General features: G+C 59.0%; 55 protein-coding genes and 1 pseudogene (1 of these 56 running past the window's edge). 21 read left to right on the top strand and 35 right to left on the bottom strand.

Features of this window, described 5'->3' with window-relative positions; genetic code table 11:
- Nucleotides 1–212, bottom strand: partial view of an alcohol dehydrogenase catalytic domain-containing protein gene (locus A37O_RS0105145; protein ID WP_018296426.1) — the start only. The gene continues 982 nt to the left of window position 1, outside the view; 212 of the gene's 1,194 nt are visible here — the first part of the coding sequence; it begins with the start codon at nt 210–212; the stop codon falls past the left edge of the window.
- Between the two features lie 84 nt (nt 213–296).
- Between A37O_RS0105145 and A37O_RS14715 the strand changes: the two are divergent.
- Nucleotides 297–713 (top strand): annotated as a pseudogene (locus A37O_RS14715) (transposase family protein); the annotation flags it as partial.
- 460 nt (nt 714–1,173) lie between these two features.
- Here A37O_RS14715 and lepA read toward each other — a convergent pair.
- A complete protein-coding gene (gene lepA / locus A37O_RS0105135; RefSeq protein WP_018296424.1) occupies nt 1,174–3,030 on the bottom strand; it encodes a translation elongation factor 4 in 1,857 nt (618 codons plus the stop codon).
- Between the two features lie 325 nt (nt 3,031–3,355).
- On the opposite strand from lepA, the gene A37O_RS0105130 reads away from it, so the two are divergent.
- Nucleotides 3,356–3,967: a type II toxin-antitoxin system PemK/MazF family toxin gene (locus A37O_RS0105130; RefSeq protein ID WP_018296423.1), complete on the top strand. Its 612-nt coding sequence runs from the start codon at nt 3,356–3,358 to the stop codon at nt 3,965–3,967.
- Here the strand turns inward: A37O_RS0105130 and A37O_RS0105125 are convergent.
- Nucleotides 3,964–4,614, bottom strand: coding sequence for a DsbA family protein (locus A37O_RS0105125; protein WP_018296422.1), 651 nt, complete (start codon nt 4,612–4,614; stop codon nt 3,964–3,966). The genes A37O_RS0105130 and A37O_RS0105125 overlap by 4 nt on opposite strands.
- A gap of 88 nt (nt 4,615–4,702) precedes the next feature.
- On the opposite strand from A37O_RS0105125, the gene A37O_RS0105120 reads away from it, so the two are divergent.
- The 3 genes from A37O_RS0105120 (at nt 4,703) to A37O_RS0105110 (ending at nt 6,981) form a co-directional block, all read left to right on the top strand.
- Entirely contained in the window at nt 4,703–5,584 is an 882-nt protein-coding gene (locus A37O_RS0105120; RefSeq protein WP_018296421.1) for a helix-turn-helix domain-containing protein, read from the top strand.
- Between the two features lie 163 nt (nt 5,585–5,747).
- The gene (gene rpsT / locus A37O_RS0105115) at nt 5,748–6,011 is read left to right on the top strand and encodes a 30S ribosomal protein S20 (RefSeq protein ID WP_018296420.1); all 264 of its coding nucleotides are present in this window, start codon (nt 5,748–5,750) and stop codon (nt 6,009–6,011) included.
- A 79-nt stretch (nt 6,012–6,090) separates the two neighbouring features.
- Nucleotides 6,091–6,981: a CE1 family esterase gene (locus A37O_RS0105110; RefSeq protein WP_018296419.1), complete on the top strand. Its 891-nt coding sequence runs from the start codon at nt 6,091–6,093 to the stop codon at nt 6,979–6,981.
- Here A37O_RS0105110 and A37O_RS0105105 read toward each other — a convergent pair whose 3' ends face one another.
- From A37O_RS0105105 to holA, 3 genes are read right to left on the bottom strand one after another with little or no spacing between them, the layout of a single operon-like run.
- Nucleotides 6,982–7,635, bottom strand: coding sequence for a LysE family translocator (locus tag A37O_RS0105105; RefSeq protein ID WP_018296418.1), 654 nt, complete (start codon nt 7,633–7,635; stop codon nt 6,982–6,984).
- The gene (locus A37O_RS0105100) at nt 7,632–8,024 is read right to left on the bottom strand and encodes an ankyrin repeat domain-containing protein (RefSeq protein ID WP_018296417.1); all 393 of its coding nucleotides are present in this window, start codon (nt 8,022–8,024) and stop codon (nt 7,632–7,634) included. Before A37O_RS0105100 ends, A37O_RS0105105 begins: the two co-directional genes overlap by 4 nt.
- 14 nt (nt 8,025–8,038) lie before the next feature.
- Nucleotides 8,039–8,965, bottom strand: coding sequence for a DNA polymerase III subunit delta (gene holA / locus A37O_RS0105095; RefSeq protein WP_018296416.1), 927 nt, complete (start codon nt 8,963–8,965; stop codon nt 8,039–8,041).
- 146 nt (nt 8,966–9,111) lie between these two features.
- On the opposite strand from holA, the gene A37O_RS14710 reads away from it, so the two are divergent.
- Nucleotides 9,112–10,128: a hypothetical protein gene (locus tag A37O_RS14710; protein ID WP_018296415.1), complete on the top strand. Its 1,017-nt coding sequence runs from the start codon at nt 9,112–9,114 to the stop codon at nt 10,126–10,128.
- A gap of 6 nt (nt 10,129–10,134) precedes the next feature.
- On the opposite strand, the gene A37O_RS0105085 is transcribed toward A37O_RS14710, so the two are convergent.
- Nucleotides 10,135–11,775 (bottom strand): ComEC/Rec2 family competence protein, encoded by a 1,641-nt coding sequence (locus A37O_RS0105085; protein WP_018296414.1) that lies wholly within the window; start codon nt 11,773–11,775, stop codon nt 10,135–10,137.
- 224 nt (nt 11,776–11,999) lie between these two features.
- On the opposite strand from A37O_RS0105085, the gene A37O_RS0105080 reads away from it, so the two are divergent.
- Nucleotides 12,000–12,188, top strand: a complete 189-nt coding sequence (locus A37O_RS0105080) for a hypothetical protein (protein ID WP_018296413.1) — start codon at nt 12,000–12,002, stop codon at nt 12,186–12,188.
- Here A37O_RS0105080 and A37O_RS0105075 read toward each other — a convergent pair whose 3' ends face one another.
- The 12 genes from A37O_RS0105075 to obgE all read right to left on the bottom strand — a co-directional run bounded on the left by A37O_RS0105075 (nt 12,189) and on the right by obgE (nt 23,566).
- Nucleotides 12,189–12,866, bottom strand: coding sequence for a ComEA family DNA-binding protein (locus tag A37O_RS0105075; RefSeq protein ID WP_018296412.1), 678 nt, complete (start codon nt 12,864–12,866; stop codon nt 12,189–12,191).
- A gap of 87 nt (nt 12,867–12,953) precedes the next feature.
- Nucleotides 12,954–13,763, bottom strand: a complete 810-nt coding sequence (locus A37O_RS0105070) for a DegV family protein (RefSeq protein ID WP_026196162.1) — start codon at nt 13,761–13,763, stop codon at nt 12,954–12,956.
- Between the two features lie 2 nt (nt 13,764–13,765).
- Nucleotides 13,766–14,434, bottom strand: coding sequence for a histidine phosphatase family protein (locus tag A37O_RS0105065; protein ID WP_026196161.1), 669 nt, complete (start codon nt 14,432–14,434; stop codon nt 13,766–13,768).
- Nucleotides 14,435–14,485: 51 nt separating this feature from the next.
- The gene (gene rsfS, locus A37O_RS0105060) at nt 14,486–14,959 is read right to left on the bottom strand and encodes a ribosome silencing factor (protein WP_018296409.1); all 474 of its coding nucleotides are present in this window, start codon (nt 14,957–14,959) and stop codon (nt 14,486–14,488) included.
- Nucleotides 14,960–15,136: 177 nt separating this feature from the next.
- Nucleotides 15,137–15,754 carry a nicotinate-nucleotide adenylyltransferase gene (gene nadD / locus A37O_RS0105055; protein WP_033377805.1) on the bottom strand — a complete coding sequence of 206 codons (618 nt, stop codon included), beginning with the start codon at nt 15,752–15,754 and terminating at the stop codon, nt 15,137–15,139.
- Between the two features lie 22 nt (nt 15,755–15,776).
- A complete protein-coding gene (locus A37O_RS0105050) occupies nt 15,777–16,706 on the bottom strand; it encodes a cutinase family protein (RefSeq protein WP_018296407.1) in 930 nt (309 codons plus the stop codon).
- A 103-nt stretch (nt 16,707–16,809) separates the two neighbouring features.
- Complete coding sequence (locus A37O_RS0105045; protein ID WP_018296406.1) at nt 16,810–18,099, bottom strand: glutamate-5-semialdehyde dehydrogenase; 1,290 nt, start codon at nt 18,097–18,099, stop codon at nt 16,810–16,812.
- Nucleotides 18,100–18,119: 20 nt separating this feature from the next.
- Nucleotides 18,120–19,028: a D-isomer specific 2-hydroxyacid dehydrogenase family protein gene (locus A37O_RS0105040; protein ID WP_018296405.1), complete on the bottom strand. Its 909-nt coding sequence runs from the start codon at nt 19,026–19,028 to the stop codon at nt 18,120–18,122.
- Complete coding sequence (locus tag A37O_RS0105035; RefSeq protein ID WP_026196159.1) at nt 19,028–19,939, bottom strand: D-isomer specific 2-hydroxyacid dehydrogenase family protein; 912 nt, start codon at nt 19,937–19,939, stop codon at nt 19,028–19,030. The genes A37O_RS0105040 and A37O_RS0105035 overlap by 1 nt, the downstream gene beginning before the upstream one ends.
- Before the next feature lie 17 nt (nt 19,940–19,956).
- Nucleotides 19,957–20,877: a D-isomer specific 2-hydroxyacid dehydrogenase family protein gene (locus tag A37O_RS0105030; RefSeq protein ID WP_018296403.1), complete on the bottom strand. Its 921-nt coding sequence runs from the start codon at nt 20,875–20,877 to the stop codon at nt 19,957–19,959.
- A 2-nt stretch (nt 20,878–20,879) separates the two neighbouring features.
- Nucleotides 20,880–22,043, bottom strand: a complete 1,164-nt coding sequence (proB, locus tag A37O_RS0105025; RefSeq protein ID WP_018296402.1) for a glutamate 5-kinase — start codon at nt 22,041–22,043, stop codon at nt 20,880–20,882.
- Nucleotides 22,044–22,066: 23 nt separating this feature from the next.
- Nucleotides 22,067–23,566 (bottom strand): GTPase ObgE, encoded by a 1,500-nt coding sequence (gene obgE, locus A37O_RS0105020; RefSeq protein WP_018296401.1) that lies wholly within the window; start codon nt 23,564–23,566, stop codon nt 22,067–22,069.
- A gap of 176 nt (nt 23,567–23,742) precedes the next feature.
- On the opposite strand from obgE, the gene A37O_RS0105015 reads away from it, so the two are divergent.
- Nucleotides 23,743–24,471, top strand: a complete 729-nt coding sequence (locus A37O_RS0105015; RefSeq protein ID WP_018296400.1) for a hypothetical protein — start codon at nt 23,743–23,745, stop codon at nt 24,469–24,471.
- Nucleotides 24,472–24,561: 90 nt separating this feature from the next.
- Here A37O_RS0105015 and rpmA read toward each other — a convergent pair whose 3' ends face one another.
- From rpmA to A37O_RS0104995, 4 genes are all read right to left on the bottom strand, one after another.
- On the bottom strand, nt 24,562–24,840 hold the full coding sequence (gene rpmA, locus A37O_RS0105010) for a 50S ribosomal protein L27 (protein WP_018296399.1): 279 nt from the start codon (nt 24,838–24,840) through the stop codon (nt 24,562–24,564).
- Between the two features lie 31 nt (nt 24,841–24,871).
- Nucleotides 24,872–25,177 carry a 50S ribosomal protein L21 gene (gene rplU / locus A37O_RS0105005; protein ID WP_018296398.1) on the bottom strand — a complete coding sequence of 102 codons (306 nt, stop codon included), beginning with the start codon at nt 25,175–25,177 and terminating at the stop codon, nt 24,872–24,874.
- A gap of 191 nt (nt 25,178–25,368) precedes the next feature.
- Nucleotides 25,369–28,599, bottom strand: a complete 3,231-nt coding sequence (locus A37O_RS0105000; RefSeq protein WP_018296397.1) for a translation initiation factor IF-2 N-terminal domain-containing protein — start codon at nt 28,597–28,599, stop codon at nt 25,369–25,371.
- 250 nt (nt 28,600–28,849) lie between these two features.
- A complete protein-coding gene (locus tag A37O_RS0104995; protein ID WP_026196158.1) occupies nt 28,850–30,556 on the bottom strand; it encodes an alkaline phosphatase D family protein in 1,707 nt (568 codons plus the stop codon).
- Nucleotides 30,557–30,810: 254 nt separating this feature from the next.
- Here A37O_RS0104995 and A37O_RS14705 point away from each other — a divergent pair, with 254 nt between their 5' ends.
- Nucleotides 30,811–32,334, top strand: a complete 1,524-nt coding sequence (locus tag A37O_RS14705; protein WP_018296395.1) for a purple acid phosphatase family protein — start codon at nt 30,811–30,813, stop codon at nt 32,332–32,334.
- A gap of 84 nt (nt 32,335–32,418) precedes the next feature.
- Nucleotides 32,419–32,724 carry a GNAT family N-acetyltransferase gene (locus A37O_RS0104985; protein ID WP_018296394.1) on the top strand — a complete coding sequence of 102 codons (306 nt, stop codon included), beginning with the start codon at nt 32,419–32,421 and terminating at the stop codon, nt 32,722–32,724.
- A gap of 100 nt (nt 32,725–32,824) precedes the next feature.
- Here A37O_RS0104985 and ndk read toward each other — a convergent pair whose 3' ends face one another.
- From ndk to A37O_RS0104940, 9 genes are read right to left on the bottom strand one after another with little or no spacing between them, the layout of a single operon-like run.
- Nucleotides 32,825–33,235, bottom strand: a complete 411-nt coding sequence (gene ndk / locus A37O_RS0104980) for a nucleoside-diphosphate kinase (RefSeq protein WP_018296393.1) — start codon at nt 33,233–33,235, stop codon at nt 32,825–32,827.
- A gap of 47 nt (nt 33,236–33,282) precedes the next feature.
- A complete protein-coding gene (locus A37O_RS0104975) occupies nt 33,283–33,594 on the bottom strand; it encodes a hypothetical protein (RefSeq protein ID WP_018296392.1) in 312 nt (103 codons plus the stop codon).
- 37 nt (nt 33,595–33,631) lie between these two features.
- The gene (locus tag A37O_RS0104970; protein WP_018296391.1) at nt 33,632–34,426 is read right to left on the bottom strand and encodes an ATP-grasp domain-containing protein; all 795 of its coding nucleotides are present in this window, start codon (nt 34,424–34,426) and stop codon (nt 33,632–33,634) included.
- Entirely contained in the window at nt 34,419–35,285 is an 867-nt protein-coding gene (locus A37O_RS0104965) for an ATP-grasp domain-containing protein (protein ID WP_018296390.1), read from the bottom strand. The genes A37O_RS0104970 and A37O_RS0104965 overlap by 8 nt, the downstream gene beginning before the upstream one ends.
- A gap of 21 nt (nt 35,286–35,306) precedes the next feature.
- Complete coding sequence (locus A37O_RS0104960; RefSeq protein WP_018296389.1) at nt 35,307–35,756, bottom strand: DUF4233 domain-containing protein; 450 nt, start codon at nt 35,754–35,756, stop codon at nt 35,307–35,309.
- On the bottom strand, nt 35,757–37,382 hold the full coding sequence (locus A37O_RS0104955; RefSeq protein ID WP_018296388.1) for a bifunctional folylpolyglutamate synthase/dihydrofolate synthase: 1,626 nt from the start codon (nt 37,380–37,382) through the stop codon (nt 35,757–35,759). It lies immediately after the preceding gene.
- The gene (locus A37O_RS0104950; protein WP_018296387.1) at nt 37,383–40,076 is read right to left on the bottom strand and encodes a valine--tRNA ligase; all 2,694 of its coding nucleotides are present in this window, start codon (nt 40,074–40,076) and stop codon (nt 37,383–37,385) included.
- A gap of 10 nt (nt 40,077–40,086) precedes the next feature.
- Entirely contained in the window at nt 40,087–41,562 is a 1,476-nt protein-coding gene (locus A37O_RS0104945; protein WP_018296386.1) for an Hsp70 family protein, read from the bottom strand.
- A gap of 43 nt (nt 41,563–41,605) precedes the next feature.
- A complete protein-coding gene (locus A37O_RS0104940) occupies nt 41,606–42,604 on the bottom strand; it encodes a malate dehydrogenase (RefSeq protein ID WP_018296385.1) in 999 nt (332 codons plus the stop codon).
- A gap of 326 nt (nt 42,605–42,930) precedes the next feature.
- On the opposite strand from A37O_RS0104940, the gene A37O_RS0104935 reads away from it, so the two are divergent.
- Nucleotides 42,931–43,695: a TetR/AcrR family transcriptional regulator gene (locus A37O_RS0104935; protein WP_018296384.1), complete on the top strand. Its 765-nt coding sequence runs from the start codon at nt 42,931–42,933 to the stop codon at nt 43,693–43,695.
- Here A37O_RS0104935 and clpX read toward each other — a convergent pair.
- From clpX to A37O_RS0104920, 3 genes are all read right to left on the bottom strand, one after another.
- Complete coding sequence (clpX, locus tag A37O_RS0104930) at nt 43,692–44,969, bottom strand: ATP-dependent Clp protease ATP-binding subunit ClpX (protein WP_018296383.1); 1,278 nt, start codon at nt 44,967–44,969, stop codon at nt 43,692–43,694. The genes A37O_RS0104935 and clpX overlap by 4 nt on opposite strands.
- A 202-nt stretch (nt 44,970–45,171) precedes the next feature.
- Entirely contained in the window at nt 45,172–45,819 is a 648-nt protein-coding gene (locus A37O_RS0104925) for a 3-oxoacid CoA-transferase subunit B (RefSeq protein ID WP_018296382.1), read from the bottom strand.
- Nucleotides 45,819–46,562, bottom strand: a complete 744-nt coding sequence (locus tag A37O_RS0104920) for a CoA transferase subunit A (RefSeq protein ID WP_018296381.1) — start codon at nt 46,560–46,562, stop codon at nt 45,819–45,821. Before A37O_RS0104920 ends, A37O_RS0104925 begins: the two co-directional genes overlap by 1 nt.
- Nucleotides 46,563–46,675: 113 nt before the next feature.
- Between A37O_RS0104920 and A37O_RS0104915 the strand changes: the two genes are divergently transcribed.
- The 10 genes from A37O_RS0104915 to A37O_RS14695 all read left to right on the top strand — a co-directional run.
- Nucleotides 46,676–47,446, top strand: a complete 771-nt coding sequence (locus tag A37O_RS0104915; RefSeq protein ID WP_018296380.1) for an IclR family transcriptional regulator — start codon at nt 46,676–46,678, stop codon at nt 47,444–47,446.
- Nucleotides 47,447–47,495: 49 nt separating this feature from the next.
- A complete protein-coding gene (locus A37O_RS0104910) occupies nt 47,496–48,719 on the top strand; it encodes an acetyl-CoA C-acetyltransferase (protein ID WP_018296379.1) in 1,224 nt (407 codons plus the stop codon).
- A 2-nt stretch (nt 48,720–48,721) separates the two neighbouring features.
- Entirely contained in the window at nt 48,722–49,486 is a 765-nt protein-coding gene (gene pcaD, locus A37O_RS0104905) for a 3-oxoadipate enol-lactonase (RefSeq protein ID WP_018296378.1), read from the top strand.
- A 9-nt stretch (nt 49,487–49,495) separates the two neighbouring features.
- Nucleotides 49,496–50,305 carry an IclR family transcriptional regulator gene (locus A37O_RS0104900; RefSeq protein WP_026196156.1) on the top strand — a complete coding sequence of 270 codons (810 nt, stop codon included), beginning with the start codon at nt 49,496–49,498 and terminating at the stop codon, nt 50,303–50,305.
- 186 nt (nt 50,306–50,491) lie between these two features.
- Nucleotides 50,492–51,772, top strand: coding sequence for a cytochrome P450 (locus tag A37O_RS0104895; protein WP_026196155.1), 1,281 nt, complete (start codon nt 50,492–50,494; stop codon nt 51,770–51,772).
- Between the two features lie 64 nt (nt 51,773–51,836).
- The gene (locus tag A37O_RS0104890) at nt 51,837–52,934 is read left to right on the top strand and encodes a PEP/pyruvate-binding domain-containing protein (protein ID WP_018296375.1); all 1,098 of its coding nucleotides are present in this window, start codon (nt 51,837–51,839) and stop codon (nt 52,932–52,934) included.
- A 40-nt stretch (nt 52,935–52,974) separates the two neighbouring features.
- Entirely contained in the window at nt 52,975–54,804 is a 1,830-nt protein-coding gene (locus A37O_RS14700) for a PEP-utilizing enzyme (protein WP_018296374.1), read from the top strand.
- A gap of 3 nt (nt 54,805–54,807) precedes the next feature.
- Nucleotides 54,808–55,554, top strand: a complete 747-nt coding sequence (locus tag A37O_RS0104880) for an SDR family NAD(P)-dependent oxidoreductase (protein ID WP_018296373.1) — start codon at nt 54,808–54,810, stop codon at nt 55,552–55,554.
- A 53-nt stretch (nt 55,555–55,607) separates the two neighbouring features.
- Nucleotides 55,608–55,928 carry a 2Fe-2S iron-sulfur cluster-binding protein gene (locus A37O_RS0104875; protein WP_018296372.1) on the top strand — a complete coding sequence of 107 codons (321 nt, stop codon included), beginning with the start codon at nt 55,608–55,610 and terminating at the stop codon, nt 55,926–55,928.
- Between the two features lie 44 nt (nt 55,929–55,972).
- Nucleotides 55,973–57,053, top strand: a 1,081-nt coding sequence (locus A37O_RS14695) for an NAD(P)/FAD-dependent oxidoreductase (RefSeq protein ID WP_018296371.1), incomplete at its 3' end; no start/stop codon positions are given.

Raw genomic sequence — 57,053 nt, 5'->3', positions numbered from 1 at the left:
ATCTCGTGACCCAGCACCATGCCCTCGGGCACGGGGAAGGACCCGCGGTAGATGTGCAGGTCGCTGCCGCAGATGTTGGTGGCGACGATCTTGAGGATGACGCCGTGCGGGGCGGCGGAGCCGTCGGGCATCTCCAGCTTGGGGAAGTCCAGCTCGTCGACGCGCACGTCCTTGATGCCGTGGAATACCACGGCGCGGTTCTTGGTGGTCATGGAAACTGTTGCCTTTCTGTAGGTAGGTGTCGAGGTCTTCCGAAGATGGAGGTTCCTACACGCAGCCATCCGAAAGACCTCGACGTGCCCGATGCTACCATCACGCCCCCCGACCTGACCACCTTCACCCGTCTGGACGTCCTCGGCCTGGAGGTCACCGCCCAGCTGCTCGAGCCCGACCGCACCGTGCTCGCCTGCCGGGTCGTCGAGCCGGACGACTGGTGCCGGCGGTGCGGCTGCCAGGGCGTCCCGCGCGACACCGTGACACAGGAGCTGGCGCACGAGCCGTTCGGGTGGCGCCCCACCACGCTGCTGCTGACCGTGCGCCGGTACCGGTGCACCGAGTGCGCGCACGTGTGGCGTCAGGACACCACCGCCGCGGCCGAGCCACGGGCCAAGATCTCCCGCGCCGGGCTGCGCTGGGGGCTGGTCGGCATCGTGGTCCAGCACCTGTCCATGGCCCGCGTCGCCGAAGGACTCGGCGTCTCCTGGAACACCGCCCCGCAATCCTCACACCCCCAGGACCCCTACATCTTGTGCCTCACCGCATCACCGCAGCATCCCCGCTACGCACTCCGGATCCGGAAGAGCCAGTTTGACGATACGTGGCGCGTGGGCACGCACTCGGATCCACAGCTGGTCAATGGAGTGCTGGGTGCGTTGGTCGCCGTGGACATCGAGATCACCTCGGTAACCGGGAAGTGGAAGCTCCACCAAGGGCTGGCACCAGACGAGATTGCGCATACCGCTGCGTCGCTGCGGGCTCGTGGTGCTTCTGAAGTGCCAGATTCCGTGGCCGTGGCAGACCTACTGGATGCCCGCGCTGTGCCGTGGGCACGGGAGCGGGCAGCAGAAACCGGGGCGGTAAAGCCGGCGCGGTTGCCCGTGCCGGATCCTTCCAACCCGCGTCCCGCGCACGTGTACACGTACGAGGGCCGGTTCTAGCTACTTATTCCTCGCTTTATTCTTCGTCCGTGGACAGCGCCGCAACGAAGGCCTCTTGTGGCACGGTCACAGAACCGATATTCTTCATGCGCTTCTTACCGGCCTTCTGCTTTTCCAGCAGCTTGCGCTTACGCGAAATATCGCCGCCGTAGCACTTGGACAACACGTCCTTGCGCAGCGCGCGAATATTCTCACGTGCAATGATCTTCGAGTTGATCGCCGCCTGGATGGGCACCTCGAACTGCTGACGCGGGATGAGCTCTTTGAGCTTCTTCGTCATCTTGTTGCCGTACCACTGAGCGTTATCGCGGTGCACGATCGCCGAGAAGGCATCCACCGGCTCACCCTGAAGCAGAATGTCCACCTTGACCAGGTCGGCTTCCTGCTCGCCTGCTTCTTCGTAGTTCAGCGAGGCATAGCCCTTGGTGCGCGACTTCAGCATGTCGAAAAAGTCGAAGATAATCTCGCCGAGCGGCATGACATAGCGCAGCTCGACGCGATCTTCCGACAAGTAGTCCATGTTCTTGATCTGGCCGCGCTTCTGCTGGCAGAGTTCCATGGTAGGGCCGACGAACTCGGAAGGAACGATGATGGTCATGTTCACAATCGGTTCGTAGATCTCGCGGAGCTTGCCGCCCGGCCAATCCGAAGGGTTGTGCACGTACTTTTCCTCGCCATCCTCCGCAATCACGCGGTAGGTCACCGAAGGGGCGGTGGAGATGAGATCGAGATCGAATTCGCGCTCGAGGCGGTCTCGGGTGATTTCCATGTGCAACAGGCCGAGGAAGCCACAGCGGAAACCGAAGCCCAGCGCGACAGAAGTCTCTGGCTCCCAGGTCAGCGAGGCGTCGTTGAGCTGGAGCTTTTCCAGGGATTCACGCAGCACGGGGAAATCTTCCTGGGACACAGGGAACAGCCCTGAGTAGACCATCGGCTTGACGTCTTCGTAGCCCTGCAGTGGCTCGGTCGCGCCCTTGGTCAAGGAAGTGACGGTGTCGCCGACCTTGGTTTCACGGACATCCTTCACACCAGTGATCAGGTAGCCGACCTCGCCGGGGCCGAGTCCCTTGACCTTCTTCGCGGTCGGTGAGACCACGCCGATTTCCAGCAGCTCCAGGTTGGTACCGGTGTTCATCATGTGGAGCTTCTCGCCTTGGCGCAGCTCTCCGTCGACCATACGAATGTAAGTCACCACACCTCGGTAGGTGTCGTAGACCGAGTCAAAGATCATTGCGCGAGCGGGGGCATCCGCACCGTTGGGAGACTCCGGCGGTGGCACCATCTCGACGACTTTGTCGAGCAGCTCTTCAACACCCTGGCCAGTCTTACCGGAGACGCGCAGCACCTCTTCTGGCTCGCAGCCGATAATGTTGGCGATCTCAAACGCGTACTTTTCAGGATCGGCTGCAGGCAGGTCGATCTTGTTCAGCACGGGGATGATTTCCAGGCCTTTGTCAATGGCCATGTAGAGGTTGGCCAAGGTCTGCGCTTCGATGCCCTGAGCAGCATCGACAAGTAAAATGGCGCCTTCACACGCTTCGAGCGCGCGGGAAACTTCATAGGAAAAGTCGACGTGTCCTGGGGTATCGATCATCTGCAGGACGATCTGCTCGCCCTCGAATTCGCCGGAGCGAGGCACCCACGGCAGGCGCACGTTTTGCGCCTTGATGGTGATTCCGCGCTCACGCTCGATATCCATGTTGTCCAGGTACTGGTCACGCATATCGCGCGCATCGATGACGTTGGAGAGCTGCAGAATGCGATCAGCCAAGGTGGACTTACCGTGGTCGATGTGGGCGATAATGCAGAAGTTACGAATCCGAGCAGGATCCGTAAACGTAGTCTCGGCGAAATTTTCAAACTTTTTTGCCATAGCCGCACGGGTCCCTTCTAGTAATTAACCTTTCCTACTCTACCCAAGGAAGGCGATATTTCTGAACCCGGTAATCCAACTCGCACACCGGCACTGCACCACCCAAATCTGAGCCGAAATCTGAGCCCAAATTGCCGACCATGAAATCTTTCGATTTGGCATGCATAAAAGCTAATTATTCGCTTTTTTGACAGGGTGCCAGTCCACGCTCACGCTCTGCCCATCTAGTACTTTCGATCGATTGAATCTGATAGCATAAACTCACTACGGTTAGTCACCATTAGCATGTCCCACAAGCACCAAACGCAACGCGAAAAGAACGACTATGAGTATCTTTCGCCCGCGCCGCAACTCCACCCCGGAAGGCACGGCGGGCAGCCAACCAGACAAGTCCAACGGACGTGTATCGCAGCGTCGCGCAGCGCGAAAAGAACGCGCTGAGGAACGCGCCAACGCCAGGGCGAATAAACTCACTGCGCTTGATCAGGGCCTGACACAGCTTAATCAACGCCTTGGCATCACCGCCACGAAACAGACTCATAGCGTGGCCGCAGCGCTGCAGGTTGATCCAACTGAGCATCTCGCACGCTCGATTTATTACTCCCCGGACCTGGACGGGTATGCGGAACCAGGGGAAGTCGTATGGGTGACGGTGCCGTCATCGCCACCCCAGGAGCGCTCCATGTTGGTTATCGGGCGGAATATGCAAAACGTCTTGGGCCTGCTCATTTCCTCCCATAAGGGCCACGCCAACAAATCCGAGTGGCTCGAGATTGGCAATGGCGAATGGGATACTAACGCCGAGCAGTGTTGGCTGCGGCTGGACAAAACCATCGTCGTCCCCGAAACCCAGGTCAGTCGGCGCGGTATTCTCTTCCCTCGGTCGCGTTTCGAGGTGGTAGCAAACCGCCTGCGCGCTACCTTCCGTTGGGCTTAGTTCTGCACTGCATTCTTCGCGCTGAGGTGCTGGTCCAAAGCAGCGGTCAGCGCCTCCGGCTTCGTTGTTGGACCACCGAGGCGGTGCGTGCCACTTTCGGTGTGCAGCAAAAGTGTGGGGTAAGAATCAACGCCCATCTCTCGCAGTTGGCGGAAGTCTTCTAGGGCTTCCTCCTGAGTTTCAGGCTTGGCGAAGTCAGCAGCCACCTGGTCAGCGTCCAGACCAAACTCGGTCGCGATCGAGCGGTAAACCTCCACGTCACCGAGATCGGCGCCGGCGAAGTACCACGCCCGCTGGATGGCTCCGGCAATTTCCACCGCACGCTCAGGCACCTGGCGACGCAGAGCCACCAACCCAATCGCCGGATCAGTGGAGTCCATCACGAACTCGCCCTTTTCTAGGACCTCGTTATAGGACTCGCCGAACTCGACCCCGGTCAGTGCTGCAATGCGCGCGTTTGCACCTGGGATATGTGGGTACGCGCCAATGGCTCCGGCACGCGGGCCAGCGAACAGGCCTCCCGACAGAACCTTGATATCAACCCGATCAGCATTGTCCGCGGCGAACTTCCGCAGGCTGGGGCCGAAGCCGTAGCACCAGCCGCAGTAGGCGTCGAATGCGTAAGTGAGTTGAATACGATCGTTCATGGGATTCTCCTTCAGTGTCTCTTTGCTGTCTTGATTCTTAAAGCTATCCCTGAAGCGGGCCACAAACGAGGTATCCTCGGGACGCATAATGGTAAAAAACGGACTAGACGACATCCGCGAGATCCTCTACACACCCGCCCACCCCGACGACTCCGGCGTAGAGGTCATTTCCCTTGCCACCTTGGCTCAGCGCATGACCACGAATCCTGCTGCCCACCGCCCTCAGCGGCCGGATTTCCACCTGCTGCTCACCGTCACCTCCGGGGTTTTGTGGCACATGGTGGACTTCCGCGACTACGCCGTCTCGGAAGGAATGTGGCTTTGGGTCCGCCCGGGCCAAGTGCAACAATTCCGCGGGCTCGACCAGGCAGAGGGAGTCGTCGTTATGTTCCCTTCCTCGACTCTTGCGCCTCAGCTTGCCGCCCAGCTAGCTATCGACAACCCTTTCGGCCCCACCCTGTTGAACCCAATTGGCGACGACACCCGTGCCTTGACCCATGCCGTCGACCATCTGCGCTGCGAATTCGAGCTCGACGCAACGCCCGCGAAGGTGAGGTCAGCGATTCTTGTGCACCTCCTGAGTGCCCTGCTGCTGCGGCTGGGAAATATTGACAAGCCAGCCAGCACTCCCCACCGTGCTCACGAGCCGATCTTTATGGAATTGCGCAACGCGGTCGAGCGGGATTTCGCCGAGCACCGCGATGTGGCCTACTACGCCAAACTTTTGCTGTACTCGCCGCGGACCCTGACTCGCGCCACTCATGCAGCCGTCGGTGTCAGTGCCAAAGAGTTCATTGACAGGCGCGTTATCCTGGAGGCGAAACGCCTGCTCGCGCATAGCGACGAGCCCATCGCCCGCATCGGTGCCCAGCTGGGATTCGATGATGCGAGCAACTTCGTCAAGTACTTCGCACGGCATACTTCGTTAACACCGACGGAGGCGAGAAAGACTTTTTTGGATCCGCAGTAACCCACCTGCTAAAGTCGACGTGTTGTTCACACCCACTTTCTTCAAGGGTGCACCAGCAACGCGGGCAGGACCTTGGGTTCGCGTCTTAAAAATGCTGGTGCAGCAATCCCTTCGTGGGTAGATCGACTGGTTCATTCAACATCGATATTCAAGAGGTATCTTCATGGCAAACATCAAGCAGCAGCAGAAGCGCGTTCTCACCAACGAGAAGCGTCGTCTGCGCAACAAGTCCGTCCGTTCCGCTGTCCGCACCGAGCTGCGTAAGTTCCGCGAGACCGTTGAAGGCGGCGACAAGGCAGCAGCTGAGACCCAGCTGCGCGTTGCTTCCCGTCAGCTGGACAAGGCTGTCACCAAGGGCGTCTTCCACCGCAACAACGCGGCTAACAAGAAGTCCAACATGGCAAAGGCCCTGAACAAGATGGATTAAGCGTCACGCTTGAACTTTAAAAGCCGGTTTATCGCGAATTCTGCGCGATAGACCGGCTTTTAGTTTAGGCTTTAGAATCGTGCTGAAAACTTCACGACGCCTGATCGCAGGCGTACTTGCCTTGGCCCTTTCAGGTGCAGCCTTCGCGCCTCACGCCACCGCTCAAAACGCATCGTCAGAGCTGTCGTCCGCTCTCGGCGCGGTCGCCGAAGCCGCCAATACACGCACCACCTTTACTCACAACATCGCTGGCCGCACCTACAAGGTCGCGGTACCGGACTCGTTTACTCCAGGCACCGCCACCCAAGTGGTGTTAATGTTCGGTGGTTGGCAACACAGCGCTGCCCAAACTCAGGGCTACGCCAAGCTAGAAAACTACCTCGCCTCGAACACGCTGGTGGTTTACGCTGAGGCATCGTTGACTGACAACCTTTACGCCTGGGGCGGCGCACCTTACTCGAACATCTCGGTCAACGGAGACGTGACTTACGTCCGCAACGTCATCAACGACTTGGTCAGCCGCTACGGAGTCAACCAGCACGAAATCTACGCCACCGGCCTCTCCAACGGCGGCGGCATGGCGCTGGCGCTTGGCTGCCACGCTCCGGATTTGGTTGCTGGCGTCGCAGGTGTAGCAGGCGCTTACTACAACCCGACCGTCACCAATTGCGCAGCCGGCAATGTTCCCACCCTGATCATGCATGGGACTAACGACGATACGGTTGCCTACAACGGCGGAACCCGCCATGGCGCACCGTACCAATCGGTCTCCCAGGTCTTTAACACCATGGCGAATAAGAACGGCTGCTCCACCACCTCCTCGCAACGCGAGGTCGGCAACACCACTGTGTTCAACCGCAACAATTGCTCCGCACCCACTCAGGTCGTTCGCGTCAACGGCGGTGGGCACACCTGGTTCACGGATCCTTCGGCGAGCCAGCAGGTCGCCACCTTCTTCAACAACCTGTAATTAGTAGATCTCCAGCAGCCCCGTCACCCCACGGGTGAAAAGGAACAAGCTGGCCACAAGGAAGAACAGGCCCGCTGCGATGTCAATGTACGGTCCGGCTCGCAGCAGCGCCTGGCGGACACGTTGAGTGGAAATCACCAGGCTCAACGTCACAAAGATAATTAACGACGAGAAAAACAGCGCAGCAATCACGATCACCGCTACCCCGATCGAGGGCGCAGGTGGCAGCAGTGGTGCAACCAGAGCCGCCAAAAACAGCACGATCTTTGGGTTGGAGAGATTCGTCGTCAAGCCCTTAACGAATGCGCTGCGCAGACTGCCCAACCGTGCTTCCGCCTCCTCGGTGTCTGCCGGTGGGTTGTTGCGCTCCTTGATGCCACCGCGGATCATGGAAATGCCCATCCACAGGATCCATGCGCCGCCGATAATCTGCACGAATTCTAAAATCCACGGGAAGGCATGCAGAAGTGCGGCCGCCCCGAGGACGGTCAGGGTGCACCAAAATAACACTCCGACGTGGATGCCTGCGGTCGTGGCGAGGGCATGTTTGCGGGACTTGGTCGCCGTGCGGGTGATCAAGACGATATCGGGGCCAGGTGTCAACGCCCCGACCATGTTGACTAATACGATCGCCCCGAGGTCAGCTAAGTTCACTTCTCGAACTTGGCCACAAGGTCCTCGCGGCCGAACATCCGCGCAGTATCAATCGCATTCGGCATGCCGAACCGCGGATCCGCCCCGGCGGCGAGCAGCGCGTCGATGATCTCGTCTTCCTTCTTGAAAATCACACCAGCCAGCGGGGTTTGGTGGCGATCGTTGTGCTTGTTCACATCGGCGCCGCGAGCGATGAGTGCATCCACCAGCTCCGCGTGACCAGAGTAGGACGCGAGCATGAGGAAGGTGTTTCCGTCCTGGTTGCTCATGTTCACATCGACCCCCTGGTCGATATATTCAGCAAGGGTGAGATCGCCGTTGCGGGCGAAGTTGAATAATTTGGTGGCGAATTCCTGAACGTCGTCCGGTACCTCGTTGTTAGTGCTCATAGGATAAAAATTTATCATGCCAATTTGGCAATGCGCCGGACAGCATCCTCAAGCGCGTACTCGGGTTCGCCGCCTTGGCCCTTCACCTCGGCATCCAAATCCGCAACGATGATCACGGCCTGACTAATCGCATCACCCGACCAGCCGCGCGCGATCTGCATGGTCTGCTTCACGCCATAGGGGTGCATTCCCACCGTCCGCGCGATCTGCGCCGGGTCCCCGCGCGTGGTGTAGAGCTTGGCAATATCGCCCACCTTCATCGCCAGCGCCGCCGAAATCGCGGCCGGACTGACTCCGAGTTGCAGGGCCCGGCGCGTAGATCCCAGCGCGCGGTTGACGTCGCCGCGGATGGCGGCATCAGCGATATCGAATCCTGAAACCTCCGCCACACCTGTGTAATAGGCACGCACGGTAGCCACGGTGAGTTCCCCGTCGCTGTCCTCCACCAGCTGCTGCACCGCCGAGGCGAGCTCACGCAGATCCGAGCCCACCGACTCTTGCAGCGCCGCCACCACGTCGGGGGTTGGCCGGACGTTATAGCGACGAAATTCATTCGCCACCCACTTGGTCAGTTTGTCGTATTTCAGGGGGCTCGCATCGTGGACTTCGCCGGCCTTTTTGAACTTCGCGACGAGGGCCTTATTCCGACCCCCGCCCGAATGGCAGACGATCATGGTCATCCCGGGAGCTGGATTCACCATGGATTCGAGCACCAGCTGAGTGGTGTCTTTGCTGGCAACCTCCATCTGCGTGATCACCACAACGCGTTCCTCGGCGAACAGGCTGGGGCTGGTTGCCTGCAGGAGCTCCCCCTCGGTCACTTCACTGGCCTTGAACTTGCTCACGTCCGCGCGCGGGTCAGCCTGATCGATGATCATTTGCGTGGCGCGTTCCTGCAGGAACGTATCTTCTCCGACGACGAAGTGAACGGGATTAAGCATGCTTAAAGTTTAGCCTCCCCTCTCGACACGAGGACTGTGCACGCCCGCATGAACTATTGGTAAATATTTTCAATTATGCAGAAATTAATGCCTCCCGTAGTTAAAGTCACCTGGGACACGCCGACAACTGGATTTCGAGGAGACCCATGGCCCACGACCGCCCGCGCACACCCTCTCGCCGCTTCGCTACTTTCCTCACCGTCGGCGCAGTGTCCATTGCGTCGAGCGCGTGTTCGCCCTCGAGCAGTGAGGAACCCATCAAGGTCGTCACCATCACTCAAACGACTACTCCCGCACCTGAAAAGGCCCCAGAAACGCTGAATCCGGAAGAAATCTACGCTGCTGTCCTGTCCGATCCTTCCGCCTACCCGGTGAACTCGTCGGCGGAGCACGAACCCGACGGCACCTATTCCTACGCGGTTGTCGAAGCCACCGGAGATTCCTCTCCTGAACTATTGATCAAGGTCAACGGGCGTGAATTTACTCCTGTCATGGTGTTTACCATCGACCAATCCTCCGGGGAGCTCATCCACTCCCCGCATGTCCTCATCGCCGGTGCTCGGTCAGCTGGTGGCGGCCGCGCTGATGTTGCAGCGTCTCGCACGGGCACAGGCATACACGAGATGACCTGGCAATCAATCTCGCCTACCGGCAAGGACACGTTATACGAGTTGCACGGAGACCAGTTGGTCCCCAGCACCGAGGATTCCTACCAGATTGAAGCGGGTCACCCCGATCACGCCGTGCTCTCATGGTTCGATACCAACGATCCGAGCCACCTGGGCTTTGTCCAGAACGCCGGAAACACCTCGACTCCCGCGAATGCCATCACCTTTAGCGGAACCGTCATTAATCAAACAGCTGTCGAGGCGATGAACGGGCGCCCTACTCCCAATGGTGAACCCGACATCCCGGGATATATCCAGCTCGTCCTGGACTCCCCGCAAGAGGTCACTGCCAGCAAGGCCGGGGATTTTCATACCGAGTCTGTTGAGAAGATCCGCCTCGCAACACCCCACGACACCTCCATGGACTGGGAACCCTACGTCGGCCAACATGTCACGATCACCACGACACCCGAGCACCTCGCCTTCCCTTCAGACACATCGATTCCGCTCGGGATGTTGATCGTGAGTGGCTCTCCGGATATCTCTGTTGGCTAGCCCCGCCTAGAACCTGCCATCGGCCGCGTGTTGAGTGCCATCGACGTGCAGCGAGACCTCCCCGTCCCGATTCGGAAATATCACCGGGATCCCTCCCGCGGTCTGCGACCCGCGCGAGGCTTTGCGCCCGGAGTTGTCCAGCACGACCACAAGTTCCGTGCCGGGTGGTACGGGCTCAACGTCGTCTCGCGTATCGACGACATGCGCCACGAGGTCCCCGAGTTCTACCTCAGGTGCGCGGTTCTGCCCCACAACTCCCGCGCCGATAAGCACGAGCGCTGCCACACCCAAAGTGAGCCCGGCGCGACGAAAGAGAAAACCAGCGATGACCCACCCGTATCCGATCGCGACGGCGAGTGGTGTTGCGGCAATGGTGGCCTGCGGAAAAGAGGCCGCAGTGTGCCCCACCGTGTAGATCCACCAGGTAAACGGCTGGATCAGCGGATACACCACCACTTCCAGCCCGCCGGGCAGCGCAGCCAGCACCGCAGCGAGCAAACCCAGAATGGTCACCGGGGCGGTCGCTGCCGCCACCAGCACGTTGGCACCCACCGAGACCAGAGAGACCTGCCCCGTCATAAGAGAAATAATCGGCATGGTCATAATGTCCGCGGCAACAGCCACGCTCAGGGCGCGCACGAGGATGTCTGGCCACCCCGTGGGCGCAAGCGCGCGGTAGAGGAAGGGATGCATGACGACGATGCCCACCGTGGCAGCAACGGAGAGCGCAAACCCGTAGTTAACTGCGAGATCAGAGTCGAGGAGCACCAAACTGATCACAGCTAGACACAGAGCGTGCATCGGCTCAGAGCGCGACGAAGCTAGTACGGCAACGAGCCCGACTAATCCGGTGATTGTTGCTCGTAGCACGCTGGGCTCCGCACCTACGATTCCTGCAAACACGACAACCGCTAGCCCAGCCAAGCAGATTTGGGTGTACAACCCTGCCCGCAGTGCGCGCGCGATGAGGACAACCGCCGTAACAAGTATCGCCACGTTGGCACCGCTAACCGCGCTTAAGTGGCTGAGGCCCGAGACGATATAGACATCCCGCTCGGCTGCTGATTGCAGCGAGGTATCGCCTAAGACCATGCCGGGGATTAAACCCCGGGAATGTTCTGAAACATGTGCTTCCACAGACACGCGGAATGCTTCGCGAATAGAGGCGACGAATGCATCGAAGCCCTCGGGTCCCTCGAGCACCGAGATATCTCCATTGATACTGACTCCACCCACCCCGGGGCGCGAGGACTCTTTCACGGCACCGTGGACAAGGACACTGGTGCCGGTAACAAGTCCATCGGGCACCGCCTCAGAGAACACCGGGACTTCGGCCGGGTAGCCAGTGACCCGCACACGTACCAACCAGCCACCTGTGGATGTCTCTGTGGGAGCTGTAGCAACAGTTGCTGCGGTCTCACCGGGAAACTCAAAAGCTTCGGCAGCGCGCCGCCGCAGCATTGTCAACGCAGCCGCAACCGCGCTGACGCTGCCCGTGAGCACCGCTTGACCCCATTCCCGCATGAACCCTGCAGCACACACCACGAGCAGGGACAAGAGAATGCCGAGCCAAGGCACACCAAGCAGGATGGACAGGGTCATTGCCCAGGCCAAGGCAGCTGGCGGGACGAGACGGAGTTCGCTCATACCCGCAGGCTAGATTCTTAACTTCCTGATTTCGCGGTGACTTTAATTTTCTGTGGATAACTACCGTGACAGGTCATCTACCTGGGCAGTTATCCACAGCGGCCGTGTTCAGCAGCGCAGACCGGTCGGCTAATTGCATAAGAACGTAACGATTTATCTCTTTCGGGGGCTATATTGAGCGAGTAAGAACTACGTCAGCCTTCCGCTTCCTGAAAGGGTCCGCCATGCTTCAGCTTCCTCAGATTCCTAATCTTCCAAATTTTGCACTGAAAGACGTCCTGCAGTTGGCTGTCGCAGCCATCTCCCTGGTTTTCGCCATCGTCGCCGTCATGCCTGGTGGCGCTGAGGGCGTATCGTCCAACATTTCCTCTGGAAGCTCTGCGGGTGAAACCGCACCAACTACCACCGAATAGTCAGAGGCTGACTTCGTCTTTGATCGCGGCGAATTTTGCAGGACCAATCCCGCTGACATCGAGCAGCTGCTCGAGCTCGGTAAAACTCCCGATCTCCTCGCGATGAGCAATGATGGATGCAGCGGTAGTTTCGCCTACCCCATCGAGCTCCATTAGCTCCGCCTCGTCGGCGGAGTTAAGCGAGATCAATCCTGTTCCAGGTGCTGCCACTTGCCCCTGTTCCACCGCAGGTGCCACACCCGTGGGAAGCACGTGTAGTTGCTGCCCATCAACTAAGAGTTGAGCCTGATTCAGCGTGACGATATCCGCGTTAGGCAGTGGGACCGCCTGCTCCAGCGCGTCTGCGACGCGTGCACCCTGGCTGAGCGTGACGAGGCCGGGGTGTTCTACTTCTCCAACAACGGAGACAACGACACTTTCGGGCGCGTCAGTCGGCTCGGCGCCCGCCTCCCACTCTTGGCCCCACTCGTGTTCTTGCTCCACCTGTTCCTCGGTCGCCGGACTTGAGCGCGCAACAAACCACACCGCCACAGCAACAAGAAGTACAGCCGCCACGATGAGCGCATGTTTCAGAGAGACCGTGAAGCGGGGAGCTGGGTAGGACACCTGGAGAAGGTCTTCTTCCCCGGTTGGTCGGGTGAGTTCTTTAATCCGATCGAGCGCGTTGACTCCATTCATGCCCACAGGCTAAATCGCACATCGCCCACGACCGACGTGTCGCTCTCATCGCTGTGGATAAAGTGCCCGATCGGGCATGCGGCGCGCTTATTTCGCTGGGTTCTCCACAGGATCTTCAGCGAACACGCCTGAAATTCCCACAGCACCCGGGCCGGTGTGTACGAACAACACATCGTTGAGCTCGGTGACTAGGACTGTCGACCCCTTCGGTAACACCTCGTTGAGCATGTCTTCTAACAGATCAGCGGATTCCTCCGCGTCTGCGTGCTGAACGGCAACGAAGGCCGGCTGGTTGTTCGCATGCTCCATGACGAGTTCGACGAGCTTCGTAAATGCCTTGGTCTGGGTGCGGGTCTTTCCCGCGAGCTCGAGTTTGCCGCCCTTGATCTGCATGATCGGCTTGGTGGCAAGCAGTGCTGCGGAAAGGACAGTGGTAGTCGTCGATAAGCGACCGCTCTTGCGTAAATCATCGAGCTGGTGCAAGTACACCCACGTTTGGCTCCGGCGCAGCGTGTCCTCGGCGACGCGTTCGCATTCGTCGAGGCTTGCGCCTTCTTTGGCAACCATGGCGGCCGCCATGGCCGCGGCTCCCACCGCCATGCCGACGGTGCCCGTATCGATCACGCGGACGGCGTCGTCGAAGACTGCGGCAGCCGCAACTGCCGAGGACCACGTGGACGACAGCTCTTTGGACAGGTGGAGTGCGATCACTCCGTCATCGCCACCACGCTCGAGCTGGCGAGCATATGTTGCAGCCAATTCGAGCGAAGTCAGGCCGCTGGTGGAACGTTCTTCTTCATCCCCCAAAATATGCAGGTCGACGACGGCGATGTTGAGCTCGTCGATGATGTGTTGGGGTAAGCCGGAGGAAGTGTCGGTGACGATGCGAACAGTCATATTTAAGAGCTCCACCCTTGGTTCCAAGCATCCAAGTACCACTGCGCATCAACGTGATTCTCAGCGGTGAAATCACCATTCATTGTGCCCTCGGTAAAGCGGGGACGCGCAGTCAGCTGGGACGTGTTCGTGTTCTTCAACCCGGAAAGCAGCGGATACTGCGTTGGTGCCAGACCCAGCAGATTGGACGTCAACGCCGAGATCGTCCCGCCGTGGGCGACGATCAGGACTGCTTGCCCCTCCCAGTCGGGAAACGAGGCCATGAGTTCGTCGATAGCCGGGCGGGCGCGCCGGGCGACTTCCAGGCGGGATTCGCCCCCGGGAGGAGCCCACCCTGGATTGTGGCGCCACGCGGCGCGGGCACCGACGTATTCGCTATCGACCTCTTCGTGGGTGCGGCCCTGCCAGTGTCCCAGATCGGTTTCGCGCAAACGCGCATCAATGGTGACGTCGAGGCCGAGCGTGTTCGCGATGATATCCGCGGTGTCTTTTGCCCGAGTCAGATCGGAGGAGACGATCTTGACGATGTTCAGGTTGCCCACATACTTGGCGGCAGAACGTGCCTGCTCGATACCCACGGACGACAGCTGGGTATCTAGCTGGCCCTGCATCCGATGATTCGCGTTGTAGTCAGTCTGTCCATGCCGAAGCATTACCAACTGCCGTCCCATGTTGAACCTCCTCGAAAGTCTGACCACCTGAACAGGAAAACTCTTTAGTGCTTAGTAGTCCTCGTCATCGTCGCTGGGTCCTTCGCCTGCCAGCGGAAGTTCATCAATGCTATCGATTTCTCGGACATTGACGTCGTTCGCCCAATCACCGGGGGTAGGAGCTGTCTCCACACCTTCGACCTCGATGCGAGGGCAATCGGCATAGAGGCGATCCAGGCCATAAAACTCTCGCTCGGATTCGCGCTGCACGTGGACCACAAAAGAACCGTAGTCCAAAAGAACCCACCGGTTCTCGCGGTTGCCTTCCCGACGCTTCGGCTCTGCGCCCTTTAAGGTCAAGGCATCTTCGACTTCCTCGACGATGGCACGGACCTGGCGGTCGTTGGCACCGGAAATGACCACGAAGATGTCGCTGATCGCCATGACATCAGAAACATCGATCACCGCGATGTTGGTGCCAAGCTTGTCATCTGCTGCCTTAGCGGCGATGGAAGCCAGCTCGATGGACTGTTGCGATGCACTCAAATGCTTAAATTCCTTTACTAAAAATTACAAATTCCCTGCGTGATACACGTCAAAACATGCATCCAGGTTCGATTCTTCCAAGTCTCCCACGTTCCAGGCTACTTTTTCCACTTGATTGCCGCGTTTTTGCAATTCGCGCCTAATTTGAGTGGTGCTTAATCCGTGACTAATCCGTGACTAATCCGTATAAAGACCATTCTTGGCGATGAATTGCACCACTCCGTCAGGTACCAGATACCACACTGGGCGACCCTCATGGGCGCGCTCGCGGCAATCAGTGGAGGAAATCGCCATCGCAGGAACATCAATCAAATGAACTTTGTCCTGGTGTTTCTTCGGCAACATTTCCTCGGTCAAGACGTAGCCGGGGCGCGTCACACCAACAAACTCTGCCAGGTCAAACATGTCCTCCCAGTCTCGCCACGACAGAATCGAGGACAGCGCATCCGCACCGGTGATGAAGTATAAATCGTCGTCGGGATACTGTTTGCTCAAATCGGCAAGGGTATCAATGGTGTACGTCGGTCCCGGTCGGTCGATATCGACCCGGGATACTTTGAACCGGGGGTTCGCCGCCGTGGCGATGACAGTCATGAGGTACCGGTCCTCAGACGCGGAGACCTTGCTGTCTGCCTTTTGCCACGGTTCACCGGTGGGCACGAAGATGACCTCATCCAAGGCGAAACGATCCGCCACTTCGCTTGCCGCGACAAGGTGGCCGTGGTGGATGGGATCGAAGGTGCCACCCATGATGCCGATCCGGCGCGGCGCCCGCGTTTCACTCGGAGTACTCATAACCGGAAAGTGTAGCGATAACCTAGCGAACCGCGTCCACCCACTGCCCAAATGAATCAGCGATATGGTCGTCCCACTGGGATTCTTCAGTGAAATAATTCTCGTGCACACCCGGGGTCGACGCCGAGGCAACCAGGATCTGTATCGAGGTGTCGCACACAATATCAATGGGCAAGCAGAAGTTGATCCGCTGGTCAGTTGCAGCAGTTGTCAGCGAGTTCCACGGAGTATTGCCCAGGAAGCCACCCGCGCCGTTTTCCACTCCGATGACTGCAGGATCGAGAAAACTCGTCATCGGGTTACCAAAGTAGAGCACCCCCGCGAGCTGTCCCCGCTGCGCTAGTTCGCGCTCGTGTCCCTGCAGGATCGCAGCACCCTGGGAATAGCCGACAAGCACGTAACTGGGCGTACAGCCGGTTGCAGACTCGTAGTCGTCGATATGCTTCATGACACCGTCGTGGCCCTGGACTGCCGAGCTGATCAGCGACTTGGCCAACGAGGGAAGGTCGTCGATGACAGAGGGGCCGGGACCCACGATCCTGGCGAGCTCTTCCATGATCGACTCTTCGGATTCCAAATTCGGCGTCTCCGACTCCTGCGGACCAGCCTGATAGTACGTGTCGTCGATCCCGATCACGTCGACGCCGTGCATCAGGGACGCACCATTGTGGGTTTCCTGGTAGCGGGCCTCGCTCATGTGCAGGAACTCGCGGATGTGTTCCGCTTCCCACCCGTTGGACATGCGCGAATCTGTGGCGGAGTACTGGGTGGGGGTGATGTGGGTGTTTTGCCCCGATCCGCGGGCTGCAACGACGGCGACGTCGGCGCAGGTGTGCTCGTCGGGTTGTGCAACGCCGGCGTGCGCGACCCCGGAAAATAAGTGGAAAGAAGTAAAAAATGTTGTCAGAGCAGCGATCACGCTGGTGACAACCCTAATTGTTCGGCTGAACATAGAGCTTCCCTTTCGGGCAACGGTTGCGGAATCAATTAAAAATAAGTTTCCTTTACGCTATCCCAACCCGCGGGCACCCGCAGCGAAACCCTCAAGCCGAATCTTATGGGCGAGTTTGCCCGGTGCCTTCCAGGATCCACTTGGTGCTGGTCAGCTCTGGCAATGCCATCGGGCCGCGCGCGTGGAGCTTCTGGGTGGAGATGCCAATCTCGGCACCCATGCCGAATTGCTCGCCGTCGGTAAACGCCGTCGACGCGTTGAGCATCACCGCCGCGGAGTCGACCTCGTTGGCGAATTTCTGCAGGGTGTATGCGTTCAGCGATGCGATGGCCTCGGTGTGGCCGGTCGACCACTGCGCAATGTGGTTGATGGCGCCTTCGACACCATCGACAACAGCACAAGCAATGTCGAAGGAGAGGTACTCATCGGCCCAGTCGGCTTCCTCTGCCTGGACGATCTCGGTGGCACCCAGGCCTTCGAGCGAAGCCTTCTCGCCGTGCACGGTCACGCCGGCTGCCTGGAGTGCTTCGATGACGCTGATTTTGTCTGCGTCGGCCAGCGCCTCGTCGAGAAGCACCGTCTCTGTCGCATTACAAACCGAGCAGCGCCGCGTCTTGCCGTTGATGACCATGTCGATGGCGGAGTCGAGCTCGGCGTCGCGGTCGATGTAGAAGTGGCAATTGCCGGTGCCGGTCTCAATCGCGGGCACGGTCGCGCCAGTGACTACCGCGTTGATCAGGCGGGCGGAGCCGCGGGGAATGACCACGTCGACAAGACCGCGGGCGGTGATCAGGTCCTGGACGGAGTCGTGGGACTCGCACGGCAAAAGCTGCACGATTTCACGCGGCAGGCCGTGGTCGGCTGCGACCTGCTGCAGGATCTCTACGAGCTTCTCGTTGGAAAAACGCGCGGTGGACGAACCACGCAACAGCGCCACGTTGCCCGACTTAATGGCCAGGCCGAAGGCATCCACGGTCACATTCGGACGCGCCTCGTAAACCATGCCCATCACGCCGAGTGGCACGCGGACCTGCTTCATCTGGATGCCATTAGCCATCACGGAGCCGCGCAGCACCTCGCCGACGGGATCCTGCAGGCCCGCCACCTGGCGCAGGCCGCCCGCGATCCCCTCAATGCGCCCCGCATCAAGAGCCAGGCGATCCACCAATGACTCGGCCATGCCGTTTGCTCGGCCCGCCTCGATGTCCTGGTTATTTGCCGCCAGGATGTCCTCGGTGCGCTCGATGAGGACCTCGGCGGCCGCGAGCAGCAACTCGTCCTTCTTTACTGTCGGCAGCGTTGCCAACACCGGCGCGACCTTTTTCGCGGCAGCGGCTTTGGCTAGTACGTCGTCGCGCTCAGCGGCGCGCTGTTCGGCAGTTTGGGTTCCCATAGGTGATTAGTCTAGCCAGACTAGTAACCGCGCTCAATGTCGATCAGGGTCGGCATGGGACGCCCCTCCTCGAACGCCGCGGCATTGGCAATGATCGTCGGCGCGATGAAGTTTCGCCCCATCTCATCGGTGGTGGCCGTGTGCGGAGTGATCAAACAATTATCCAACTGCCACAGCCGGTGATCCTCGGGTAAGGGCTCGGGGTCGGTCACATCGAGCCCGGCACCGGCAATCTCACCGTTTTCAAGGGCACGGACAAGAGCTCGCGTATCGACGACCGCCCCGCGCCCCACATTGATCACGATCGCAGTGGTGGGCAGGGCCTGAAACACGGTGTCATCGATCAGCCCTGCGGTTTCATCTGTCAGCGGCAAGATGTTGACCAGGATGTCGGCACGCGGCCAGACCTGCTCCATATCGTGCAGGGTGTGGACTTCGTCGGCGCCCTCGACTGCACGCCCGCTGCGGTTCACCGCGATGATGTGCACACCAAAGACCTTGAGCAGCCGGATGAGCTGTGCGCCGATGCCGCCCGCGCCCAAGATGACCACGGTGCGGCCAGCGTTGGTCAGCAGCTGGAGGCGCTGATCAATCTCGTCGTAGGCGTCGAAGGAGCCCGCAGTGATGGCCAATTTGTGTTGGTGCATGACCGACAGGATGTGTGCTAGGGCCGCCTCCGCGACCGGTTCCGCGAAGGCTCCTGCCGCGTTCGTCCACGGCACGTCCGTTTTGCGGATCAGGTGTGCCACCCGGTTGATCCCCGCGGCGTGGAATTGCACCCACTGGATGTTGGGAGGAAGTACGTCGAATTCCTCACCCCGGTGAATCAAAAAGTCCGCGTCGGTGAGCTCCGCAACATAGGTGTACCCGGCGTCTTCCACCTTGGCCACGACGTCTGCCCAGGGCTCGCCGATGAATGTGAACTTCATTAGTAACCCCGGGTGACATCCACCTCGGTAGGCATCCGCTCCCCCGCCGCTAAGGCTTCCCAGCTGCGTACGGTCAGTTCGCCGACGCGCTGATGCAAGAAGCGGGCGGTGTTGGCGGTGTGCGGGGTGATCACCACATTTGGCATGGTCCACAGCGGCGAATCGTCGTGAAGCGGCTCAGGGTCGGTGACATCGAGGCCCGCACCCGCGATTGTGCCGTCGCGCAGGGCGGCGATGAGGTCCTCGGTGACCACGAGCGGGCCGCGAGCGACGTTGATGATGACGGCGTTGCGCTTCATCTTTGCCAAGACCTCTGCATTGATCATGCCGCGGGTCTCGGTGGTCAGTGGGGCGAGGATAACGAAGTAGTCGGCGGTAGGCCACACGCTGTTGACCTCAGAGAATGCCACGGATTCGTCGGCGCCTGGCACCTCGCGGCCGGTCCTGGTCACGGCGATGGTCTTCGTGCCGAAGGCGTTCAGCAGCGCGATGAGGCGACGCCCAATACCGCCGGCACCGATGATGGCGACGGTCTTGTCCTCGAAGAGGAACTCGGTCTTTGCCTCGACCTCGGGGCGCACCTCCCAGCTGGTGACTTCTTTGTGCCGATGCAGCACGGCGAGCAATAGGCCAACCGCGGACTCAGCGACGGTGTCATCGTAGACACCCGCAGCGTTAGCCCAGCGCACACCGGACGAGGCGAGGATGCCGGATTGATCAAGTGCCTCGATGCCCGCGAACGCCGCCTGGACCGCTTGCACGCTCTCGGGAAGGGGATCCGGTAAATCGTCGGGGCCGCCATTAAATACCAGCATGTCCGGCGACTCGTCGAGGCCGACATGGAGGTGGCCTTGAGCTTCAATATCGGCCACGGAATCGGACCACACGTTCGGGAGCATAGTAAATTTCATGCCCCCACCCTAGCGAACTAGTAGCCCCGCCACGGGTCGATTTCCGTGGGCATCTCCTCGCCTGCCTCGAACGCGCGGGCATTTTCGACGATGTACGGAGCGATAAATTTCCTCCCCGTCGACCCCGTTGTCGCTGTGTGCGGCGTGATCATGCAGTTGTGCAATTGCCACAGGCGATGGTTCTCGGGCAAGGGTTCCGGGTCGGTCACATCCAGTCCAGCACCCGCGATCATGCCGTGTTCAAGAGCGTAGACCAGATCATCAGTGTTGAGCACGGGACCGCGGCCCACGTTCACCACGATGGCGTGATCCGGGAGAGCCGCGAAAACATCCTTGTTGATTAGCCCCAGGGTGTCCTCTGTCAGGGGCAGGAGGTTAATCACCACGTCCGAGCGCTCCCAGACACTTTCGACATCGTCAAACGTGACCACTTCGGTAGCGCCTGGAACGTCGCGACCGGAGCGGTTCACTGCGAGGGTGGTGACGTTGAATCCCTGCAGCATTTTGATCAGGCGCCTGCCAATGCCTCCCGCGCCGAGGATGGTGACGGTGCGGTTATCGTCGGCAAGCACTTGGGTGTGCCGATCGAGCTCACCGCGGGCCTGGAAAGTAGAGGCGGCGATGGCGGGTTTGTGCTGGTGCATGACGGAAAGCGTGAGTGCGAGCGCGGCCTCCGCCACGGGGGCGCCGTAGACACCGGAGGCATTTGCCCAGCGCACACCCGTGGCCTGCGAGGTGTGCTGGATCGTATCTAGGATGCGGTCGATGCCGGAGTACACGTACTGCACCCACTTGATGTTGGCGGGGAGTTCCTCGATTCCTTCGCCGCGGTGAATCAGGAAATCGGCGTGGTCTAAATCAGGGACGTACTCGTGGCCGGCGGCTTCGACTTCCGCGACGACCTCGTTCCAGGGGGAACCAAGAAACGTGAACTTCATACCTACAGCCTAGACGCGAAGTTGGACAGGTAATCTGCGTGCACCACGGGGCGGCGCTGATCTTCGGGCAGCTCGTTTGTGTGCTTGCCCAGAATGCCTCCCAGCACCGCGGAATCGTAATTGACCTCGCCGCGGCCCACCTGAACACCGTTGGGGCCAAGGATTTCCACGATGTCGCCGGCGTGGAAATCGCCTTCCACGGCAGTAATGCCCACGGCCAGCAGCGAGGTGCCGCCCCGGGTGACGGCTTGGACTGCGCCTTCGTCGAGACGCAAAATGCCCTCAGCGTCGGCAGCGTAGAGCGCCCAGAACTTCCAGGCGTTGAGCTGGACCTCGGTGCGGGTATGGAACACGGTGCCCACCGATGCGTCCTTCAACGCCACATCAATCTGGTCGGAGGCAGCGAGCAGAACGGGAACGCCACCGCGTGCGGCGAGGCGCGCCGCCGACACCTTTGAGGCCATGCCACCGGTGCCCAGCTTGCCGCCATCGCCCGCCACGACGGACGACAGGTCGCGACCGGTGCGGACCTCATCGATGAAGCGTGCGTCGGGCTCGCTCGGGTTCTTGTCGTAGAGACCGTCCACATCGGAGAGGAGCACGAGCGCGTCGGCCGCCGTCAGCGTCGCCACAATCGCCGAGAGCCGATCGTTATCGCCGAAGCGCATTTCCGATGTGGCCACGGTGTCGTTTTCATTCACGATGGGCACGGTGCCCAACTGGCGCAGCCGATCGATGGTGCGCTGCGCGTTGCGGGCGCGCTCACGTTTTCCCGCATCTGCTGCAGTGAGCAGGACCTGGCCGACCGTACGGCCGTAGCGGGCAAAGGACTCCGCCCACACCTGGGCGAGGTGCATCTGGCCCACCGCCGCCGAGGCCTGCTTGGTCGCCAGATCCTGGGGGCGCACCTTCAAGCCAAGTGGTGCGAGACCGGCGGCAACGGCACCAGAGGAGACCACCACGATGTCGGAGCCTGCGGCCATGCGCGCCTCAAGCGCATCAACAAGATGATCAATCTTCGCGCGGCTGACGGACAGGTCCTCGTTGACCAGACTCGTGGTTCCGAACTTGACCACAACGCGCTTCGCCGAGGCAATCTGATCGCGCAGCGGCGAGGAGAGGTTTGTGGTCTGGTTGGAAACTGGGCTCGAGGTAAAGCTAGTCATGGACCCCAATCCTAGTGGACGAGCTAGCCCTGCCAGCGCTCGCGCTCAGCCTCACGCTCATCGCCGTAATCAAACTCGTCGATCAGACCACGGCGAGCCTGCGAGGCACGCTTACGCTCTTCAGGCGAGGCACGCTTCGTGTGATGCATACGCGCATCGTGGCCACGTCCTGCCAGCGTCGGATCGCCCGCCAGGGATGGCTCCCAATCGAAGGAAATCTCGCCGATGGACACGGTCGCGCCTTCCTTCGCTCCAAGCTTGCGCAACTTGTCTTCCACGCCGGCCTTGTTCAGGCGATCCGAGAGGTAGCCCACGGCCTCGTCGTTTTCGAAGTCTGTCTGGCGAATCCAGCGCTCAACCTTCTCGCCGACAACGACGAAGGCACCTGGGAACTCCGGATCCGGCTCGACAACGATGCCACTGCGCTGATCCACCGCTTGTGGTCGGATCACAGTGGCTGCAGCAGTCTTATCTGGCTTCGGACGCTTCTTGCGTGCCTTCTTCACAATCTCCCAAAGCGCCCACGTCAGCTCGTCGAGACCCTGGCGTGCGACAGCAGAAATGATGAACACCGGCCAGCCGAAGCGTTCCTCGAGGTCCGCCTTGACGAACTCCGCGAGCTCGCGCGCGTCCGGAACATCGGCCTTATTCAGCACGATCAGGCGCGGGCGATCGCGCAGATCACCCAGACCAGAGTCGTGGTCGAGGGCCTCAGCATAAGTATTGAGCTCCGCTTCGAGTGCCTCAATATCAGACTCCGGGTCGCGGCCCGGATCCAGATTCGCCGTATCGACCACATGCACCAGAACAGCGGTGCGCTCAATGTGGCGCAAGAAGTCGAGGCCGAGCCCCTTGCCCTGGCTTGCGCCCGGGATCAGCCCTGGCACATCGGCAATGGTAAACGTGTCGTCGCCGACATTGACCACGCCAAGGTTCGGCTTCAGGGTGGTGAACGGGTAGTCGGCGATCTTCGGCTTCGCGGCAGAGAGAACAGAAATTAACGACGATTTACCTGCCGAAGGAAAGCCAACGAGGCCAACATCGGCCATGGATTTGAGCTCGAGTGTGAGATCCAGCATCTCGCCGGGCTCACCCTTGAGCGCAAAACCAGGTGCCTTGCGCTTCGTGCTGGCCAACGCTGCGTTGCCGAGTCCGCCGAATCCACCCTGAGCTGCGATAAAACGGGTGCCCGGAACAACGAGGTCGGCGAGGATCTCGTCCTTCGCATTTTTCACTACGGTACCTACGGGTACCGGCAGGATCAGGTCCTCCCCGCGGGCACCATTGCGGTGATCGCCCTCGCCGTTAGCGCCGCGACCCGCCTTGATGTGTGGACGGTACTGGAAGTCCAGCAGGGTGTGTACCTGCGTGGATACCTCAAACACGACGTCGCCGCCGTGTCCGCCATTACCGCCGTCTGGCCCACCGAGTGGCTTGAACTTTTCGCGGTGCACGGAGACACATCCGTGCCCGCCGTCCCCAGATTGAAGGTGGAGGACTGCGCGGTCAACAAATTGTGCCATGATCGTGCCTTTCTAGCATGTGTAATAGTGCCTGATGGTAGCAGTAGTTGTGCCCGGTTAAAACTAAGTGAAATGGAACCGGGCATATGACCGGATGACAGGAAGTACAATCAGAGCATCCTGAATTTCGGGGTTTAATCTGATTTTTTCCGAACAAATATGAAAGTAGGAACCCGATGGCGTACGACTTCGTGCTATTCGCACCCGACGAGAAGCTCTTACTGGGTAGTCGCGCGTGGCAGCAGCTCCGCCTCCGCTTAGACAAAGCCGAAACCACTACAACCGAGGAGCTCCTGAGTCTGCGCGACACCATCAATGCCCAGGCTCAGCACCTCCCACAGGAAGGCATCACTCTGGCGGACTCCACGACGATTGTGCGCGGAGATCGTTGCCTCGTGGTGTCAGTGACCGAGGATTCCCTCCAGGATGCGGCCGTGTGGCTGCTTAGCCTGGCCACTCAGCAACATCTCGGGTTGGCTACCGCCACCGATAAGGAAGTCATCCTCGTCGGCGACGAAATCACGGAATTTTCTACCGAAACCGCAAGTCTAGATCTTCCCGTGGTCTCCCCTGGTTCTGTGAAGGAATTGCTGCGTGAGGTCGAATCCGATCAGGTTGAGGCTGCGGACGATGACTTCGTCGCGAATATGCTCATCGTCTCGGATAACGAGGCCACCGAGCAGTACCTCCAAGCAACCTATTCCGCTGAATCGGCTGACTGGTTAGTCGAGCTGCGTCAGGGATCGGTGGCGAAGCACTGGCAGACCCGGATCGCGTCACTCGACGAGGTCCAAAGCATCTTCTCTAGCTTTATAAACCGTGACAAGGGGTTGCGTTCGCAGTACCCGTGGAAGCACTTGGAAATTCCCGAAGCTGCCATTGATTACCGCGATCACGACCACTAAGTGTTCAGTTAATTGCTCCGATTGCTTAAAAAAACTAATACCGCCACTCACCCGGGCTCCGGGGAGTAGCGGTATTAGTTTTATGAAAGCTTACGCAGTTGCTTCAGCGACCTGCTCTTGAGCAGGAACGATGTTGACAATGCGACGGTTGCGCTTGATACCGAACTGAACGGAGCCAGCTGCAAGAGCAAAGAGAGTGTCGTCGCCGCCGCGGCCCACGTTCTCACCTGGGTGGAACTTGGTACCACGCTGACGGATGATGATCTCGCCTGCCTTCACCTGCTGACCACCGAAACGCTTAACGCCAAGACGCTTTGCCTCGGAGTCACGACCGTTAGAGGTGGACGATGCGCCCTTCTTACTTGCCATGTTCTTCCTCCTTTAAGGAAAATTTCTCGGCTTACTTAACGCCGGTGATCTTCAGAACAGTCAGTGGCTGACGGTGTCCGAGACGACGCTTGTAACCAGTCTTGTTCTTGTACTTCAGGATATCGATCTTCGGGCCCTTACCGTGCTCGACGATCTCTGCAGAGACAGCAGCCTTAGCCAGGTCATCTGCCTTTGTGGTGACGTTGGCACCATCGACAAGTAGAACCGGGGTGAGAGCCACGGCGTCGCCTGGCTCACCCTCGATCTTCTCGACCTTGACGAGGTCGCCTTCGGCAACCTTGTACTGCTTTCCGCCAGTCTTGACGATCGCGTACATAGAGGGTCACCCCTTATCTAAACTCGCTGGATAATCACACTTTTGTGATTATCTCGATGGACAATGATTGTTAATGTGCTTCAGGGCGCTTACCTCATGCCGAATTCCCTGGAAGGGGAATCAAGGCGGGCGTGCCCTAAAACAGCGACTGTCAAAGATTACACCGTAACCGGCCCAAACTCCAAAACGCCTTAACTTTGAGAACTTCTTCTCGTAGCACGACGACGCCCACGGCCCCGTGATTGCTCACTTCCCTGCGCAGACTTCCGCGCAGAATCCGTTTTTTCGACCGTTTTCTGCGCCTTCGCAGGCTGTGCCGGCTGCTGTGCCTGCTCCGATTTCGGGGCCTGGTTGGTCTCCACGACAGTGGTCCTACGGACCGCGCGACGACGACCACGACTCGAGCCAGATGTCCGAGTGTCCAAGACCTTTTCTACTACAGGCTCACCCGAGCGCTTCGGAGCCGCCTTCGCTGGCTCAGCTTCAGTTGTCTCAGGTGCCGCCTCGACTACGAACTCTTCCTTACGTGGTCGGTGATCCGAACGGGAATTCCCACGGGTCTTGCGTTTGCGACGAGGCGAGCTTTCGAACTCTGCTACTGCTTGCTCGAAGGACTTCTCCCCTTCACCGACAACGCCAGCGGACCCGTCGTCGAGTTCGACGTCAGCCGGGACATCGCGGGGCGCTTCTTGAGTCTCAGCCTGTGCCACAGACTTTGCGTCGGCCTGGGTGGCCTGGGTGGACTGGTCTGTCGAACGACCGCGACCACGCCCACGTCCCCTGCGTCCGCGGCGCCTCGAGCCACGTCGCGACGACTCTTCGCTGTCCTGCGTACCACCCTGAGCATCCGGTTGCGCTTCATCCTGACCGGACTTTTCAACTTGTTCAGACTGTTCGGCCTGCTCTGAAGTTCCAAGCACGGAATCCGCCAGGGCCTCATAATCCTTGGCAGGGCTCGTTAGTTCACGAGACTGCTGCTCCTCGTGGGAGAGGGTCTCTGGTGCGACATCCTCACGCGAATGCATCGCAACTGCGGCAGGGTGTGCGGAAGGATCGTGTTCCGACTTGTGGTGCTTCTTCTGCGTCCGGTCGCGGCGCGCCTGGCCATGACCAGCATCGTGCGCCGAGTCGTGCTCAACGGGATCGTCCTGGACGATGATGCCACGGCCACCACAGCACTCGCACTCCGTGGAGAAGGTCTCCAAAAGCCCCGTGCCCAGGCGCTTTCGCGTCATCTGCACCAGGCCAAGCGAGGTAACCTCCGAGACCTGATGGCGCGTGCGATCGCGCCCCAGCGCCTCCTTCAAACGACGCAGGACGAGCTCCTGGTTTTCCGGCAGGATCATGTCGATGAAGTCGACGATGATCATGCCGCCCAGATCGCGCAGTCGCATCTGACGCACGATCTCCTCTGCGGCCTCCAAGTTGTTGGACGTGACCGTCTCTTCCAAAGACCCGCCCGAGCCCGTGAACTTTCCGGTGTTCACATCGATCACGGTCATTGCCTCGGTGCGGTCGATGACCAAAGTACCGCCCGATGGCAGCCAGACCTTCCGGCCGAGTGCTTTCTGCAGTTGCTCGTCGACACGATGTTCCTCGAAGGCATCCGCGCCACCGTGCGCGCCGCGATCAAACTTCACCAAACGATCGGAGAGATCCGGTGCGACGTTGTCGACATAGTTGTGCACGACGTTCCACGAACGGTTGCCGTCGACGATCAATTCCTTGAAGTCCTCATTGAACAGGTCACGAATGACCTTCACCAGCATGTTTGGCTCTTCGTAAAGAGTGACAGGCTTCGCTCCCTTCGAGGATTTCTCCTTCGCCGCTTGCTCTTGGATCGCCTCCCACTGCGTATGCAGACGATTCACGTCAGCTGCAATCGCCTCTTCTGACACGCCTTCGGCGGCGGTGCGGATGATCGCGCCGCCCTTGCCCGGAACGACATTGTTCAAAATGTCCTTCAAGCGCTTGCGCTCCGGGGCGGGAAGCTTCCGGGAAATACCCGCGCTGCGTCCGCGCGGAACATAGACCAGGTAGCGGCCAGCAAGGGAGATCTGCGTGGTCAGACGCGCACCCTTATGCCCCACGGGATCCTTGGTCACCTGCACAACCACCTGATCGCCGGACTTGAGTGCGTGCTCGATCTTGCGCGAGCGCCCGCCGAGGCCTGCGGCCTTCCAGTCCACCTCGCCGGCATAGAGCACACCGTTGCGACCCTGGCCGATGTCAATAAATGCGGCCTCCATCGACGGCAGCACGTTTTGCACACGACCCAAGTAGATGTTGCCAATCATCGAGGTGTTCTCATCCGAGGTGACAAAGTGCTCAACCAAAAGGCCGTCCTCAAGCACACCGACCTGCGTGATCCGGCCATGGTGATCGTGGCGTTCACGTTCGCGCACGATCATCGAGCGCTCCACGGACTCCCGGCGCGCCAGGAATTCGGCCTGCGAGACGATCCGAGAGCGCTTCCGGCCTTCGGCACGACGCTCGCTGGTGCGGCGGCGCTGCGCCTCCAAGCGCGACGACCCCTTGATTGCCACCGGCTCATTGGTCAGCTCTGGCTGCTCCTCGTCGACCACGAAGTCGTGGTCAGCTACGTCTGTACCGTGGTCAGCGACGCTGTCCTGCGCAGACTCGTCGGCGTCGACCTTGTTGTCCGCTGAGTTTGCTTGACGACGATTCCCCTGCCCCGGCTGGGCACTGTCCGCCGTCCGACGAGCGCGACGGCGCTCCGCACGCTCGGGTGCCTTGAACACGGGAGCATAGGCTTCCACTGAGGACTCCTCGGCAGGTGCCGGTGTAATCTCCGGGGTGATATCCGACAACGGTTCCTCGTCGGAAGTATCCGCGACGTCTGCAACTACCTCGGTGTCATCGGCTTCGTTGTCATGTGCTTCAGCATCGCTGGCCAGATCCGAATCAACCTTGACCTCGATCTGGTGAATTTCGTTCGCTACATCCTTGCGGACCCGCTCGCGAATCTTTTCGTCAACCTCGGCTGCGACTTCCTCCGGCACCATCGAGTCCACCGTCGGGTCGGCTGCTGCACCTTGGAGGGTATCAATTAGTTGTAAAGCTTCAGCGCGGGTCAGCGTGGATTGAGCAACCTTGACCAATCCCATCCCGTTGAGTGCGATGACCACGTCTTTCGACGGCAGGCCCAACGCCTTCGCCAGCGCGAATACGCGAATCTTCTCGCCGATGGTTGAGCGATCAAACGACTGCAATTGGCTTTCTACAGGAGCTTGCTCCGACGATTTCTGTGCCGATTTCTTCGTTGACTTCTTGGTCGACTTCTTTGTTGCGCGCTTGCGAGTCTGCTTTGTCGCTTTCTTTGCAGTGCGCTGAGTATTTTCAGTATTTTCCGATTCGTTTGAGTTATTTTTATTGTCGTTATTGTCACTGTTGTCAGCCACGACGGTCTCCTATTGTTACGCCCGTTGGACACAGCCACCGGGCGCTGGCGATGTAATCTGCGGGTTTCTTAACCCATCGCCGCCGCCACACAGGGACCACGCTCACAACGGAACTGGTGTTGTATTACCAAAAGCTTTCTCGACGCGCCCTTTGACTGGCCCCTGAAGGGTCTAGCCGGTACGCGCTGCATTCCATTGTGGCACAGCTTGACTATAAAGCAGCGTTCAACCTTCACTCGGCCCAACGAAATTACTGAACAAATCCCGCCTGCGGGGACCACTGCTTGGTCACGGCCAGGTGCACCGGTGCGTTATCTACCTCAACGTCAGAGACGCGGTAGTACTCCATGCTCACCTGATCGGGGCGGATACGCGCCACGGCAAAACCATGCGCATCGAAGTCGAGGTGCTTCACCCAAGGGTTCTGACCACGAACAACATCTTCAACCAAGAGGGTGACCTCGTTGTTCTCCGGCACGTACTGCCCAGTGTTGGAGGTAATGATCTCGTCAACGTTGGGTGCCGAGATACTCGTGCCGACCAGTTCTGCGCCGATGCGCTCGTCGCCAAGGTAAATCTCATTGGCCCACTCGGAGTGAATATCGCCCGTGAGGAACAGAACATTGCTGCCTTTATCCTTGAGCTCTTGCAAAAGAATGCGCCGGTCGTTGGCGTAGCCGTCCCACTGATCCGAGTTCAGCGCGATACCGGTCGAGCGCTCGCTAATCCAACCGATCGCCTCGTTCGCCGACGATGCCTGGGAGCTGGTCTCCGGGATGGTACCCAGCTTCAGAGGTGCCATCATCACCGAGTTACCCAGCACATTCCAGGTAGCCTGCGAGGTGCGGATTTGTCCACGCAACCACTCGAACTGCTCGCTGCCCAGCATCGTCCGGTCCGGCGAATTGAAATAGGCCTGGGTGGTCTCTGCGTCGCGGTAGGTCCGCAGATCCAACATTGTCAGCTCCACCAAGGAACCAAAGCGCAGGGAGCGGTAGAGGTGACCACCCTGCGATGGGTTCGATGCTCGCACCGGTAGCCACTCAAAGTACGCCTGCATCGCCGCATTCTTGCGATCCACCCAGCTTCCCTCGGCACCCTCGGTGTGGTTTCCTGCGCCGTCGCGCCACGAGTTATCGGCAGTTTCGTGGTCGTCCCAAATCACGATCCACGGTGCCGCAAGGTGCACTTCCTGCAGGTAGGTGTCCTGCTTGTAGCGACCGTGACGTGTGCGGTAATCCTGCAGAGTGAGGATCTCGTGTGCCGGCCAGTGTGGGCGCGCCACACCGGACTTGCCTGCGTAGCCACCGTTTTCATATTCGTAGATGTAATCGCCGAGGAAGACAACCGCATCAATTTCACCTGCCTGGGCCTGAGCCGCCAAACCTCGGTAGGCAGAAAAGTAACCCGACTCCCAGTTCGCACACGAAGCAACACCAAAGTTCACCTGAGAGTTCTCGGCTGCATAGTCCGGGGCCGTCTTCGTGCGACCAATCGCGGAGGTCTGCTCAAGCGCGTGGAAACGGTAGTAGTACACGGTATCCGGCTCGAGTCCGTGAGGATCGACATGCACGGTGTGGTCGGAGGCAGCCGAAGCGACCACGTCACCCGAGCCAACAATCGTCGAAAAGTCCTGCGTCGTAGAGACTTCCCATTTGACCTGAACATCCTTGCCGACACCCGAGCCAGGAGTCGCCTCTTCACTGACGGTGACGCGCGTCCACAGCACCACGGAATCTGGAATCGGGTCACCCGAGGCGACACCATGCATGAACACGGCGGTCGGTGGAGTGGCGAAGCCCGGCAGCGTCCGGGTCCCAGGCAGCGCTGAGCTTGACGACGACGAGGACTGCGCCTGCGCTGAGGCTGCTCCCCCGGCCGCTACTGCGGCGGTGGCGATGGCTGTAGTTTGCAGGAATCGACGACGGGGTAGACCGTGGGATGTTGAATTACTCACGGTGAACAAACTTTCAAAAATTGCCGCTATTTGGCAAGCAAAGCAGCGAACATTACGCCAACATTAGCGCTCCATTCACACAGTTCATTCAAAGTTAACTCAAAGGAAATTCTTAGTTTTCTCCAAGAAAACTCAATTATTCCAACGTTTATTCAATTGTCATATTTGCGACATATCACTTCGGTTTAATAGCCGGGTCATTGTTTGAATTTTGCCCTGATTGTCCCTGTTTGCATGAACTGAAGAGGTTTTCCGTGCGCCGCACTTCTCCCGTAGCCATCCTTACCGCGCTTGCCCTCGCTGCATCGACCACTCTCGGCGCCCCATCTGCGTCTGCTCAAGATACCCCAACCTATCGCACCATGCTCGGTGTCGGACCCGATGAGTCCGGCGTGCAGCTGTCGTGGCGCTCCGATTACGCGGGCCAAGAATTCGTCCGCGTACACCCGAGCGCTGCTCCCGAGCAGGTCCTGGAATTCGCCGCCTACGACGTCGACGGTGGCGCCCAGCTCTTTAACTCCAAGCACGCTGAAGTCTCCGGACTTGTGCCTGACACCGCCTACTCCTACACGGTTGGCTCCGATGCAGCGGGCTGGTCACCAGCCTACGAATTCACCACCAACGATGCCGATGGAGAGTGGAACTTCCTGGCGTATTCCGATGCGCAGATCGGCGTCGACCTGAAGGTCAAGGAAAACGGTCAGACCTGGCGCGACACCACGCGCGTATCCACCACCAACTACCCGGACGCCTCCTTCCTGCTGCACCTCGGCGACCAGGTTGAGGGCTGGGGCGACAAGGTAGCGCAGTACGCGCAATTCTTCTCCCCTTCCCAGGTGCGCGAGTACCCCACCGCAGTGCTCTACGGCAACCACGAGGACTACCAGCTGGGCAAGCCTTACTTCGACGAGCACTACAACCTGCCGAACGAGCAGGGCAACAGCGCCGACTACTTCTTCGAGCACAACAACGTGCTGTTCATTGGCATCAACTCCATGGACAACACGCCTGCCGACATTACGCGCCACCAGGAATTCATCCGCTCCACAGTGGCAGCCCACGGCGGCGACAAGGATTGGATCATCGCCGGCATGCACCACGCCCCATTCTCCCAGGGCAGCCACACCCACGACTCCGATGTCGAAGCCGTACGCGAAGGACTCGCCCCAACATTTTCCGAGTCGGGTATCGATCTGGTGCTCTCCGGCCACGACCACATCTACACTCGCTCGCATCTGATGGACGGCCTGACCCCACAGGTGCCTGAGGCAACCCCACAGATCGGCGATCGCATCGTTCCGACTGACGGTGAAACCATGTATGTCACCGTCACCACTGCGACGGGCTCGAAGTACTACGACTTCTATGATCAACTGGGTAACTCCCACCCGAACGCAACGCGAGAGGACACCCTGGGTACCGGTCTTGAACTGCCTACCACCGCGTACTGGTACCAGGATTACACCCCGGATTACACCAACATCCAGGTCAGCCCAGACGAGATCACGCTGACTACCCACAACACCTATTCCGATCAGCTCGTCGACGAGGTCACCCTGGCCAAGACCGGCACCCCAGCGGCGACAACTCCTGGTGAGCAGGTCGCCCCCGCACCTGAGGATCCCCGCGATCCTGCGACGGTACTAGCGAACACCGGCTCCTCCCAGGACGAGCTGCTCGACCTGCTCGATACCGTCCTGATTACCACGAACGGTGCCATCAACGAGTACGTCCCTTATTACCGCCGCGTGGCTAATGCCCTGGGCATTCGCTTCTAGTTCTGCCCTTGTCTAGCCCCCTGGTCAACCCTGAATCGGTGGGTGGTTTGTCAACAAAATGTCCGTTTCGACTAGCATGGCACCATGGAAGACAAGCAGAACAATAAGGTTGACATCAAGCACGACCAGGACCTGCGTCGCTACACCATTTCCTATGATGATGGTGCAACACCTGCGGGTTACCTTGAATACGAGGTCTACGGCACCGACCGCTACTTCACCCACACCATCGTGAAGGAAGAATACGGCGGCCGTGGTCTCGCTGGCCTCCTGGTCGGCGAAGCGGCCAAGGACACCTCCGGAAAGGGCCTGACAATTGTGGCCGAGTGCCCATACGTCAAGGACTGGATGAAGAAGAACGACTACCAGGGCGACTGGCGTAACGCTTAAGCGCTCGCCTTCGTCAAAGCATCCTTTACAAATAAAAATCCTGTTCCCAGCACTCGCTGGGAACGGGATTTTTATTGCGTGACGCGCTAAGCGCGAAGTTTTACTTGTTTGGGAACCAGATGCCGATTTCGCGCTCTGCGGACTCAGGAGAGTCAGAGCCGTGAACAACGTTCTCGCCAACGGTCAGAGCGAAGTCGCCGCGGATGGTGCCAGGGGTTGCCTTAGAGACTGGGTCGGTGCCGCCAGCCAGCTGACGCCATGCCTCGATTGCGCGCTCTCCCTCAACGATGCCTGCAACCAACGGTGCAGAGGTGATGAAGTCAACCAGCTCGCCGAAGAAAGGCTTGTCCGAGTGCTCCTCGTAGTGCTTCTCAGCGGTTGCGCGGTCAGCGGTGCGCAGGTCCAGCTCGACGAGCTTGAGGCCCTTGCGCTCGATGCGGGAGATGATCTCGCCAACGTGGCCGTTTGCAACGCCGTCTGGCTTAATAAGGATGAGTGTACGTTCAGTCATGCTAGATAGATTACAAGACGCTTAAATAGTGCGCAGGACCAACCACCCTAACGGTCGAGTTCACGCACCAGGCGCTGCGCATCTTCGGCTGAGGCGTAGCGGAACCACATATGAACCTGCCGGATCGCGCCCGATTCGTTGCCTTCGCGCTTGAGCTGGCGCAGCGTATTTTTCTGGTCTTCTGTCAGTTCCAGCTTCTCGGGTTCCATCTCCGAGGCCTTCTTCATCAGGCCCAGCACCAAGAACACCGCTGCCACTGCCAGGGCGATCCAGCTCAACCAGCTCGATTGTCCCGTCCAGGTCAGAATTAATGCCGCAAAGGTAAACACCGCTGCGAGAGTGAAATAAAGAATCCGCATGACTGCCAGGTTAATCGAGTGGCTTGGTCTTGTCCGTTCACTCAATCGCGTCCACGATGAAACGCAGGTGCTCGGGCACGATATCAATGTCAGTATGCGTGTACAGCATGCGCGTACCCACCACATCCTCGATCTCGTTGAGCACCCACCCACCGCCATGTGGCATGAGGTCAATACCCACGAAACTGCCTCGCAGACTGGGCAGCGCGACCAGGATCTTCTCCACGAGCCCACGTTCCTCAGCGCCAAGCTCGTAGAACCGAGCGCTGCCTCCAAGCGAGAAATTTGAGCGAAAATCACTCGCGGATTCGCGCAACATCGCCGCCACGATCTCCCCGCCGAGCAGGTAAATCCGCAGATCCACGCCGGGAGTATCGGCTAGCTCTTGGGCAAGAAAGACATCGTTTTGCGACGAATAGTTGGCCCACTGCTGCTCATTCTGGATCAGTTCGACCCCTGCGCCCCCGTGGCCGTCGACGGGCTTAGCCACGAAGGGAAACGCGAGAGGTGGCGCAACTGTGGCGCGGTAAGTTTCCAACATCGGGATTCCGCGGGTGGAAAAGTACTGGTACGACGACCACTTGTCGTTGGTCACCGCAGCCACCTCAGTGGGGTTGTGCACGGGGATGCCGAGGCGCTCGCATTCTGCTCGCAGTTGCGGGGCAACGCAGCGGATAATTGCCGCATCGGCGCGCTCAGCTGGGAGGGGCAGGTGCTCGTCGATAAGCGAAATCTTGATGCCCTGCTTCGCGCCGCACTCGATGTAGTGCTCGATCATCCAACCGTTGCGGGCGCGACGCTCTGCGTCGTAGACGAGCCAGAGATTAAGCACTGGTGGTCTGCTCGCGGATATAGGCCATGATGGCATCGCCGATATCGACACCCGTGGTGCGCGACATGTTCACGAAGTGGGCGTTGGAATTGACCTCGCAGACAACGGGCGTGCCGTCGGCGTCGATGAGCAAATCCACACCCGCGAAATCCAAGCCAAGGTGCGCAGACGCTTTGAGCGCCGCCTCGCGCTGGGCCTCGGTGGGTGTGATGGTGCGCGCGGTCCCGCCGTGGGTAAGATTCGCGCGGAATTCGCCGTCGGCCGCGGTGCGCTCGATCGTCGAGACCACCTCGCTACCGACGACTTGGAGGCGCAGATCGCGGCCGGCCGCGGCCTCGACGAACTTCTGCAGCAAACCGGCGCGGTTGCCCAACTGATCCAGCCAGGCAACAAGGTCTTCGCGCGAATGCATCAGGTGGACCTGGGCGCCGAAGGAACCGAAGGATTCCTTGGCCACCAATGGGAGACCGAGCGCTGCGATGGCCTCGTCGACAATGGGCTCGTCGTGCCACTGGACCGGGGTGAAACGCAAGGGAACCAACCAGGTTTCGGGCTGGGCAACTGTGCTGTCGAGGAGGCTGACGTAGGTGAAGTATTTGTCGTCGCAGGCCTCGATCGCGGCGGCGGAGTTGAAACAGCGCACACCGGTGGCCTCGATGCGCCGGGCCATGTGGACGTCTTTGTCCCAGAACAGCACCCAGTCCGGCGTGCTGTGGGCGAGTGTGGGCTGTACCTCGGCGTTGGTGATCAACCGGGCATCAAGACCAGCTCGCTCGGCGGAGCGCTCGAGCCACGTGTGCAGCTCGTCGAACTTGGGCGACGAATAGAAATGGTTGACTACGATCCAGCCGTGGGACATCGGGGGCTCCTTGGGCCGGTGCTAGCCGAGGTGCTGGGTCACCAGCAGGCCGCGCTCCATGCGCTCGATCAGGTTGCGCCGCAGCGTGAGCACAAACCACCACACCAGCGCAAAGATGACACCGATGGCAAAGATCGACCAGTGGATAAACACGCCGAGGAGCAACAGGACCTGGAGGACCAAGGCGGCAGGCAACGCCCACTTGAAGCGGGTCATGAATGCCAGCAGGAAGTGTGCGGCGCCGAGCACCACGATGTAGCCCCAGTTGAAGGTAGTCCACAACGCGCCGTCGTCGATACGCAAAATGACGGTCAACGATAAAAAGATGGTAATCGCCTCGAGGATCAGCGTCGCCGAGAGCACGCCGTTAAGGCCCTTCAACGGGTCCTTCGCCGGTGCATGGCCCTTGCCTAGCGGGCCGACATTCTCCTCGCCGGCGTCGTCGTGGTTGAGGGTCTCGTCGTTACTCATCTAAGAGTCCTTTCCATGTAGTCCATGTAGTCCATACAATGCGCGTGCTTGTCCCGCGGTCACTACTGAACCAGTAATCACAATGCCTGTGCCCAGCTCGGCTTCTTCTTCATCCAACAATTCCCGCGCCACGTCCACGGCCGATGGGAGGTGCTCCTCGACGTGGACGCGCTCGTCACCGAAGATCGAGCGCGCGATCTCGGCCAGCTCGTAGGTGTCCAGGGCGCGCGGAGAGTCTGGCTGGGTGACAACCACTTCTGCCAAAACCGGCTCCAACGCAGCCAGAATACCTGCGACATCCTTGTCCGCCAACACTCCCACCACACCAATCAGGCGAGTGAAATCGAAGTCACGCTCCAGGGCCGCTGCGAGTGCCTGGGCGCCCGCGGGGTTGTGCGTGGAATCGACGAAGGTGGTCGGCGTGGAGCTGACGCGCTCAAGCCGGCCCGGGACCTCCACAGCGGCGAACCCGCGGCGGATGGTGGCTTGGTCGAGCTGGTGTGCCGAGCTCGCGCCGAAGAAGGCCTCCACGGCGGCCAGCGCCACGGATGCGTTTCCAGCCTGGTGCGCACCGGAAAGTGGCAAGAAGATGTCCTCATAAGCACCGCCGAGGCCCTGCAACGTCAGCGTTTGCCCGCCCACGGCAACGATGGATTCCTTCACGTCGAACTCGGAGCCGAAGCGGGCCACGGCGGCATCGGTCTCCACCGCGCGGGCCAGGATGGCCTCCATGGCCTCTGGTTCCTGCTTGGCCACCACGACCACAGCATCCGGGTTGGTGATGATGCCCGCCTTCACCGAGGCAATCTCACCGAGGCTATCCCCCAGGAAGTCTGTGTGATCGAGACCGACAGGCATGATCACGTCCACATCCGCCTGGATGACGTTCGTGGCATCCCAGGTACCGCCCATGCCGACTTCAATAATCGCCACGTCTACCGGCGCGTCCGCGAAGGCGGCGTAGGCGATTGCGGTGAGTACCTCGAACTTGGACAGCGGGGTGTCGAAGCGCTCGTCGACAAGCGCAATGTACGGTGCGATCTCGTCGTAGGTGCGCACGAAATCCTCGGGGTGGATCGGCGCGCCGTCAATGCTGATGGTGTCGGTGATCGTTTCCAGCTGCGGGCTGACAAAGTAGCCGACGCGGCGGTGGAAGGCCTCGAACAGCGTCGAGATCATGCGCACCGCCGACGTCTTTCCGTTCGTGCCCGACACATGAATAGTCTTGAAATTCTGCTGCGGCGAGCCCAAGAAATCCATCAACATGGCAATTTTCTCGGTCGACGGGTCGATCTCGCGCTCGGAGGCACGCTGATCCAGCTCCGCTACGACGCGTGCAAGCTCAGCCAAATCCGCCTCGGTAGCGGGACGATCAATCGGCGCGACCGTCTCGGTTTCGATGTCATCGATATCCGGTTCCTCGTCGACGGCCTGGTGGCCGGCCTCTGCCCCACCGAGGTTGAGCGTGATGCCGTGATCGGTGGTTTGGATATCAAAGTTGGGCTGTTCAGGCAGGTCCTCATCCTCGATATCGTCCGGGTCGTTTTCGAACACGGCTCCAGCGTCAATGGCATCGAGGATGCGCTTGATCGCCTCGTCGTCGGAATGGGAACTCTGATCAGCCATTTACTTCAATGCCTCCAACCGGGTGGTCAGTCGTTCTGATTCTTCCTGCGCCAGCTGCTGACGGTCGCGGATCTTCGCCACCACGGCCTCCGGCGCGTTCGAGAGGAACTGCTCGTTACCCAGCTGCTTCGCGGTGGACTCGAGCTCCTTCTGTGCGGCAGCAAGTTCCTTTTCTAGGCGCTTGCGCTCGGCCGCGACGTCGACGGTGCCCGAGGTATCCAGGGCCACGTCCAAGGTGGTCTGGGAAAGACGCATTTCAATGCTTGCCGACGAGCTGAAGTCCTCGCCCGGTGCCTGAACCTTCGCGATATCGCGCACCAGGGTTTCCTGGCCCTCCAGGTCGGCGGCGACAAAATCAATCTGGCCGGGCACCTTCTGGGAAGGCTTCACACCCTGGTCGGCGCGGAAACGGCGCAACTCGGTGATCAGCTTGATCGCGTCCTCAATACGGGTTGCCGCCACCTCGTCGGTCGCCGCCCCACCGTTGGTATCTGCCTCCGTTGGCCATGTGGCCTGGGTAATGGACTCTTCTTCGGTCAGTGCCTGCCAGAGCACCTCGGTGATGAAAGGCATCGTCGGGTGCAGAAGGCGCAGCACAACGTCGAGTGCGCGGCCCAGCACGATCTGGGTGTTGCGGCCCTGCGCGGTTTCTTCGTCGCGCGGGATCTGGGTCTTGGCAATCTCCAAGTACCAGTCACACAGCTCATCCCAGATGAAGTGGTACAGGTCCTCGTTGGCCTTCGCGAACTGGTAGTCGTCCAGTCGCTCGTCGACACGCGAACGCACCTCTTCGAGACGGTCCAAAATCCAGCGATCCGCGTCGGTGAGCTCCTCGCGCGGAGGCAGCTCGCCCACGGCAGCGCCATTCATCAGGGCGAACTTGGTGGCGTTGTAGAGCTTCGTGGCGAAGTTACGCGCGGCCTGCGCGTTGTCCTCGCCGATCGGCAGGTCCACGCCAGGGTTCGCGCCGCGAGCCAGGGCGAAGCGCAGCGCATCCGCGCCGTACTCGTCGACCCAGTCCATCGGGTTGATGCCGTTGCCCAGCGACTTGGACATCTTGCGGCCCTTTTCGTCGCGCACCAGGCCGTGCAGGTAGAGGTCTTTGAACGGGATCTGCGGGCGACCTTCAGGACCCGCGCCGAGTACCTCAGGGGTCTCGTTGGCTGCGAAGGTACCGAACATCATCATGCGGGCAACCCAGAAGAACAGGATGTCGTAGGCCGTGACCAGTACGGATGTTGGGTAGAACTTCTCCAGCTCGGCGGTCTTTTCCGGCCAGCCCATCGTGGAAAATGGCCACAGCGCAGAGGAGAACCAAGTGTCCAACACGTCTGGGTCCTGCTCGTAGCCGGCCGGTGGCTCCTCATCGGGGCCGACGCAGACAACTTCGCCTTCAGGCCCGTACCAGATAGGAATCCGGTGGCCCCACCAGAGCTGGCGCGAAATGGTCCAGTCGTGCATGTTGTCGACCCACTCGAAGTAGCGCTTTTCCATGCCCTCTGGGTGGATCTTGGTATCACCCTCGCGCACGGCGTCGCCGGCCATCTTGGCCAGCTGCTCGACCTTGACGAACCACTGCAGCGACAGGCGCGGCTCGATGGCCTCGCCGGAGCGCTCCGAGTGGCCCACGGAGTGCACGTATGGGCGCACCTCCTTGGCAATGCGGCCCTGCTCGGCGAGAGCTTCACGCACCTTGACGCGGGCGTCCTCGCGGGTCAGGCCATCAAACTGGGTACCGGTATCGGCGATGCGGCCAGTCTTGTCCATGATGATCGGCATGTCCAGGTTGTGGCGCAGGCCCATCTCGTAGTCATTCGGGTCGTGCGCCGGGGTGATCTTTACAGCACCGGTACCGAATTCCATGTCCACGTAATCATCAGCAACGACCTTGAGCTTCAGGTCATCGCGGAAGGGGTGGTCAAATTCCTTGCCGATGAGGTCCTTGTAGCGCTCATCATCGGGATGCACGGCAATGGCAACGTCGCCGAGCATGGTTTCCACACGGGTGGTGGCAACGATGAGGTGCGGTTCATCGTCGTTAAGCGAACCGTAACGAATGGAAACGAGCTCGCCCTCGACGTCCTTGTACACGACCTCGATGTCGGAGACGGCGGTCTCGAGCACGGGCGACCAGTTGACCAGGCGGTAGTCGCGGTAGATCATGCCTTTGTCGAAGAGCATTTTGAAGATCGTCTGCACGGCGCGCGAGAGGTTGTCGTCCATCGTAAACGCCTCACGCGACCAGTCCACCGAGTCGCCGATGGCGCGCATCTGCGTGGTAATCGTGCCGCCGTACTGCTCTTTCCACTCCCAGACGCGCTTGATAAATTCCTCGCGCCCGTAGTCGTAGCGGCTCTTGCCCTCAGTTTCCTGCAGCATCGCCTCGACCTTGGACTGGGTGGCAATACCGGCGTGGTCCATGCCCGGCAGCCACAGAACTTCAAAGCCCTGCATGCGCTTGCGACGCACCAGCGAATCCGCCAACGTGTGGTCGAGCGCGTGGCCCATGTGGAGCTGGCCCGTCACGTTCGGCGGCGGAAGAACGATGGAATACCCCGGCTTCTCGCTGGCTGGATCGGCCGTGAAGTAGCCCTTCTCCACCCAGTTGTTGTAAATATCCGCCTCTAGGTTCTGCGGCTCCCAATTCTTCGGGAGCGCATCCGCACGATTCTTTCCCACTAATGCATCAGTCACGCCGACTAGTTTAGCCGGTTGCAGCAGCGACCCCTACCTCGGCTTGGACTGTTACTTCAAACCCGTCATCGAGGGCGATATGAATCGTGGCCACACCGTCCGAGTCGATGGTGATCGTCTCACGGACCAGCGGCCCACTCCCCGACCGCGCGATCTCTACCTGCTGAAGATTGGCCACGTCGCGCAGGCCTCGCTCGAAAGGCACGCGCACCTCGGCGAGCACCGAGAAATCACCCGGGCTGTCGTCGTCCATGCTGGAGTACTCCACGTAGCGGAACACACCGACATTGTGCGCGGCCTGGTAGTTGCGCGTCACCTTGATTTCGCCATCGCTTTGCGACGAGTCCTCCGGCCCCACCAATTCATCGAAGCTGATGGTGGCACCTTCGTCTTCCTCACGGAACACGCCGATGCGCCGGGCTAGGCGGTCGCGCAGCTGGACTGCCGAATCAGGATCGGCGGCAATGGCCAAACCAACAGCGGTGGATGCCGTAGGCAGTGGCGAGCGGTGCACGCGGCGACCGAAGCGCTCGCGCAGAATCCGCGCCACCAGAGGCAGCGCCGATGCGCCGCCCACAAGGTAGAGGCCAGCGATTTCGGTTTCACGCAGGGAATCCTGCTCGCCGAGCAGCGGCTTCAGCGCCTCCACGGTGCTTTCTACCAATGGAGTGGCTGCCTCGAAGAAATCGGCGACGGGAACGACAGCTTCGCCGTCGGGCAGGTCGATGAGGATCTTCCTGGTCTGGGGCTTGATCTGTTCCTTAGCGCGGCGAATCGCATCCATGGTGCGCACCGGCACACCCGCAGAGAGCTGCTCAGGAGACAACGCCAGCCCCGCAAGGACATCGTCGAAATCATCGCCACCGAGTCGTGCAATACCCGTGGAGCGCTCGACCACGTGGTCGAGTCCGTCGATGCGCAGCAAGGTCGCATCAAAGGTGCCGCCACCAAGGTCGAAGACAATGATGGAGGTGCGCTTCGTGTTCAGGGTGCGGGAGTAGCGGTGGCTGTACTCAAAACCAGCAGCGCTGGGCTCGTTGACCAAGCCCAACACTGTGGCGCCGGCGCGGGTAAAAGCATCCACGGTAAGCAGGCGCTGCGCGGAACGCGCGTGAGCGGGAACGCCTAAGATCACTTCGATCGGCTCATCCGCAGCGACACCGGCCTTCAGCTTGTCAATGACATAGGCGGCAAAGTGCCCGAACACCGTAGACAGAGGGAAGACTTTGTCCCCGACCTTCACTTCGGTGTGCGCGGAGGCATCAGGTGCAGAAAGGTAACGCTTAAACGAGCGGGTGAGTTCCGCTCCCTCAAATGCTTCGGCATCCCAGCCAGACAGCAACTTTTCACCATCGTGGGCGATGACCGTAGGAATGAATTCCTGCGGGTCGCCCGCGGCATCGGTGACGTTAACTACTGGGTAGTTCCCCCGATCCACTTCCGCGATAACTGTTCGGGTGGTTCCAAAATCTATGCCGTAGCGCATGTATCCACCTTAGCCCGTCTGGTGGCTGCTGGCAGGTTATGAATTACAGCAAGTCGGACACGGACTCGCGCTCGGCGGAGAGCTCTTCAATGTTGGCCTGGATACGCTCGCGCTGGAAATCATTGAGCTCAAGTCCCTCAACAACCTTCCACTCTCCGCCTTCCGCGATCACGGGGAATCCGAAGACTAGGCCCTCTGGCACGCCGTATTCCCCGCGTGATGGAACAGCTACCGTGGTCCACGCACCGTTGGTGCCCTGTACCCAATCACGCATGTGGTCAACTGCCGACGATGCAGCCGAGGCCGCCGAAGACTTGCCGCGGACCTCGATGATTTCGGCTCCGCGCTTGGCCACACGCGGAATGTACTCCTCGGTGTACCAGGCCTGGTCGACCTCGTCGATAAGCTGCTTTCCTCGTGCCGTCGCGAACGTCAAGTCTGGAAATTGCGTCGCGGAGTGGTTGCCCCAGACGGCGAGCTGCTCAATTTCGCGCGTATTGATGTCGAGTTTGGTGGCCAGAATTGATTCCGCACGGTTGTGGTCAAGGCGCATCATGGCGTTGAAGCGTTCCGCCGGAATGTCCGGTGCGGAATTCGCCGCGATCAATGCGTTCGTGTTGGCGGGATTGCCCACGACAAGCACGCGCACGTCGTCGGCAGCATGACTATTGAGCGCAGCACCCTGTGGGCCGAAGATCGGGCCGTTGCCCTTCAACAGGTCGGCGCGCTCTTCGCCTTTTCCACGTGGCTTTGCACCAACAAGGAAGGCTGCGTTGACACCGTCAAAGGCCACATTGGCATCGTCGGTGACGTTGACTTTTGACAGGAGACCCAGGGCGGAATCTTCCAGCTCCAGCGCAACACCTTCCGCTGCCTGGACTGCCTGCGGAATATCGAGCAGGTTAATTTCTACTTCGCGATCCTGCCCAAATACTTCACCGGTGGCAATGCGCCACAGCAATGAATACGCAATATTTCCGGAAGCACCGGACACCGCTACTTTTACGGGAGTCTGCGCCTGGGACTGCTGGGAGTACACCATGTGATTTTCTACCTCATCTTCAGTTTGATCGTGATCGGGATAAACAGTTGTAGTTCGTTCCCACCACTGTACCGTTTTTAGCCTGTGGCAAACCTTGGTTTACTCACCCCGCGGTGAACGGAGCCGACAGCCCAAGAGACGCAGGTGTACCCCTATTCCCCCCTATTTACCGGGGAATTTCTCCCAAAAGTTTGGGAAAACCACACTTATCCACAATTCTGGGTGGGTTTCGGGCACGATAGGTTACGGAAGATGATTGCACCAATCCGTATAATTGTCCGCTTGTGCCATGACATCACGTGATTGCTGCTCGGAGGAAAGTGAACATGACTGACAGCAGAAATGCTCAGGAACAGGAACCCTTCGAGGCCGATTTACCGGAAGCCTCGAGTGGGGTTCCCGTCGAACATGTCATATCTATCGCCCTCGAATATTTTTCAGAACAAGGATTCGCCGATACCAAGCTCGATGCAATTGCCAAAGACTCTGGCATGTCGAAGAGAATGATTCACTATCATTTCGGCGACAAGAAGGGTCTGTATCAGCAAGCGCTGGTCTCGGCGATTAGCACCATGCAGCCTCCGGCTGAGTTGCTCGACCGGTCCTATGCTGTACCGGTCGAAGGGGTTCGCCGATTCGTTGATGCACTGTATTATCGGATGGCCGAGCGCCCCGAAGCGCTGCGTCTAATCATGCGCGAGAGCTTAAATCCCGTCCTTGAAGTAAAAGAGATGTCGGCAATCTCCGACTCCTCAGACCTCACGCTCCACCTCGAGCGTCTGCTCATGATGGGCCAGGATGTCGGCGCTTTCCGCCCCGATATTTCCGCGGATGACATCTTGGTGTTGATTATTTCGCTGACTAGTTACCGCGTGACCAGCCGTAATCTCACTTTGAACCTGTTCGATATTGATTTGCTGAGTCGGGAAAACACCGAGGGTATGCGCCGCTTCATCATTGATGCCGTGCTCGCCTTCTTGACTTCCAACATCCCTGATTCTGGTCATTCCAGCTACCTCACGCAAAAGTCGCCGGTACCTAATGATGAAGGTAACGGCGAACTTTATGGGATTGACAGCGAGATTTACTAAGCGCTCTTCTCTTCGTCGGCAAGCACGAAGGTTGGCTCTGCGTCCCCGCGCACAACCCCATCGGAGATGATGACCTCGACGACATCATCTCGGTCTGGAAGTTCGTACATGATCGGGACGAGAATTTCCTCCATGATCGCACGCAAGCCACGCGCACCGGTACCGCGCTCAGAGGCCTTATCGGCGATCTCGTTGAGTGCTGTGTCGGTGAAGGTTAGCTGTGCATCATCCATGGCAAAGAGACGCTCATATTGCTTGACCAGGGAGTTCTTCGGCTCGGTGAGCACGCGGACCAGTGATTCGCGATCAAGGTTATCTACTGTCGCGACAATCGGAAGACGGCCGATGAACTCAGGGATCAACCCGAATTTCACCAGGTCCTCCGGCTGGGCTTGAGAGAACAAGTTCTGCTTGCCGCGCTCGTCCGCGGAGTCGATCTCAGCGCCGAAGCCGATCCCCTTCTTGCCCACACGCTCGGCGACCACCTTGTCCAAGCCGGCGAACGCGCCTGCCACGATGAACAAGATATTTGAGGTATCTACCTGGATGAACTCCTGGTTCGGGTGCTTACGCCCACCCTGTGGAGGCACCGATGCGACAGTGCCTTCGAGGATTTTCAGCAGTGCCTGCTGCACGCCTTCACCCGACACGTCGCGGGTGATCGAGGGGTTCTCGCTCTTGCGCGAGATCTTGTCTACCTCGTCGATATAAATGATTCCGCGCTGTGCACGATTCACGTCGAAGTCAGCTGCCTGCAGCAGCTTCAGCAGAATATTTTCTACGTCTTCGCCGACATATCCGGCTTCGGTCAGGCTTGTGGCATCAGCGATAGCGAAGGGCACGTCGAGCATGCGCGCTAAGGTCTGCGCCAAATAGGTCTTACCGGAACCAGTAGGCCCCAGCAGGAGGATATTGGACTTTGAGATTTCCACGCTGTCGTCGCGCTTGCTTCGCGACGAGGCCTGGTCTTCGGCCTTGATCCGCTTGTAATGGTTGTACACGGCGACAGACAAGGTGCGCTTCGCGCTGTCCTGCCCAATCACATATTGATCGAGGAAGGAAGAAATCTCGGAAGGACGAGGGAGACGATTCTCCTCGGAGGAGTTTTCATCCTGAGCAGCCTGGAGTTCTTCTTCGATGATCTCGTTGCACAGTTCAATGCACTCATCGCAGATATAAACGCCACCGCCGGCGATGAGCTTCTTGACTTGCTTTTGGCTCTTCCCGCAGAAGGAACACTTGAGCAGGTCGGAGCTATCTTGGGTGATTGCCATAAGGGAACTTAAACTCGCTTCGCTGTACTCGAGAGATCAAATTTTCACTCTCTGATCTCTTCATGAACTACTGCATTCCTCAACACTCAAAGCGTGAAGAATATTGCCATCGGGTGAAGATTGATTGTATCGTCCCCACCCGACATAGCCCTTTTGATTCTAATCGGCGAGTCAAGTTCCCTCGGTCAATTCTCTCGAGTTCCTACTTCAGGTTCTCGGCGATTTCATAAGGCGCCTCGGTGACTTCGCGAACGGAGTCAAGAGTCTCGCCCTCAGCAACCTCGACGAGGGTGAGGCCCTTCTTGGAATCAACCTCGAAGACCGCGTAGTTGGTCACGATCAAATCGACGCACTTCGAACCGGTAAGTGGAAGTTTGCACTCAGTCAGGACCTTCGAATCACCCTTCTTGGTGGTGTGGTCCATCATCAAGATGATCTTCTTCGCGCCGTGGACGAGGTCCATTGCGCCGCCCATGCCCTTGACCATCTTGCCTGGAATCATCCAGTTGGCCAGGTCACCGTACTGCGAGACCTCCATTGCTCCGAGGACTGCCACGTCGATAGCGCGGGAACGGATCATTCCGAAGGATTCGGAGGAGGAGAAGAAAGAACCACCAGGGCCGATAGTGATGGTTTCCTTGCCTGCGTTGATCATCTCCGGATCAACTTCGTCGTCCTTCGGGTAAGCGCCGACGCCGAGGATGCCGTTTTCAGAGTGCAGGACAACTTCGAGGCCCTCTGGCAGGAAGCCAGGAATCAGGGTGGGCATACCGATGCCCAGGTTGACGTACTGGCCATTTTCAAGCTCTTCGGCGGTGCGAGCCGCCATTTGTTCACGATTCCAAGTCATTAGTTGCTCACCGTCCTGTTTTCGATGCCCGTTTCCTGTGGTCCGACCTCGACCACACGGTCGACGTAGATACCTGGCAGGTCGATCTCTTCTGGGCTGATTTCATCGACCACGAACTCCGCCTGGACGATGGTGACCTTGCCGCTCTTTGCAGCATCTGGGTTGAAGTTTTGTGCCGTCTTCGAGAACACGACGTTGCCGTAACGGTCTGCCTTGTTGGCATGAACGAAAGCGAAATCTGCGCGAATGCCCTCTTCCATCACGTAGGCCTCGCCATTGAACTCACGAACTTCCTTAGGGCGGGAGTATTCCGCGATGGTGCCGTCAGTGTTGTAACGCGTTGGGATGCCACCCTCGGCGAGCTGGGTACCCACACCGGCCTTGGTGTAGAACGCCGGAATACCTGCACCACCAGCGCGAAGGCGCTCAGCGAGGGTACCCTGTGGGGTGAACTCCACAGTGAGCTCACCGGAGAGGTACTGGCGGGCATATTCCTTATTCGAGCCGATGTACGAGCCGATGGAACGGGAGATTTTTCCATCCTCGAGCAGCAGGCCGAGGCCGAAACCGTCGGTGCCAAGGTTGTTGGAAATGATGGTTAGGTCGCCGGCACCTTGTGCACGGAGAGCGTCGATCAGTCGGGCAGGGATGCCAACCAAGCCAAAACCACCAACGGCGATGGAAGCGCCGTCAGGGATGTCAGCCACAGCCGCATCTACGGAAGCGATTGTTTTATCAAGCATGGGTCCACCTTACATGGACGTTCACTTGTTGCACAAGGGTTCACAAGGCGCACTTTTTTCGCTAAGCTAAGCAACACACCTCACACCGAAAAGACCAAAAGGAGGGGCACAACATGGCGGAATCCCCACACGTCCAGTCACTTTCACGTGGTCTGGCCGTGATCCGGTCCTTCAATGCGCAGCATCCTCGCCAGAATCTCTCCAGCGTCGCGGAGGCCACCGGGCTCGCCCGCGCCACCGCGCGCAGGTTCTTGCACACCCTGGTTGCGGAAGGCTACGCCGACACCGATGGTTCGGAGTTTTGGCTCACCCCCGCAATCTTGGAACTGGGTTACTCGTATATGTCAGGGCTCGGCCTGCCTGCGATCGCTCAACCCCACTTGGAAAAGCTCTCGCGCACTATTGATGAGTCCTGTTCCTTGTCGGTTCTGGATGGTACTGAGGTGGTTTATGTTGGCCGCGTCCCGGTACGCCGCATCATGACGGTCAATATCACTATCGGCACTAGGTTTCCCGCCTATGCCACGTCCATGGGCCGCGTACTTCTTGCCGGGCTCACCCCCGACGCGCTCGACCGCTATTTTGAGTCCGCCGAGATCAACACCCTGACACCGATAACGAAAATCGATGAAGTCGATTTACGTGCCACCTTGCAACAAGTGCGCAATGATGGATGGTGCCTGGTTGACCAAGAGCTCGAACCAGGGCTGCGTTCCCTCGCAGCACCTATTCACAATTCGTCCGGAGAAGTCATCGCTGCGGTGAATATTTCCACTCAGACCTCAGTCCGCTCGTTGGACACCTTGGTGGAAGATTTTCTCCCCGAGCTGCTCTCAACCTGCAGAGACATCTCCAAAGACTTAATCGCCACGGCCCAGACTTAGAACAGCACCAGTTTTCTCACCAGCTTCGATCTCCTCAGAAAGGCATCTCATGTCTAACCCCACCGATATTGTCATCTGTAACCCAAAGCGCACCGCTGTCGGCCGCTACGGTGGTGCGTTCACCGGCGTCCCTGTCCAGGATCTCGCGTCCATCGTCGTCAAGGCTGTCGTCGAAGAGTCCGGTGTTAACCCGGAGCAGATCGATGACCTCATTCTTGGCCAGGCCTCGCCAAACGGTGCTGCCCCAGCCCTCGGCCGCGTAGTCGCGCTCGATGCAGGTTTGGGCGAGTCCGTTCCGGGCATGCAGTTGGATCGTCGTTGTGGTTCCGGCCTGCAGGCCATCGCCACCGCGGCGGCACACATTTCCGCTGGCGCAGCAGATCTCATCATCGCTGGTGGTGCGGAATCTATGTCGCGCACCGAGTACACGGTCGACGCAGACATCCGCTGGGGCAAGAAGGGCGGCGACATGGTGCTGCACGATCGCCTCGCAGAGGGCCGCGAAAAGGCCGGCGGCAAGAACCACCCAATCCCTGGCGGCATGATCGAGACCGCTGAAAACGTCCGCATCGAGTACAAGATCCCACGCGAGAAGCAGGACGAGATGGCATACCACTCTCACCAGCGCGCAGCAGCTGCCACTGATGCTGGCCACTTCAGCGCCGAGATCGTTCCAGTTGCGGTCCCACAGCGCAAGGGCGATCCCATCATCGTGGACAAAGACGAGCACATCCGCCCAGAGACCACCTTGGAGTCCCTGGCTAAGCTACGTCCCGTCATGGGCCGCCAGTTCGACGATGCTACCGTCACCGCCGGTAACGCTTCGGGCCAGAACGATGGTGCCGCAGCCATGATCGTGACCACCCGCGCCAAGGCCGAAGAGCTCGGCCTGTCTCCATCCCTCACTCTCAAGGGCTGGGCCGTCGCCGGTGTCGCTCCTGAAACCATGGGCATTGGCCCTGTCGCTGCGACGAAGAAGCTCTTCGACCGCCTCGACCTGACCTTCGACGACATCGATCTCATCGAGCTCAATGAGGCCTTCGCAGCACAGGCTCTGGCTTGCTTGGAGGATTGGGGCATTTCGCCTGACGACGAGCGCCTCAACCCATCCGGTTCTGGTATCTCCTTGGGCCACCCAGTTGGTGCTACCGGCGCTCGCATGATGGTCACCGCATCGCACTACATGGCGCGCACCGATGCCAAGCGCGCACTGGTCACCATGTGTATCGGTGGCGGCCAGGGTCTTGCAGCTGTCGTCGAGAAGGAAGCATAAACGTGACAATCCTGCACTACGTAGAACGCGGCGACGCGAGCAACCCAACCGTGGGTTTCCTCGGCTCGATCGCCTCGACCACTGAGATGTGGGCCCCTCAGCTCGACGCACTCGAGGGCACCCACCATGTCGTAGCCATCGATCACCGCGGACACGGGCAGTCCCCTGTCGCCGATGTCGCACCGGGTGAGACCTCTATCGACGATCTTGCCAACGACGTGCTTGCCACCCTTGATCAGGCCGGTGTGGACTCGTTCAAGTTGGTCGGACTGTCCATGGGTGGAGCGATCGCTCAGTACCTGGCTGCAACCTCCGATCGCGTGGAAAAGGTCGCCCTGTGCTGTACTGCCACCAAGTTCGGCGGTCCAGAAAAGTGGCAGGGTCGCGCGAAGCTGACCCGCGCCGAGGGCATGGCCCCGATGGCCGACGGCGTGGTGGACCTCTGGTTCACCGATTCCTTCAAGGAAAATAACCCTACCGAGGTCGCTAAATACGTTGAGATGATCATGTCCACCCAGGGAGAGGGCTACGCGCAGGGCGCTGATGCTCTTGCTTACTGGGACTTTGCAGATCGTCTCGGCGAGATCACCGTTCCAGTGCTCACCATCGCTGGTGACCAGGACAAGTCCACGCCTCCTTCCGCCTTGGAGGAGATCGCTGCGGGTGTCTCCGGCGAGGTCACTTCCGTAGTGGTCTCCCCCGGCGCGCACGTACCTACCGTGGAGTCGCCGGAGCAGTTCACCAAGGCATTGGTGGATTTCTTGTAGTCTGGCGCCATGTCTGGCGGAAATAAAACTCCCGGCCGTTCGGTGCTCTCGAAAGCCTCCGCAATTTTGGGGCTCTTCGAGACGCAGCGACGGCCGTTGCCCCTTTTTGAGATCGCGAGTCAAACCGATCTGCCTGTCAGTTCCGTACATCGGCTTTTAACAGAAATGTGCGAACTCGGATTGCTTAATCGCACCCAGGACAACCGCTACCAACCAGGAATCCGGGTATGGAAGCTCGGAGAGTCCGTGGGATACCAACTCCGCGCCACGGCATTTCCGTTTGTCCAAGACCTATATACGCAAACTGGGCAAACCACGCACCTCGCAATTCGAGACGGCAATCAGGTGCTTTACCTCATGCGTTTGTACGGCACGAAGCGAATTCCCAAGACGTCTGCGACGGGCGGGCACCTGCCCATTCACACGACGGCCGTAGGCAAAGCTATTCTGGCCCACGAGCCCCCCGAAGTCATTTCCGCGATTCTCGAGGCAACAGACCTACATAGTGGGCATACGGGCCCCAATGCCATCCTCGACTCGTCACGCATTATCCCTGAACTCGAGCAGGTCCGGCGACATGGTTATGCGATGACATTCGAGGAACAACGCGTGGGAACAGCAAGCATCGCAGCTCCTATTTTCCATGGTGACCAGGTCGGCGGTGGCTTGGGAATCGTCGTCTCCGCAGATCAGCGCTCTTCTCTCCACAAAATGCTCCCATTGCTGCGCGAAGCAAGCCTGAAGATTGAAAAAGCAACCGTCATTACTCCGCTGGAATCCTTAATTTCGGACCGAAACAAGCCAACGCCGCAAAGCTAGATCATCCCTTTGAGCTGCACTTACCGAGTGCATTTCCACTCAGTGGAAATCTAGGTTCTCTCCCCAGAGTTAAAAGTTGGATACTTCACTGCAAGCCATTCGCGGTGATGCGGATCACGATTCTAGTTAATCGAGACTCATCCCTCGCTGGCCAAGTATCCACCTACTAGCTTCTGGGATGATCCTATGACGAACAGCGCTAACAGCACTTCAGCACCAGCACAGGGCTGCCCTTTTGGACACGGAGCAGAAAAGTCTCACCACGGCTACGAGCCGTTCCAAATGAAAAATCCTTTTCCTGCATATTCCGAGCTGCGCAAGAACGAACCAATTATGTTCGACGAGCGAATCGGATACTGGGTTGTTTCAACGTACGACGACATCAAAAACGTTTTCGACGACTGGGAAACCTTCTCCTCTGAGAATGCTCAAGCTCCAGTTCGCGAGCGCGGCCCCCAAGCCACCCAAATCATGAAAGACGGTGGATTCACCGCCTACTCCGGATTGTCGGCACGTGTTCCTCCCGAGCACACCCGCATCCGAGAAATCGCACAGAAGGCCTTCACCCCTCGCCGCTACAAGGCACTGGAACCAGACATTCGCCAAGGAGTGCAGCAGCGCCTCGAAGCCATGCTCGCCCGCGATTCCAAGGAAGGCGAGATGGTGCAGGACTTGGCCTATGACATCCCAACGATCACCATTTTGACCTTGATCGGCGCGGATACCAGCAAGATTGACACTTACAAGAAGTGGTCCGATTCCCGCGCCGCCATGACCTGGGGAGATCTTAGCGACGAAGAGCAGATCCCCCATGCGCACAATCTCGTCGAATACTGGGCAGAATGCCAGCGCCTAGTTCAGGAAGCTAAGTCGAATCCCACCGACGACCTGACCTCCGACCTAGTCCGCTTCCAAAGCGAAGGCGGCGAGATCTCCGATCACGAAATCGCCTCTCTGCTCTATTCCCTACTCTTCGCCGGGCATGAGACCACCACAACGTTGATTTCAAATTGTTTCCGAGTACTCCTTGCTCACCCTGATCAGTGGCAGGAACTGGTGGAAAATCCGAAGAAGATTCCTAGCGCAGTCGATGAGACTCTTCGCTACTCAGGTTCTATCGTCGGCTGGCGTCGAAAAGCGCTCCGCGACACCGAAATCTCTGGACAAAAAATCAAAAAGGGCGACGGCCTGCTTCTGCTCATGGGCTCCGCAAACCGGGACGAATCGCGTTTCGACGAGGGCGAAGAATTCGATATCTCGAGGAAAAATGCGCGCGAGCACTTGTCTTTCGGATACGGGATTCACTATTGCCTCGGCAACATGCTTGCAAAACTGCAGGCGAAGATCTGCCTGGAAGAAGCCACCCGTCTCGCACCCTCGATGCGGCTGACCGACACCGACACGGAATTTCGCGAGAACCTCTCATTCCGAGTCCCAATCTCCGTACCAGTGACTTGGGACGCCTAACTCCCCCTTTATCAAAGCTTCAGATCCCAAACCCTAACAAGTATCAATCAAGTCGAGGTCAACCATGTACAACAACATCCCATTTGTTCAGCACTTTCACGAAGACCGTGAGCCAGAACTCGAGGTACTCGGCGGCAAGGGTGCTTCGCTCGTTTCCATGACTGCAGCTGAGATGCCAGTACCTCCCGGATTCGTCGTAACAACAGCTAGCTTCGATTCTTTTATGGAAGAAGCCGGTATTGCAGAACAGATTCACAATGCCTTAGAGAAGATCGATCCTGAGGATGTCAAAGCTGTTGATGAACTCTCGCAGAAGATCCGAGATGCCCTCTGTTCGCGCAAGGTTCCCACCGCAACCCGTGCCGCAGTCGTTGAGGCCTATGAGTCCTTAATGGAGCAATGCGGCGGCGAAGTTCCTGTCGCAGTGCGCTCTTCGGCAACCGCGGAAGATCTCCCTGATGCTTCCTTTGCCGGCCAGCAGGACACTTACCTCTGGCAGGTGGGACTCGACTCCGTTACCGAACATATTCGTAAGTGCTGGGCCTCGCTCTACACATCGCGTGCCATCATCTACCGCCTCAAGAACAACATCCCGAATGAAGGCCTCTCGATGGCCGTCGTCGTGCAGAAGATGGTCAACTCCGCGGTCGCCGGTGTCGCGATGACCCTCAACCCCACCAACGGCGATATTTCAAAGATCGTCATTGACGCTTCATGGGGAGTCGGAGAAATGGTCGTGTCCGGCGAGGTGACGCCGGATAACCTGCTCCTGGACAAGATCACTTTGCAGATTGTGTCCGAACATATCGGTGCCAAAACCGCCGAATTGGTCCCTGATGCGAAGGCAAAGGCACTGGTTCAGCGCGACGTTCCCCAAGAGCGCGCCAACGTGCGTTGCCTAACGGATGACGAAGTCGTCCAAGTTGCGAAGATGGCCAAGCGCGCCGAGAAGCACTACAAGTGTCCGCAGGACATCGAGTGGGCTCTTGATGCTGACCTGCCTGCTGGAGAAAACCTTCTCCTTTTGCAGTCTCGCCCAGAAACTGTGCACTCCAATGGCTCCGCAAAACCAGCTGAGAAAACTTCTGCTGCAAGCCCGACACCCGGCTCTGGATTCGACCTCGGGTCGATCACGTCTGCTGTCATGAGCGCTTCCAAGTAAACCTAACCAATTCCCCCCACTAATTTGAATGGAGCCAACCATGGCTAAGACATCGTTTCCTCGCCCTTCCGAGCTTCCCGTACCTGCTGGCGCCGAAGGCTGGGAGAAGATCTACCCGTACTACCTCACCTTCCGCGATGAATTGATGGAAGAAGAGGACAAGAAGTTCTGGTTCTGCGATTCTCAGCACTGGCCAACCGTATTCAAGCCTTTCGAAACGATCGGTGGCGAATACGCCGTGAAGTGTTTGGGCCAATACAATGCACGTCATTTGATGATCCCAACGGCCAAAGGCATCGAGTTCCGAATCCACTTGGGCTACCTCTACATGTCTCCTGTGGCAGTGCCGAAGGAAGAAATTGAAGCTCGCATTCCCGAGTTTCAGGCTCGCATTTCCCATTACTTCCAGAACTGGGACACCTTGCTTGAGGCTTGGAAGGTGAAGGTCCGCGGCACCATCGCGGATTTGGAAGCACTCGAATTCAAAGCCCTTGCCGACATTGTCCCGATGGAAGACATTGAATCTGGAAAAGCCAAGGACGGTTCGGAAGTTCTGCTGGAGAACTATGACAAGCTAATCTCGCTTACCTACCAAAACTGGCAGTACCACTTCGAGTTCCTCAATTTGGGTTATATCGCCTACCTGGACTTCTTTAACTTCTGTAAGGAAGTATTCCCGTCCATCCCTGAGCAATCAGTAGCAACTATGGTCCAGGGTGTGGACATGGAGCTATTCCGCCCTGACGACGAGCTCAAATTGCTCGCCATGAAAGCTGTTGAGCTGGGAATTGATGGGCTCTTCTCCAATCCGGACGATGTCGAAGGTACTTTGGCCGCGATTGCTCAAGCAGAGGGCGGCAACGCCTGGATCGAGCAGTGGGAAAATGCCCAGGACCCATGGTTCAACTTCACCATTGGAAATGGTTTCTATGGCCACGATAAGTACTGGATTGATCACCTCGAAATCCCACTAGGCTTCATCGCGGACTACGTACGACGCCTCCAAGAAGGCCAGGTAATTTGGCGCCCGAAGGAAGAGCTGCTGGCCGAAAAGGACCGCGTTGTCGAAGAGTATCGAGAGCTGCTCAGCGGTGACAACCTGGCGAACTTCGATGCCAAGCGTCAGCTGGCAGCCACCGCTTACCCATACGTTGAGAATCACAACTTCTACATCGAGCACTGGACCATGGGAGTGCTCTGGCGCAAGGTCCGCGAGCTCTCCAAGCTGCTCCACTCGCTGGGATTCTGGCCTGAAGAAGACGATTTGCTGTACCTCAATCGCAATGAGGTCCGCGATGCTTTGTTCGATTACGTCACCGCACACGGCGTGGGCGCACCAGGGGGATCAATCGGACCAACGTACTGGCCAGAGATCATCGCGGAGCGAAAGGAAATCGTCGCAGCACTCAAGACTGCTCGCCCACAGCCGGCGCTGAACACCCCACCTGAGGAAATCACCGAACCGTTCACCCGCATGCTCTGGGGTATTACCACCGAGCAGGTTAATTCCTGGCTCGGCGCAGATGACGAAGACTCCGATGGCATCCTGCGTGGAATGGCCGCATCTACCGGTGTGGTGGAAGGCTACGCGCGAGTGATTATGGATTCCGACCAGCTCGGCGAAATCCAGCAGGACGAGATTCTGGTCGCTCCCATCACCGCTCCGAGTTGGGGACCGGTCTTCGGCAAGCTCAAGGCAACCGTGACCGATATCGGTGGCATGATGAGCCACGCCGCAATCGTCTGCCGCGAGTACGCACTCCCCGCTGTCACCGGCACGGGCACCGCTTCAGTCACGATCAAAACGGGCCAAAAGCTGCGTGTCGACGGCACCAAGGGCACCGTTGAGATCCTTGAAGACGTGGTGTAGCCAATGCTTGATCACAAAACCGTTCTCATCACTGGTGCCGCCGGCGGCCTTGGTCGCGCATTTGCCCTCGGCTTCGGCGGCGCAGGCTATGCGGTGGCAGTGGCCGATATCAATGCGGCTGGTGCACAAGAAACCGCGGAATTGCTGCAGGCAGAAGGCGTCAACGCAGCGGCATTCGAGGTAGATGTCACCTCCACCTCGTCAACCGAGCAACTTGCAAAAAACGTTGCAGAATTTGGTGACGGAACCATCGATGCACTCATCAATAACGCAGCTATCTATGCCACGGTGCAGCGCAGCCCCTTTGAAGAGATTGACCCTTCCGAATGGGACCTAGTGATGGGGGTCAACCTCAAAGGTCCGTGGCTCATGGCCCGAGCTGCGAGCCCGTACCTGGCGGAAAACGGGCGCGTCATCAATATCTCGAGCGCAACCGTGTTCTCCGGGTCTGCACAATGGGCGCACTACGTAGCTTCCAAAGGTGGCGTGATTGCGCTAACCCGCGTACTGGCCAAGGAACTCGGTTCCCGAGGTGTTACCGCCAACTGCATCGCCCCCGGATTCACGCTGACCGATGCCAGCCTCAATTTGATGGAAGACGCAGAAAGCTACGGCGTCGATCGTGGAGCCATCAAGCGTTCGAGCCAACCTGAAGACATCGTCGGAACTGCTCTTTTCCTTGCCAGTGATGCCGCAGGCTACATGACGGGACAAACACTCGTCGTTGACGGTGGACGCCAGTTCATCTAGCCCGAGTTGTACCTGCTATTTCTCCTGACTCACAAACCCGAAAGAAGACTCTCATGCCACAGATCGACTTCACAGACTACGAAGGTAATACGACAACTATTGAAGCCAACGTTGGCGATTCAGTGATGGAAACCGCTGTCCGTAACGGAATCGAAGGAATCGTCGCTGAATGCGGCGGCTCGCTCTCATGCGCAACCTGCCACGTCTTCGTCGATGAAGCAGATGCCAATGAGCTTCCGCCAATGAGCGACATGGAAGACGAAATGCTCTACGGCACGGCCGTGGACCGTCAAGACAACTCTCGCCTGTCCTGTCAGATCCCAGTGACGGAAGACATGCACTTGTCGGTCACGACACCCGAAACGCAAGTGTAGAACTCGCTGCGCGGAACACTCTCCGATTAATGAAGGAAACCACCATGACGAAGGCAGAAACAACTGGCCTGCTGATCATTGGATCAAGTCAGGCAGGAGTTCAACTTGCAATCTCGCTACGAGCGCTCGGGTATGAATCGCACATCACGCTGCTTGGCGACGAGAACCACCGCCCGTATCAGCGCCCGGCGCTCTCAAAGGAGTACCTGCAAGGAAAATACGACAAAGAGCGACTGATCTTTCGCAGCCAGGACTACTGGGACGATCACAATATCAGTGTTGTGAAGAACTCCCGGATTGCATCTATAGATTCGAATCCAGATGGATCCGGAATCGCAACCAGCACTGACGGTACGACCTACCAGTTTGAACGGGTCGCTCTAGCAGTTGGCGCGCGGGCTAGGAAGCTCGATATCCCAGGCTCCGACGCAGAGGGAATTATCTATCTGCGTAATGCCGATGATGCACTCAAATTGCGCGCCTCTTTGGATTCCGTCACCGACGTTGTGGTCATTGGTGGAGGATTCATCGGACTAGAAGCAGCCTGTTCTTTCCATGGAATGGGGATGAATGTCACTGTCGTCGAGCGCGGGCCACGGCTTGTAGGCCGCGCGGTGGGAGAAGAAACCGCTGACTATTTCCTCCACGCACACACTAACCGTGGCCTGAACATCAAGCTCGACACCGGAGTCAATGAGATTCGCGAAGAAAACGGGCGTGTGACGGGAGTCGTCCTAGATAGTGGCGAGGAGATTCCCGCGCAGATTGTGTTGGTGGGCATCGGAGTTATTCCAAACACGGAACTAGCCGCCGACATGGGCCTAGAAATCAACAATGGCATTGTCGTTGATCGCTATGCACTTGCCTCTGATGGGACGACCATCGCCATTGGCGACGTAGCCAATATTCCCAACCCGTTGGAAAGCCTCTTCCCCGACAGCCGAGTCCGGATTGAGAGGGTTGCGTCCAATAGTGTGGTGTACAGCTACCGCCTGGTGAACCCCCCCTGCCGACCAGCAAGGAGACCACCGCGGTACCTTTCGACTCAGCTCCTACACATCCTCGAAAGGACACCAACGATGGCCTCCGCGCCCAATCATATCGACCCCACCGGATACCTCGACG

It is taken from the genome of Corynebacterium lubricantis DSM 45231 (assembly GCF_000379425.1).
Taxonomy (GTDB): domain Bacteria; phylum Actinomycetota; class Actinomycetes; order Mycobacteriales; family Mycobacteriaceae; genus Corynebacterium; species Corynebacterium lubricantis.
Note: the sequence above shows the minus strand (reverse complement) of the source record. Positions and strands in the feature narration are given on the sequence as shown.

Excerpts from the sequence above, each read along its gene's own strand:
- lepA (WP_018296424.1), bottom strand. The coding sequence starts at position 3,030 with ATGGCAAAAAAGTTTGAAAATTTCGCCGAGACTACGTTTACGGATCCT.
- A37O_RS0105130 (WP_018296423.1), top strand. The coding sequence starts at position 3,356 with ATGAGTATCTTTCGCCCGCGCCGCAACTCCACCCCGGAAGGCACGGCG.
- A37O_RS0105125 (WP_018296422.1), bottom strand. The coding sequence starts at position 4,614 with ATGAACGATCGTATTCAACTCACTTACGCATTCGACGCCTACTGCGGC.
- A37O_RS0105120 (WP_018296421.1), top strand. The coding sequence starts at position 4,703 with ATGGTAAAAAACGGACTAGACGACATCCGCGAGATCCTCTACACACCC.
- rpsT (WP_018296420.1), top strand. The coding sequence starts at position 5,748 with ATGGCAAACATCAAGCAGCAGCAGAAGCGCGTTCTCACCAACGAGAAG.
- A37O_RS0105100 (WP_018296417.1), bottom strand. The coding sequence starts at position 8,024 with ATGAGCACTAACAACGAGGTACCGGACGACGTTCAGGAATTCGCCACC.
- holA (WP_018296416.1), bottom strand. The coding sequence starts at position 8,965 with ATGCTTAATCCCGTTCACTTCGTCGTCGGAGAAGATACGTTCCTGCAG.
- A37O_RS14710 (WP_018296415.1), top strand. The coding sequence starts at position 9,112 with ATGGCCCACGACCGCCCGCGCACACCCTCTCGCCGCTTCGCTACTTTC.
- A37O_RS0105085 (WP_018296414.1), bottom strand. The coding sequence starts at position 11,775 with ATGAGCGAACTCCGTCTCGTCCCGCCAGCTGCCTTGGCCTGGGCAATG.
- A37O_RS0105080 (WP_018296413.1), top strand. The coding sequence starts at position 12,000 with ATGCTTCAGCTTCCTCAGATTCCTAATCTTCCAAATTTTGCACTGAAA.
- A37O_RS0105075 (WP_018296412.1), bottom strand. The coding sequence starts at position 12,866 with ATGAATGGAGTCAACGCGCTCGATCGGATTAAAGAACTCACCCGACCA.
- A37O_RS0105070 (WP_026196162.1), bottom strand. The coding sequence starts at position 13,763 with ATGACTGTTCGCATCGTCACCGACACTTCCTCCGGCTTACCCCAACAC.
- A37O_RS0105065 (WP_026196161.1), bottom strand. The coding sequence starts at position 14,434 with ATGGGACGGCAGTTGGTAATGCTTCGGCATGGACAGACTGACTACAAC.
- nadD (WP_033377805.1), bottom strand. The coding sequence starts at position 15,754 with ATGAGTACTCCGAGTGAAACGCGGGCGCCGCGCCGGATCGGCATCATG.
- A37O_RS0105050 (WP_018296407.1), bottom strand. The coding sequence starts at position 16,706 with ATGTTCAGCCGAACAATTAGGGTTGTCACCAGCGTGATCGCTGCTCTG.
- A37O_RS0105045 (WP_018296406.1), bottom strand. The coding sequence starts at position 18,099 with ATGGGAACCCAAACTGCCGAACAGCGCGCCGCTGAGCGCGACGACGTA.
- A37O_RS0105040 (WP_018296405.1), bottom strand. The coding sequence starts at position 19,028 with ATGAAGTTCACATTCATCGGCGAGCCCTGGGCAGACGTCGTGGCCAAG.
- A37O_RS0105035 (WP_026196159.1), bottom strand. The coding sequence starts at position 19,939 with ATGAAATTTACTATGCTCCCGAACGTGTGGTCCGATTCCGTGGCCGAT.
- A37O_RS0105030 (WP_018296403.1), bottom strand. The coding sequence starts at position 20,877 with ATGAAGTTCACGTTTCTTGGTTCCCCCTGGAACGAGGTCGTCGCGGAA.
- proB (WP_018296402.1), bottom strand. The coding sequence starts at position 22,043 with ATGACTAGCTTTACCTCGAGCCCAGTTTCCAACCAGACCACAAACCTC.
- obgE (WP_018296401.1), bottom strand. The coding sequence starts at position 23,566 with ATGGCACAATTTGTTGACCGCGCAGTCCTCCACCTTCAATCTGGGGAC.
- A37O_RS0105015 (WP_018296400.1), top strand. The coding sequence starts at position 23,743 with ATGGCGTACGACTTCGTGCTATTCGCACCCGACGAGAAGCTCTTACTG.
- rpmA (WP_018296399.1), bottom strand. The coding sequence starts at position 24,840 with ATGGCAAGTAAGAAGGGCGCATCGTCCACCTCTAACGGTCGTGACTCC.
- rplU (WP_018296398.1), bottom strand. The coding sequence starts at position 25,177 with ATGTACGCGATCGTCAAGACTGGCGGAAAGCAGTACAAGGTTGCCGAA.
- A37O_RS0104985 (WP_018296394.1), top strand. The coding sequence starts at position 32,419 with ATGGAAGACAAGCAGAACAATAAGGTTGACATCAAGCACGACCAGGAC.
- ndk (WP_018296393.1), bottom strand. The coding sequence starts at position 33,235 with ATGACTGAACGTACACTCATCCTTATTAAGCCAGACGGCGTTGCAAAC.
- A37O_RS0104975 (WP_018296392.1), bottom strand. The coding sequence starts at position 33,594 with ATGCGGATTCTTTATTTCACTCTCGCAGCGGTGTTTACCTTTGCGGCA.
- A37O_RS0104965 (WP_018296390.1), bottom strand. The coding sequence starts at position 35,285 with ATGTCCCACGGCTGGATCGTAGTCAACCATTTCTATTCGTCGCCCAAG.
- A37O_RS0104960 (WP_018296389.1), bottom strand. The coding sequence starts at position 35,756 with ATGAGTAACGACGAGACCCTCAACCACGACGACGCCGGCGAGGAGAAT.
- A37O_RS0104955 (WP_018296388.1), bottom strand. The coding sequence starts at position 37,382 with ATGGCTGATCAGAGTTCCCATTCCGACGACGAGGCGATCAAGCGCATC.
- A37O_RS0104945 (WP_018296386.1), bottom strand. The coding sequence starts at position 41,562 with ATGCGCTACGGCATAGATTTTGGAACCACCCGAACAGTTATCGCGGAA.
- A37O_RS0104940 (WP_018296385.1), bottom strand. The coding sequence starts at position 42,604 with ATGGTGTACTCCCAGCAGTCCCAGGCGCAGACTCCCGTAAAAGTAGCG.
- A37O_RS0104935 (WP_018296384.1), top strand. The coding sequence starts at position 42,931 with ATGACTGACAGCAGAAATGCTCAGGAACAGGAACCCTTCGAGGCCGAT.
- clpX (WP_018296383.1), bottom strand. The coding sequence starts at position 44,969 with ATGGCAATCACCCAAGATAGCTCCGACCTGCTCAAGTGTTCCTTCTGC.
- A37O_RS0104925 (WP_018296382.1), bottom strand. The coding sequence starts at position 45,819 with ATGACTTGGAATCGTGAACAAATGGCGGCTCGCACCGCCGAAGAGCTT.
- A37O_RS0104920 (WP_018296381.1), bottom strand. The coding sequence starts at position 46,562 with ATGCTTGATAAAACAATCGCTTCCGTAGATGCGGCTGTGGCTGACATC.
- A37O_RS0104915 (WP_018296380.1), top strand. The coding sequence starts at position 46,676 with ATGGCGGAATCCCCACACGTCCAGTCACTTTCACGTGGTCTGGCCGTG.
- A37O_RS0104910 (WP_018296379.1), top strand. The coding sequence starts at position 47,496 with ATGTCTAACCCCACCGATATTGTCATCTGTAACCCAAAGCGCACCGCT.
- A37O_RS0104900 (WP_026196156.1), top strand. The coding sequence starts at position 49,496 with ATGTCTGGCGGAAATAAAACTCCCGGCCGTTCGGTGCTCTCGAAAGCC.
- A37O_RS0104895 (WP_026196155.1), top strand. The coding sequence starts at position 50,492 with ATGACGAACAGCGCTAACAGCACTTCAGCACCAGCACAGGGCTGCCCT.
- A37O_RS0104890 (WP_018296375.1), top strand. The coding sequence starts at position 51,837 with ATGTACAACAACATCCCATTTGTTCAGCACTTTCACGAAGACCGTGAG.
- A37O_RS14700 (WP_018296374.1), top strand. The coding sequence starts at position 52,975 with ATGGCTAAGACATCGTTTCCTCGCCCTTCCGAGCTTCCCGTACCTGCT.
- A37O_RS0104880 (WP_018296373.1), top strand. The coding sequence starts at position 54,808 with ATGCTTGATCACAAAACCGTTCTCATCACTGGTGCCGCCGGCGGCCTT.
- A37O_RS0104875 (WP_018296372.1), top strand. The coding sequence starts at position 55,608 with ATGCCACAGATCGACTTCACAGACTACGAAGGTAATACGACAACTATT.